The following is a 57,671-nucleotide window of genomic DNA, read 5'->3' as shown; positions in this document are numbered from 1 at the left end:
GGCGGTTATCCGGCAGCATTTTGATAGCGGTGAGCGATTTGTACTGGTTTCGTCACCTGAAGCGCGGCCCTATATCCGTATGATTATCGAGCGGTTGTTTGCGACCCTACCTGTGCTGTCGCATGTCGAAATTGCGCGCGGTGTGGAAGTGAAATCGCTTGGCGCGATTTCCTGACCTAAGAGAGCCAGTCGCCGATGTTAGCGCAGTTGCCGCTCAATGAGATCGTCCTGGCAGCCATGCTGGCGTTCTGCCGTGTGGGTGCCTGCATCATGTTGATGCCTGGGATTTCTAGCGCGCGTATACCTTTGCAAGTGCGTCTGTTCATAGCGCTCGCATGCTCGTTTGCGGTGCTGCCAATCGTGATCGGTAGTATCACGACCAGCATTGACGGCGGTCAGCCGTGGACAGTGCTTCGCTTGATGCTGAGCGAAATGTTTATCGGCGGTATCATCGGTATCTTGGCGCATATCTATTTCTGGGCATTGCAGTTTATGGCCAATACGATGGCAATGGCCGTCGGCTATTCCGGCTCGCCCGGAGATGCGATCACAGAACCTGAACCGCAAGCAGCACTTGCAACACTTGTCACCTTCAGCGCGCTATTTTTGTTTTTCGTCACCGACATGCATCTTGAGATTTTGCGTGCACTGCTCAATTCCTACACGGCAATTCCGGTTGATGGCCGGTTTCGCCCCGATGCAGCAATGACAGACTTTACCGATACATTGTCTGATGCATTTCTGGTGACGTTGCGCATTGCGGCCCCGTTCATTGTTTTTGCGGTTCTGGTGAATTTTGCGATTGGTCTCATCAATAAGCTTACCCCGACTATTCCGATTTACTTCGTTTCAATGCCTTTCGTTTTGGGCGGCGGATTGTTGTTAGTCTATTTCATTCTTCCCGAATTGCTGCGCTTCTTCACCGGAGAGCTTGCGGCCAATTTGCGCAATTTGTTCTGAGGCACCGATGGCACAAACAAAGGCAAAAAGTTTAAGCAAGCTTGTGGCACTGCAAAAGCTAGGCGCTTCGCGGCTGGAAGCCTCACTCGTGGCTACCAATATGCGTCGTGCTGCGCTGGATGAAGAGCGCGAAGGGTTGATTGCCATGCAGGATCGTCATTACGACAGCAACGCTTTTACCATCGATCCTTCACTGCTGATCCGGCGCATGAGTGCGAATGCATCTGCGCAGGCTCGTGTTGAGCAGGAGCTTGTAAATGCACGCAATGCCTTGTTGAAAGAGCAGCGCCGTGTCGAGCATCTGGAAAAGCGACTTCTCACTGTTCGATCTGAAGACGAACGCAAAGAGTTCTCAATGCAAATCGAAGAATTTATTAGCCGCGCAACTACGCTCAAGACAAAATAGCGGTTTTTTCATTTCAATTCGTGTCGCAAGCTTCAGTCAAGATTGAAAAGCTAGTGTGCAATCAAGAGATGAAGAGGGATTAGTGCATGGCGATCAACCCGCCGTCAGATTTGGTGCTGGATGTAGCGCGTGCCGCTGATCCGCAAGCCTATCGCGTGGCATCAGAGCGCCTGAAATCCATGACGGCCGGTTCGGAAGTTGCGTTTAACAATGTAACTAATGGCTCATCCGAGGGAAGCTTCTCAAGCATCTCTGAGAGCCTTTCCTCTGGTCTGACTATGGGGTCACAGCAACAGAACCCGGCAAGCTCGGCCTATCGGAAGTTTGAAGCTTTCATGCTGCAATCCTTTGTCCAGTCGATGTTTACAAGCGATACATCTGCCACTTTTGGCAAGGGTATTGCTGGTGAGTACTGGAAGTCGATGATGTCGGAGGCCATGGCAAATAAGATGGCGGATACGGGCGGGGTTGGCATTGCACGTATTCTCGAAGATCAGGCACAACGCAAATTACAGGCTGATAATTCAGGGACGCTGGCATTGAATGGCGTCATGAACGATCTGGGAAGTGGAATAAGCGAAAATTCCGTATCGAAGGACATCGTTCATGGATTTGAACGCCAACTCATTCAGCAACAACTTGAAAATAACGACGGCAAAAATAGTGCGGCCATCTGAAACTGCGCATGATCACTATTTGCCGATAAAAGACTGAGGAACCCGACAATGACCGATAGCTCCGAAATTAGCCAGCCAGAACAGGGTATGACCGTTCTGCCTCCAGTGCATGACGCTGAGCAGGAGGCTGCACTGAAGCCGGTTGTACGGGCAATCCGCCATCTTGAAGATGTGATTGATAGCGAGACCCGGCTTCTGCTTGAAGGCGGAAATCCTGATCTTGCAGAAATTAACGCCCGTAAAAGCCGCGGCCTTTACGATTTCAACAAGGCCATGACCAAAGCTTCAGATATTGCCGGCCCGACGATGATGAAGGGGCTGCAACCATTGCTTGATAGCCTCAAGCAGAAGCTGGAAAAGAACTGCGAAGCGCTGCAACTTCATTTGCGTGCGGTTGGTGAGCTTGCGGATCTTATTCGTGGAGCGCTTGAAACACAGGATGCAGATGGTACTTACAGCAGGCAGAGTGCAAGGCTTGGTCACGCTCGATGATCCGTATTATCGCCATTGGCCTCTGGATATGTGCGGTTGCTTTCGGATCGCTGTATTTTTCTTTTCAGAAGGGCATGCTGCCTTCTGATGAAGTGGCAACATCTCCGGCTGGCTTTGGTGGTCTTGATTATGTGAAGACTGACGTGATGAGTGTGCCGATCATCGCCAATGGTTCGGTCGCGGGCTATATTGTTACACAGCTTGTTTATACGCTGGATTCAAATATCCGTAAGAAACTGACGGTGCCGCTTGAGCTTTTTATAAGCGATGAAATATTCCGCAAGTTCTATGGTAGCTATTCGGATACGAAAGAGGTCGAGAAAGTCAGTTTTGAAGATGTTCGCGCATCAATTATTACCGACATTAACTCGCGGTTTCCCGAGCCGGTAATCCAGGATCTTCTGGTTGAACAATTTAATTATATTTCTGCTGCTGAGATTCGCGCGATGAATATGCGCGGCGGTGCAGCCACTTCAGGACAGCAGGCATCGGCAAAACCGGAAGCGTCCGCTCATAGCGAGTAGTATTTACCCGCAAGCTGGCTGAGGCGCTCATCATCGAGTGGTATTACCGTGGCATCAGAGATTAATTGCACGCCAATTTCCCGGCTTGCACGCCAGACGACTTGCGCCAACAAAGCTCGCCCATAGAAATCATCAAACAGCCAAAAGCGCTCTGGCAGGTTTGGCACGTCAGCCGTGCTTAAACGCGCACCATGCGGTGCGATATCTCTGAACTGGCATTCAATAATGAAGCGCCCTTCAAGGCTGACAATCTTGCCTGACCTTAAGCGCGTTTGCTGGCGTTCTTCTTTACGTCGTTCACTTGGCGGCTTTTTACGTACCATAAGAAATCACCTCCCTTTTCCAGAAAGAGCTTTATAGCAGCTTTCGCTTATTCAAGCGTTACCGAGCTGGCTGCACACCGCTTTCTTTGTAATTATGACTAATTTCACGAAAGTGATCAGAACAACTTACCAAAAAGTGGAAACTGTATCCGGAACAAGATGTTCGTCAGAGCAAAGAGATAACGCATTTGTTTTGGTTCAATCAAAACTGGAAATGCTCTAGATGGTGACGCGAGCTGAGTTACCTTGATATGTATAAAGTTCAAAGGCGTTTAATGCGAAGTTTTTGTTGTGGGAGGATGTTATGGTTGAGACGGCAAATTTAGGGAGAGGCGCCACTGCCCTTGTGACCGGAGGTGGGACTGGGGTTGGTCGCGCCATTGCGAAAGCTCTGGGCTCACAAGGCTATCAGGTCGTGATTTCAGGTCGACGCCTAGATGTTTTGGAGCGTGCGGCGGCAGAAATGTCTGCGAATGGCGGTGGAAGCTTTCATGCATATGCCGCAGACGTAAGCGATCCGATCGCCGTGCGGAAACTGTTCGATTTTATTGAAGACAAATTTGGCCGTCTGGATTTGCTTGTTAACAATGCGGGCGTGTTCGTGCGTGGTGTACCACTTGAAGAGTTAAGTGTTGACGAGTGGAATATGATCGTTGGTGCAAATCTGACTGGCGCATTTTTATGCACGCAACAGGCGTTTCGTATCATGAAAGCGCAAAGCCCGCGTGGTGGTCGTATTATTAACAATGGTTCTGTTTCTGCGACGACCCCGCGTCCCAACTCCGCTCCTTACACAGCAACCAAACATGCGATCACCGGCCTTACCAAATCGACTGCGCTTGATGGGCGCGATTTCGATATAGCGTGCGGACAGATTGATATTGGCAATGCGGCCAGTGACATGACGCAGACAATTGCAACGGGTGTTATACAGGCCAATGGTAGCCTGGCTGCCGAGCCCACAATTGATCCTGTGCATGTGGCAGATGCTGTCGTTTATATGGCAGGCCTGCCATTAAACGCGAATGTGCTGACGATGACTGTCATGGCAACGAAGATGCCGTTTGTTGGGCGAGGGTGATCCCTATCTGGGGCCTTGCAGCAATGCGCGTGCAACGCCTTCATTTGTAACCAGACGATTGACATAACCACCGCGCAGAATGGCCCGGATGATAGGAATTTTATTGAGCCCGCCGGACACAAGAATTGAGGCGGGCTTTAGCTTTAGCTTATCCGGTGGCAGCGCAATGATGGATTCATTGAGAAAATGGTCGATAGGCTTGCCTTGAGCGTCGAGGAAATATCCGAGAAACTCACCAACAGCTCCCAGTTTCAGAACGGCGTCGAGATTATCTTTCACCACCCGGATATGTGTGAGCGACGTCTCAGAGTTGAGCGGCCCACACGATACAAGTCCGATATCGGCGATTTCAGTTCTCGCCAGCACATCTGTTAATTCGTCACTCAACAGGATTGCTTCGCGGCTTTCTTTATTGGCGCAATAGATGGGAGCGGTCAGATAGTGGCATTCGACGCCCAAAGCACGTGCAAATGCTGTCGCAACCTCAAATGTATTGGTCGATGAACCGCTGGTGACACCGCCGGTCAAACCCACGACCCAGCTTTCAGGCTTAGGGCGCGCACGCAGACTGCGAACTGCAAAGCTCAATGTCCGTCCCGATGCGATGCCCACACCCATGTCGCGGCCAGCGATCAGCTCGCTCGTCATGGTTCCGGCAGCTTCGCCTATGACGCGTTTTTGGTCAAGATAATCGTCCAGATCAGGGACAACGACTGCATCAGCAAGGCCATATCGAGAGGTAACTTTTTGTGCGAGCTCAATGCAATCAATCAGAGGCAGACTCACATTGACATGCACTTGCCCCGACTCTCGGACCTGTCCGATAATCTTGTTGACCTTCAGGCGCGTTATATCGAGCTGTTGGGCAATTTCCTGTTGGGTCTGACCGCCGATGAAATAGAGCCAGGCAACGCGTGCGCGTTCCAGACTTTCATCGACAGATGCCCAATTCTCGTTCATTTACGGGTCCTTAGCTGTAGATTTTTTCATAGGAGTTTTGGCAGGAAGATTACTATCACTCAACTCTTTTCACGAAATGGCATCATGCTGCAATGGCCTTTGGGGTAAATTCAAAGCCAAATGCTAATCGCGCCTTTGCATTAAGCGTATTTATGTCTGGGGCTGCTTCCTCTGGTAATGTAGAAAGATAATTGCACGTATTACGATTAAACTTGATTTTTATATTCATATTAAATATTGGGAGCGCCGGGGGCTGCTTTTAGTAACGAGCAAAGTTATGCGCTTTAAGAACAGTCAGAGAATTTCATTGACGCGCTTTGTTGAAAGCGACCTGTTTTGGGTCGCCTATGCGCTGGTATTTGCTCTCATAATCACGATTGGCAATCTCTGCGTTTTTTGAAGTCATTCGCTGGCTGGTTGTTGCGCCGAGACAAGCAATTTGTCGATACGGCGTCCATCCAGATCCACGACTTCGAAAACCCAGCCGTTTTTTATGAACATTTCGCCAACTTCGGGAAGGTGCTTAAACTCTTCAAGAGCGAGGCCCGCGACCGTGCTATATTCGGTGTCTTCCTCTACTTCGAAGTTCATAAATGCAGAAAACTCGTCGATAGGCATCCAGCCCGAGACCAGATATGATCCGTCAGCGCGGCGAACTATTGCTTTTTCTTCAAAGTGGTCTTCCTGCATAGCGCCGATGATCGCTTCCATTACGTCGCCTGCGGTGATTACACCTTCGAAATGGCCATATTCATCATAGACCAACACCATGTGGGTTGGAGTGCCACGGATCGCTTCAACCACATCCAGCGCATCGGAAAAGTCTGAAACGACCGGTACGTCTTTCACGATCTCGCGAATATTGACGGTACCGTTTAATGACAGCTGGTTGAAGAAATCCCGCGCCTGCAACACACCAATGATCTCATCGGAATTTTCGCCGCGCACCGGCAGGCGTGAGCGGCTGCTCTGTTGCAATTGATCCCGAATTTCCTCCAAACTGTCATTAATGTCGATCATTTCGACATCAAGGCGCGGGGTCATTAACCCGCGCGCTGTGCGATCTGCGAGGCGCATGACACCGGCAATCATCCGGGATTCTTCGGTTTCAATAACGCCTGTACTATGTGCTTCTGCCAGCAGAGATTTGATTTCTTCATCGGTAACGCCGTCGCTGGTTTTTCCGGACTGTCCGAGCAGCTTGAGGACAAGACGACCAGATGTATCCAATAGCCATACCAGTGGTGCTGCTATTTTAGACAGCATCTTCATTGTTGGTGCGACGCGGCTCGCGATTACTTCTGGTTCGCGCAGGGCAATTTGTTTTGGAACCAGCTCACCGATAATCAGCGACAAATAGGTAATCACGACAACCACTGAACCCACGCCAAGCGCATCGGCGAATGTCGGAGAAACGCCTTGACTGAGTAGCCAGCCGGTCAGACGTGCACCAAGTGTTGCGCCGGAAAATGCGCCCGAAAGAACGCCAACCAGTGTAATTCCGATCTGAACGGTTGATAGAAACCGGCCGGGGTTTTCGGAGAGTTCAATTGCAATGCTCGCGCCCGCACTGCCTTTATCGGCCAAAACACGCAATCGCGCGGGACGAGATGAAACAACTGCGAGTTCTGACATCGCCAGGACACCGTTGAGGACAGTCAGCAGTATCACTGTAATGATTTCAAATAACAAAGTCGTCCCCAGAGCGTTACGTGTTAAGCACTATGATAGAAACTAACGCGGTTTCTTTCCAGAGGCGACTGAATAGAATTTAGAGTTGGTCTCGCAGTGTACCGCTCTTTGGCATGCGCGGCAGGCTTGCCAGCAATTTCTGCGTATAGGCATGTTGAGGATTGGCAAGAATATCGCGCGTATTGCCCTGTTCGACAATCCGGCCTTTTTCGAGCACAATCAACTGTTCGCACAGCAAAGCCACCAGCGCAATGTCGTGCGAAACGACCACGAAGGTGGTGCGTTCGGACAATGTCCGCATGAGATCGATGATACGTGCCCGCGTGGTAAGATCGAGTGCGCTCACCACTTCATCGGCGATAATCAGATCGGGATTGGCGACAATCGCACGCGCAATCGCAATACGCTGACGCTGACCGCCGGAAAACTCGTGCGGGTAGCGGGTGGCCGCATCTTCTGGCAGATCGACAGCAGCCAGTGCCTGAGCGACAGCCTGCGCAATATCCGTTTCGATTTTGAGCGAGCGCAACGGTTCGGCAATGATGTTGAACACCCTTTGACGCGGATCAAGCGATGAATATGGGTCCTGAAAAACCGCCTGAACAGAACGACGAAAGCCACGCATAAAACTGCGGTCTTTGATGTTGAGTTTTTGGCCGCGAAAATTGACGTTGCCGGATGTTGCAACCTGCAACCCCAGCAGCAGTTTGAGCATGGTTGTCTTGCCGGAGCCAGATTCACCCACAATGCCGAGATTGCTACCGCTCTCAAGCCTCAGATCAATGTCGTGCAGTACAGTTTTGCCGCCGCTATAGGCAAACGATACGTTTGAAAGTTCGATAAGGCTCATCGCGCCACCTCCAATGCAGCGTCGAAGGCACGCGCGGCAGCAACCAGCCCTTTTGTATAATCTTCAGCTGGGTGAGCAAAGATTTCACCAACCGGGCCTTGCTCGATCAACTCACCATGTCTAAGCACGAGTGCCCGCTCGGCAATGCTCGAGACGACCGGCAGATCATGGCTGATGAACAAAAGCCCCATGCCTTCATCGCGAACAAGTTGCTCAAGAAGTTTGAGTATTTCCGCCTGCGTTGTCACATCAAGCGCAGTTGTCGGTTCATCAGCGATCAGCAGTTTGGGCCGACAGGCGAGCGCCATAGCAATAGCAGCGCGCTGGCGCTGACCGCCCGAAATTTCATGCGGCCATGCCCGGGCGATGCGCTCCGGTTCCGGCAGGGAAACGCGTTCAAGAAGCTTGATTACTTCGCTATCAAGTTCCACTTTATTAAGCTTGCGACCATCGCGTGATGCACGGCGCTGTACGACTTCGGCTACCTGTTTACCAATACGCATCAAAGGGTCGAGCGCGGTCATCGGTTCCTGAAAGACGGCGGCAACACTTTGCCCGCGCAGGGGAACAAGTTCCCGGTCTCTTGCGCCGATAATCTGATGACCATCCAATGTGATTGAGCCACTAGCTCTCATTCCATCCGCAAGCAGTCCCATGATTGCCAGCGCGGTCAGTGATTTACCAGAGCCTGATTCACCGATAAGCCCGACGCGTTCGCCTTGTGCGACCGAAAAAGACACGCCAGAAACAAGCACACGTCCTGCTGTTTCGATACCAAGATTTTCAACGTTCAGCAGTGAGCTCATCGTTGCCTCCTCCGCGTTGGGTCGGCCACATCGCGCAAGCCATCGGCAAAGAGGTTAAGCCCGATGACGAGCGAAACCAACGCCAGCCCCGGCGCTATCGCGCCAAAAGGTGCTGTATAAACGGAAGCCTGCGCCTCCTGCAAAAGTCGTCCCCATGAAGCATTGGGCGGCGGTGCACCAAGGCCAAGATAGGACAGTGAGGCTTCGGCTATAACAGCCAGCCCGAATAGCAGCGCAAAATTGACAATCAGCGTCGGCCAGATATTCGGCAACACATGAATGCGGACGACACCGAGCCATGACGTGCCAGAAATGCGCGAAGCCGTGACATAATCCATCGCCAGAACGCGTTTGGCGAGAATGCGGGTCAGTCGCGCGACAATCGCAGCACCTGCGATACCGATTGCGAGAATGGCCGTTGATAGGCTGGCGCCATCGCTTGAAGCGACGATCAGCATAGCGAGCAGCAATGTGGGAAAAGCGATCAGAATATCGAGTGTCGCTGCCAGCATATCGTCGAGTGTTTGCGTAGCAAAAGCCGCCAAAATACCGAGTGTTACGCCAATAACAGCGCTGATCGCAACAGCGCCGAGTCCGACCATCAGCGCAATGCGCGAGCCGATCATGATCTGTGTCATCAGATCACGACCGAGGCGGTCTGTGCCTGCCCAATGCGCCCATGAAGGGGCTGCCAGTCGCCCGCCGACCATGTCACCGACACCATAAGGCGTCCAGAACAGCGTAATCAGAGCAACGATCACATGAATGCTGACGAGAATGCCACCAACGACAAATGGCCACGGCAAACGGACGTGTTGTTTAATTTGCGTGCTCATGCTCGGCCTCCGCTCGCACGACTGCGCAATCTTGGGTCGATCAGGCGTTGAGCGAGGTCAGCGGCAAAACCGACGAGCAAAACCAGAAGGGTCGAGACAAACAAAACGCCCTGCACATTGGGGTAATCGCGCTGTTCAATACCCAAAAGCAGCATCGAACCAAGGCCCGGAAGCGAGAAAACACGTTCCACCACCACTGCACCCAAAAGTGTCGAGGCGAGTTCAATACCAAGGATTGAAATTACCGGGACCGCGCCATTGCGGATGCCGTGACGGATCAACGCTTGCGAGAACGTGGAACCCAGCGCGCGTGCTGTTCGTAGATAATCGCTGCCCAAAACATCCTGCGTTGCCGAGCGCACATAGCGGATGAGCGATGCCGACATGACAATCGCGATGGTGATGACGGGCAATGTCAGCGATTGAAATGCAGCAGGTGCGGACTGCCAGCCGCGCGATGGAAAGCCGCCCGATGGAAACATGCGCAATTTTACTGCAAAGACCCAGACCAGCAGAATGCCAATCCAGAAAACCGGCACGGCAATGCCAAGCTGCGAAACAACGGAAATGATCGAGCCATACCAGCTTTTCTGACGCACAACCGACAGGATACCGAGCGGGACCGCGATGATAATTGCCAGCACAAATGCCATTAATGTGAGCGGCAACGTCACGATCAGGCGTTTGCCAATTTCGGTCAAAACAGGCGCACCGCTGACAAAGGAATTACCAAGATCAAAGCGCACAAGTGAGCCGATAAATTGCGTGAACTGCTGATAAAGCGGCAGATCGGAACCGACCTGTTTGCGAGCCGCTTCGATCTGTGCCGCATCGGCACCAACCGACACAAGCGCATTGGCCGGGTCGCCCGGCAACAAGCGCAACAGCAAAAACAGAACGATAGCTGCGATGAATACCGAAACGATCAGAATGGCCGAACGGCGCAGGATATAGGCAAGAATGGCGAATACCTCTCAGGCACGAGGGAGCAGTTTTTGGCCACTCAGAATGCGATAACGCCGCCGGAAAATAATTCAGGCGGCGCTCTGTGTCGAGTATCAGTTCTCGATTATGGACAGCTGATTATTCAGCGGCCTTTGTAATATCATAGGCAAAGAACTGGGAATTCAGACCATTGAGCGGATAGCCGCTGACTGACTTTTTAGAAACCACGATCTGCGGGTAGAGGTAAAACCAGTTGCTGGCTGCGTCTTCGGCAATGATCTTGTTGGCTTCGGTCAGCTTGGCGGTCTGTTCATCGGTTGTGGTGCTGGCTTCCGCTTCCTTGATGAGATCAACGACCTTCGGATTGTTATAACCCCAGTAGAAATCCGGATTGCCATAGAACACGATATCGCGGTGGTTCACATGCTCCTGCAAGGTTGCCTGAAAATCATGGGCCTTATAGACCTTTGTGTACCATTCATTAGCCGTGATCACATTGATGTTCACCTTCACGCCAATTTTGGCCAGTTCGCTCTGGATAAACTGCGCGGCAATCGGGTGCGGGTCATAGTTCGGCGTATCAATGGTGAAGGTAAAGCCATCGGGATAGCCTGCTTCTTTCAAAAGCTCTTTAGCGCTTTCAGGATTATAGGCATCCACCCCGGTCAGATCGACATACCAAGGATCTGTTGGTGGAACGAACGAGCCGATCAGTGTGCCATAATCGCCCCAGACAGCATTCAGCAGCTTCTTGTCGTCGATAGCACGCGCCAGTGCCTTGCGTACCTTCACATTGTCGAAGGGCGCAATTCGGTCGTTATAGGCAAGCAGCAGCTTGGTCGTGGACTTGCCTTCGCTGACGGTAAAATCAGGATTGTCCTTGAACTGAGCCAGCGAATCCGGGCTTTGAACCGAAGTGATAATGTCTACCGAACCCGTCAGAAGCGCATTGTTAAGCGCGCTTGCGTCGGTGAAATACTGGAAGACAACTTCTTCATTCTTTGGCTTTGAGCCCCAGTAGTCATCAAAACGCTTGATCGCCAGCGATGAACCGCGACGCCAGTCTTCCAGCGCATAAGGCCCGGTGCCGTCTTCCTTTGATTGCAGATCGCTTGCTTCGTCATTCACAACCCAGACATAGCTGAGATTGTAAGGCAGCGAGATCGAGCGCGATGAAAGCTTGACGATGACAGTTTCATCATCTGGTGTTTCAATCGCGGTGATCGTCTTGAGGCTGTTCTTGCGCGGGCTTTTGGATTCAGGCGCTGCAACACGCTCGATGGAGAACTTGACATCCTTCGAAGTCAGTGGAGCGCCAGAGTGGAATTTCACACCCGGCTGAAGCTTGAACGTATAGGTCAGACCGTCATCGCTGACCGTATAATCCTTTGAGAGAACAGGTTCGACCGTACCATTATCGTCTAGGCGGAACAGTGCTTCATAGACGTTGCCGTTGAAAGCCTCATTGATGCCCTGACCGGCGCCAGCCGTATTGTCGAGGTTTTGCGGCTCGTAGAGCGATCCGATATTGATCGTCGCGTCTGGGTTGCTGTCCTGCGCATGTGCTTGCGAGAACGCGCCAAATGCGAGCGCAACGCCCAGCGCTGTCGTCAGACCCCAGTTGCGCAACTTCATTTTGCGATTGCGAATATTCAAACCGCTCATTTTATTCTCCTGCTTCGAGGTCGCTATAAAGCCCTCAGTTGATACAGGTTATACAGCGACCGCTGGAACAACGATAAGCGGCGCAGTCAGACCATACGGGGATTCTTTAGAAGTTTATTCTATAATATACAAAATTGGTAGACGATTTGTGCTTCACGATAGCTTGATAGCCATGGAACTGCAAAAATTGCGTTATCAAGCGGCTGCGTTCTATATAAGCGACAACAAACCAAGAGCCTGTGCAGCTGGATTGCTACAAGCTCGCTTCTTGCATCGAGAGAATATGATGAGCCAGATTGATCGCGCCAGAACACAGTCACTTCTCAAAGCAGACGGGCTCGATGCACTCGCGCTGTTTCAGCCGGAAAATTTCCGCTATGCGACTGGCGCCGTTGCTGGTGTCGCGACGATGTGGGGACGCGCGGGTTCGGCAATTGCGCTGGTGCCCGCTGATGAAAATGCAAAGCTTGCAGCGGTTATCAGTGATCATGCTTATGCGGGTGCAGCGCATCTGAGCGACATGATTGATTTTCGCACCCATCGCATCTGGATCGATATGGTGAGTGTCGAAAACGCAAAGAGCATTGAAGACATTAATGTTGCCTATCAGCGGGAAAACAATGTCGGCCCACGCGCTGAGACATTTGATCAGGATGCAGCTTTCAGGCTTTTAGGCGACCTGCTAGCAGAGCGCGGGCTCTCCAAAGCGCGTATCGGTGTTGATCTTGATTTCATGCCAGCGGCTGATTTTACTGCTCTCAAAAAAGCGCTCCCGTTGGTTGATTGGCAGGACGCTTCCATTCTTGTGAAGCGCCTGCGTCTCATCAAGAATGCCCGCGAAATTGAATATCTGCGTGATGCAGCGCGTTATGCAGAAAGCGGGCTGGAAAACATGCTGAGCGAGGCCCGACGCGGCTCCGGCATCGGTGTGCTTTCAGCCTCTTGGCTCGAAGGTGCCACACAGGCTGCTAGCGCGAATGGTCAGGGGCTTTCCGGGCACTGGGCTTATATTTCTGCCGGCCCTGATCTTCAGGACATAAAAGCCGAGTTAAAAGATGGCGATCTCGTCAAAGCCGATGTTGGCACCCTGATAAACGGCTATTCGTCGGACGGTGCACGCACTTATGTCTGTGGAACGCCCGATCCTCTCGCGGTTGAGATTTACAAAGCATTGCAAGAAAGTTTTGCGGTGGGTGAAGCGCTGCTGAGGCCCGGTACACGCTTTTGCGATATTCACGCCGCCATGCTTGGAACGATGCGAAAGCGCGGTTTTAGCGAATATTATCGCGGTCATTTCGGCCATTCGGTGGGGGCTGCCGTTGGTATTGAAGAATGGCCGTTTATCTCTGCCAACAATGAAATGCTGATTGAGCCAAACATGGTGCTGGCGCTTGAAACCCCGTTTTATGCCAATGGGCTTGGCGCGCTAATGATTGAAGAACAGTTTCTGATCACTGAAAACGGTGCTGAAAGCATGAACAAGCTCTCAAGAGAGCTTGTTCAAATTGGTTAAATTCCTGCGCCGCGCAGAAGGTGAAGCGGAGACTTCCGCTGCTTTGGCTTTTCCGGTTCCTGAAAGCGCAGCGAGCGGGCTAGCGCGCTGAGAAGATCCGTCTGTGAAATCAGACCCTGCACGACATTGTCACTATCCGTTACAATAATCGCATGTGCGCGGCCATCGGTCAGTTGCGGCACGAGGCCAACCACCTGATCGTCGGGTGAAGCGGTGATGGCATCAATCATAATTGTGCGAATGTCGGAGCCAGTTTCCTGCAATTCACGCAATCCCACTGTGCCTTTCAGTTTTCCAGCTTCATCAATCACCGGCAGTGTGCGGATGTTGTGATCAAGCAAAAGCACACGCGCTTTTTCCAACGTATCTTTCTCAGTGATCGAGATTACGTCACGCGACATAATATCTTTGGCCTGCGATTTTCCTTGCGTGCGCACCAGCGCTTGCAACTCGACTTGCCGGAGCAACCGATCAAGATCGGATGGGTCAATATCGAATGTCTCATCAATTGATGCGAGCGCTTTGCTCACATCGTCCGAATTAAAGCCGACACGCAAAGAGGCGGGCAGATCGCTGGTCTTATGCGTGTTCACAGGTGCAGCCGCTGGAACATGCGGATATTTGCGGCGAGTGAGCCTGTGAAACGCGATGCCGAGTATAACCAGCATAGCCGAGTTTAAGCCGACAGGTATCAACGCGAATTGATAGCCGAGGTCGGTAACAGCCGGGCCGCCAATAATTGCGGTGAGTGCTGCCGCACCACCAGGCGGATGCAGACAACGGCCAAACGACATGGCCGCTATGGCGAGTCCCACGCCCAGACCAATCGCCAACACTTGATTATCGATGAAGTGTACGACGGTGATGCCGACCAGCGCCGAAATGACATTGCCGCCAATGATTGACCATGGTTGCGCCAGTGGACTCGCAGGCACTGCAAAAAGCAACACAGCAGACGCACCAATCGGGGCCACGATTATCGGCAACGCAATTGATTTGCCCAAAATGGCTGCGGTGATGAAACCTGTAAGGCAAATGCCGAGCAAGGCACCGAAGCAGGCGATCATACGATCACGTAAATTCGCGCCAGCCAAAATGGGTATGAACAGACGAAACCGGCTAAACACCGTCAGTTCCTTTTCAATGCTGCAAAATTTAAGGATTTTACATTGTGCCGATTAAAATAAACGGAATCGGCTGTGATGTCGCGCATACTTATATCGCCGTTTATGCAAATGCGAGAATTCTATTCCGCCTGTCGTATAAGCTATATCAAAAATGAAAACACCGGCCTCGTGTTCGCGAAGCCGGTGTTTTAATGTGTTTCAAAGTATCAGACCTTTCCGGCCTTTTTCTTCAGTGACTTGCCGTGATTTGCAATCCAGTCCATCGCGGCCAGAAGTACGCCCGAGACGACGAAAACCAGATGGATCACAACCATCCATTTGATGTGGTCTGCCGAATATTTTGCCACATCCATGAACACTTTAAGAAGATGGATACCGGAAATCGCAACGATAGAGGCAACCAGCTTGAGCTTGAGCGCCGAGAAATCCACTTCGCCTTGCCAGTCAGGACGATCCTTGTGATCTGCAAGATCCATACGGCTGACGAAGTTCTCATAGCCTGCAAAAATCACGATCATCAGAAGATTGGCGGCAAGGCTGAGATCGATGAGTGCCAGTACTCCAAGAACGGCGTCGTTGACCGTCATGGTTGGGATCATCCAGGCAAGATGCCAGAGCTCAACCATGAAAACCCAGACCAGAATGACCAGCGCTAAAGCCAGCCCTATATACATAGGCGCCATCAGCCAGCGGCTGGCAAAGAGACTGCGCTCAATCAAACGTTCCATAAATGCTCCTGAATTGGCAATAGAATGAGAACTCGATAATGAGTTTCAGCCAGCAAATGGGAATAGCCCGGACAAATTGCGAGTGCAATTTAACGTAAATATCCGATACTCTGCCAATTAGCCATTTACGAGTGACAGCACGAGCTGTTCGACATTGCCGCCTGAACCCATTTCCACGCGGTCAAAATCACGGCCCTGCTGACGCTGAACAGCAACGAGTGCATTGATACGATTTATCAACTCGCGACGCATTTTCTGGCATTTCGGATCGTTTGGGATGGAAAGCCCAACGGTCGTGCGAACGATCTCGCGCGTCATGTCCTTGGCGGTTTCGCCATGCACGAGCTCATGCTTATAGATCCCATCATAGAACCGCTCCCAATTTTCTTTCACGGGAGAAGACAGCTTCTGCGATGGCTTTGGCAGCGTATAAGTGATTTTGAGTTTTGGCTTTGCCGATACAATCGTGCAGCCATTGTTGGAATTATCGAACTTACGGTCCCATGTCAGCACGAAGGTCGTATGCGCTATCACGCGGGATTTTCCAGCTTTGGGACCGCGCTCACCAATGGATTCATAAAGCTGCATGCCGGTATGTCCACTAATCGCGTAGGGCTTTATGATTTCAACGGCTTTCCAGTCGTCCTCTGCCTGCGCCTGACCCGACATCAAAACACCGAAAACAATTCCAACCACAGCTATGCGCACGAGAACTCCAAGCCAATCCAGCAAAATCACTGTGCGCACGCTACATTATCACGGCACGAGGCAGAAGCCCTTTCGCACCCTCAAAGAACCAAAATAAATTTTCTGATATGACAGCACATCGGGAATGATTGACTATATCTTCATATTTTCGTAGATACGTAGCTATGAACAATAGCAACCCAATCGACCCGGGTGTAAAAACCCACCTCGCGGCCGACAAGGCAAGTGAATTTCTCAAAACAATCGCCAACAATCACCGGCTTATGATCCTTTGCCGGCTGCACGGAGGTGAGAAGTCAGTGGGACAGCTTGCCGAGTTGATCGGCCTGCGTGACTCCACTGTTTCGCAACATCTGGCATTGTTGCGGCGCGAAGGCATTATTGCCGGACGACGTGACGGACAAACGATTTGGTATCGCGTTGAAAGCGATATTGCGCAGCAGGTGATGGCGGTGATTTGCAAACATTTTCAGATGCCAGCAAACGGCTAGTTGGTGACTGAAGGCAACTGCTTAAGTGACTATAAAGAAGTAAAGACCATGACTGACCAGACCATCGCCAGACGCAATATTTTCGTGTTGACCGCAGCTCAGGCACTGGGAGCTGCAAGCCCACCGATCATCATTTCCCTGGGCGGGCTGGTCGGCCAGCAGCTTTCTTCCGATCCGGCGCTGGTCACACTTCCCGTCAGCCTGTTTAGCCTTGGCTTAGCGCTTGGCACCTTGCCTGCCGCCTTCATCATGCGATCATTCGGGCGCCGCAACGGCTATCTGCTGGGCGCATGTTTTGGCATCACGTCAGGTCTTGTGGCAGCGCTTGGCATCTTCACAAGCTCGTTCCTCATTTTCTGCCTTGGCACTTTTATCGCAGGCTTTTATGCGTCTTACGTGCAAAGCTATCGCTTTGCGGCAACCGATGCTGCAACGGGCGCACTGAAAGCGCGTGCCATTTCTTGGGTCATGGTGGGTGGGCTGATAGCAGCGATTATCGGGCCGCAACTTGTTATCTGGACGCGGGATGCGCTGCCGGAAACGCCCTATGTCGGCAGCTTTATCAGCCAAGCAGCACTCGCACTGCTCGCTATTCCTGTACTAATGCTGTTTCGCTCGCCAAAGGCCGCAAAAACAGCGGCATCCGGAAACAAGGGACGTCCATTGACGCAAATATTGCGTAGCCCGCGCTATATGCTAGCCGTTGCTGCGGGTGTCGTTTCCTATGGTCTGATGACCTTCGTGATGACCGCAGCACCCATTGCCATGGTCGGCCACGGTCATTCGATCGATCATGCGGCACTCGGCATTCAGTGGCATGTGCTGGCGATGTTTGCGCCGAGCTTCTTCACCGGCCTGCTGATCACCCGTTTTGGCAAAGAGCGCGTCACCGCCATTGGCCTCTTCATCATCGCGCTTTCAGCAATCGTTGCCTTATCAGGGCTTGATCTCACGCATTTCTGGATCTCGCTGATCCTGCTTGGCATTGGCTGGAACTTTGGTTTCATCGGTGCAACGGCTATGGTTGCTGATTGTCATAGGCCAGAAGAGCGCGGCAAAGCACAGGGCGCAAACGACTTCCTCGTTTTCGGAACAGTTGCTTGTGCATCTTTCTTTGCCGGCTCACTGCTGCATTCATCTGGCTGGGAAACGATCAACTGGCTAATCTTCCCGGCAGTCGCACTCATTCTTGTGCCGCTGGTGTGGCAATCTGCACGAAAGCAAAAAGCCAAAGTTATAGCGTAACAAAAAGCCCGCCCTGAGTAATCAGGGCGGGCTTTTCTTTCAATCACCAACAAATCTTATTGTTCGATTGTGCGGTTCCAGCGGCTGTTAAGCTGCTGACGACCTTCGTTCACGGCATCCCAATCCAGCGTGTTGGCTGTTTTCATGTAACCGTTAAACGCATCAAGCTTGGCCTGTGCTTCTGGCGTACCAGCCTTGGCCTTCTGGTTCGACGGGATCACGTTGCCATGATCAAGCGCCTTGCTCTGTGCATCAGCCGAAAGCAGATAATGTGCAAGCTTCTGACTGAGTTCTGGTTCGTTGTTTCCAGCGAGAACACATTCGGTCACTGCGAGAACAACCGAGCCTTCCTTTGGCTGTGCGTATTCAACCGGAATGCCCTTGTCCTTCAGGTTGTTGACGCCGGTTGGTGTCAGCGGGAAGATTGCAGCTTCACCAGTCTGAACCATTTCCGAAATCTTGGCCGATGATGGAATGAATTCCAGAACGTTTTTGCCAATGGTGTCCGGGAACTTTTCAAAACCTGGCTCGAGGTTCTTATCGTCGCCGCCCTGAATGCGGTTGAACATCAGGAATGCATGCAGACCAAAGGTCGAAGCAGAAGCCGACTGGAACACAACAGCCTTGTTGAACTTCTCGTCTGCAAAATCCATCCACGAGGTTGGTGCAGCCCAGCCCTTTTCGTCAAAAAGCTTCTTGTTATACGCAATACCGGTCATGCCCATATCGACGCCGATTGCCATGTCGCCCTTCAGACGCGCTGCTGGCTGAATGTCAGCGAGAACTGCATCATCGGTAATTTTATGGCAAAGACCGCCATTGATCGCACGGACCATCACGCCGTCATCAAGCAGCATGACGTGCATCTGAGGGTTGTCCTTCTGTGCAGTTGCTTTTGCGAGAATATCAGCCGAAGTGCCCGGAACGACAACAACCTTTACGTCGTTTGCCTTCTCGAATTCTGGCAGAACGTTCTCGGTGTAAGCCTTTTCCATGTTGCCGCCATTCATACCGATATAGAGCGTCTTGGTCTGAGCCGACGCGCCCGATACAAAAGCGACCGACAGGCCGAGTGCCATTGCCGTCATTGCGGTAATATGTTGATTTTTCATGCTTAGTTCCCTTCCATGTTAAGCTTGATATTCGTTTGAGTGAAGCGATTGATCGAAAAGGCTTCGATCGGTGTTTCTGTTTCGCCTTTGGTCGCGAGATCGCACAGAACTGCGCCCACAGCGGGTCCGGTCTGAAAGCCCGCACCATTAAAACCAAAGGCGTGATAAAGATTTTTGACACGGCCACTTGGGCCGATCACCGGATTATCATCCGGCATTTCCGCTTCGGTGCCCGACCAGAAGCGAATGACCTGCGCATGTTTGAGATGCGGAAACAGCTCTATCGCCCGCAGCATCACCGATGACGCCGCATTGACCGAAGGCCGCGAGAAATCCGGGTTTTCGAGCGGTGTTCCGCGCCCGCCGCCCATCACATAGTTGCCGCGCGTAACCTGACGGCCATAAAAGCCGCCGCCCTCTTCGCCAAGGCTCATCGGCAGACGCTGTGGCATCGGCTCTGTCACAACCATTGTGGGATAAATGCGCTTGAGAGGAACTTGCTCACCGAACGATGCGGCAAACTTATCCGACCACGCACCCGCACAGTTGAATACCATGCCTGCATTAATCTCAATGCCGTCACCGGCCAGTACTGTGAACCCGTCGCCTGTCGAACGCACCTCATGCACAGGCGTATTTTCCAGCACCGTTGCGCCAAGCGCTTTTGCAGCGCGTGCAAAAGCAGGCGACACCAGACGCGGATTGGCATTGCCATCTTCTGCACAAAGCGAAGCACCGGCCACATCACCCGGCAGCCATGGAAAGCGTTCGCGCACGGCATTGCCGCCGATCAGCTCAAGCTCCAGTCCAAGCGGCTTCACTTTGGCTGCATAGGCTTCAAGCTTTGCAAATTGTTCAGGTGTGCGCGCCAGTTTCAGATGGCCGCTACGCATATATTCGCCGTCAATACCGATCAGCTCCGGCAGGCGTCCCCAAAGATCGAACGAACGTTGCGCAAGCGGAATCTGCTCCGGCTCACGGCCCTGTCTGCGCACACCGCCATAATTGACGCCGCTTGCCTGCGCACCGCAAAAGCCTTTATCCAGCAGGATAACCGAGAGCCCCGCTTTGCGCATGAAAAGCGCTGCTGAGCCGCCGACAATACCACCCCCGATAATCAGTGCATCAGCCTGAAGGCGTTTTGTCATGGCAGCACCTCGTGCTGAGACTTCGCACCAAAGCCAAGCGGGATCGGCTTGACTGGTGCCTGCGCACGAATGCGCCCCGCCTGCGAAGGCGACTTATCCTGCATGGATGCAAGCAACTCGGCAGCCGCCGCACTGCACATGCGGCCCTGACAACGGCCCATGCCGACACGACTCAAAGCTTTGAGCCGATTGATTTCCTGCGTCTTCGCATTGCTGATGACATCGCGCGCTTCACCAAGGCTGATTTCTTCGCAACGACAGAGCGTCACATCCTGACCGACGGTTTCAAACCAATCACGCGGGAACGGAAATGCCTTTTCAAGGATAAGACGCTGACGATAGATCGCATCAAGCTCGCGATGAAGACGCTGTTCAAGCGCTGCATCTGCCGTGCCACCGAGATCGCGGATCATGGCGATTGCCGCCAGTTTCCCGCGAATTTCGGCTGCATCCGCACCGGCAATTCCAGCACCATCGCCCGCAACATAAACGCCGCTCTCGCTTGTGCGCCCTAGAGTATCCGCCACCGGCAGCCAAGCACGGTCACGCTCGTTAAAGCCAAAATCACAACCTGCGAGATCGGCAAGCTGGGTTTCAGGCCGCAGCGCAAAACCATAGGCCAGTGCATCGCATGCGATCTCGCGTTGGCGATTGCCGGAGCGATAGCGAATGCCTTCGACATGACCCGCGCCAAGCACTTCATCAGGCCGCACATTATAATGGATTGGAACGCCGCCAAGCTTCAGCCGCAAACCGTAATAAGCGCCGAGCGCCACGATGCGCGGTGCGTGAAGAGCCAAATGCGCCAGATGAAATTTTGAACTGAATGAGGCAGTATCAAGAACCGCTGCAACTTTTGCACCAGCATGGTGATATTGCCATGCCACCAGATAAAGCAGAGGGCCAGAACCCATGAAAACCACGCGCTCGCCAATCGTGCAGCCTTGTGCTTTCAATGCCGTTTGCGATGCGCCAAGCGTATAAACACCGGGCTTTGTCCAGCCGGAAAATGGCAGCACGCGGTCAGTCGCACCCGTTGCAAGCAGCAAGTGGCTATAGGGCAATTGCACATGAGCACCGGCTGACATCAGATCAAGACGATTGGTCTGATCGCGTGAAATGTTCCAGACCAGCGTTTCCGGGCGATAATCAATCGCATCGCGCAAATGATCAAAGGTCTGATGCAGCGCTTGCGCCTTATGTGCTTCCGAACCGTAACGCGCTTTATAGCTGCGGCCATCATCAAATGGCGGACGGCGATAAATCTGTCCGCCAGCGCGCATGCCTTCATCCAGTACAATCGGACGATAACCGGCTTTGACCAGCATTTCCGCTGCACGAATACCAGCAGGACCAGCGCCCACGATTACCGGATTGAGAACCGTACTCATGCGAGTGGCTCCGTCACAAAGGACATGCCCTCTTCAAGCAGCGTCGTGCAGGCGCGCACGCGCCCGCCGCAGCTCATCATGACATGGCAATCCTGACATGCGCCGATCAGACAAAACCCTGCCCGTGGCTCGCCGGTAAATTCAGTATGACGCACTTTGCTCTGTACCGAGAGAATTGCCGTCAGCACCGTATCGCCGCGACGTCCCTGATAAGGGACGCCGTCGAGCAGAAAACCGACCGGCTGTTCATCCAGACGATAACGTCTCCGGAACTGGGGCGTGAGAGGCGAGGTTGAAACCGCCATGTGTATGCCCCTATCAACCCTTGCCCACAAGGACACGGTCGAGACCAAATAGACGGTCGATAATTACCATGGTCACAGTCGCGACAAGGATCATCAGCGCCGAAACGGCCGCCATCATCGGATCGATGGATTCGCTTGCATACATATACATGCGCACAGGCAGCGTAACGGTGGATGGCGAAGTGACGAATATCGACATGGTCAGTTCATCAAACGAATTGATGAAAGCAAGCAGCCAGCCACCCGACAATCCCGGCAGAAGCAACGGCAATGTCACGCGGCGGAACACGGTCCATTCGCCAGCACCCAGCGTACGCGCTGCGTTCTCGGCATTACGATCCATGCTGCTCAATGACGCCAGAATGAGGCGCAGTGCATAAGGTGTAACAACAATAACGTGGGTTGCGACCAGCCAGCCGAACGAACCGGTCAAGCCCATCAGCGAGAAGAGACGCAGGAAGGCGACACCCAGCACCAGATGCGGGATAATCAGCGGGGACAAAAATAACGCGTTCAGCGCATCGCGGCCACGGAAATTATACTGCGCAATCGCAAGGCCTGACGGCACGGCAAGCAATGTCGAAATCGTGGCCGAAAAAATTGCGAGCTTCAGCGAATTCGAGAACGACGTCATGAAGTCGTTATGCGCGAATACGGCATAGAACCAGCGCAACGAAAAGCCGTTCCATGGCATGGTCAGCGTGTTTTCAGGTGTGAAAGCCACAAGACAAACCACGACCATTGGTGCCAGCATGAAAATGACGACCAGCGTGTGAAAGAAGAGTGCGAAAGGACCGTTCTTTGTCATTCGGTTATCCCAGCTTCTTTCTCGCTTGCCCTTCGAGCATGCGATTATAGGCAATCATGATGAAGAGGTTGGCGACGAGAACGATGATCGCAATCGCGGCACCGAGCGGCCAGTTGAGCTCAATGAGAAACTCGTCATATACAACCGTGGCTGCCATCTTGAGACGACGGCCACCCAGCAGACCCGGGATCGCAAATGAGCTTGCCGAGAGTGCAAACACAATCAGGCTACCCGACAGAATGCCGAGAACCGCCTGCGGGAACACTACGCGGCGCAGCGCCGTAAAGCGCGACGCACCAAGGGTAAGCGCTGCCGCTTCAACCGTCGGATCGAGTTTTTGCAGCACGGTCCAGACCGGGATCACCATGAACGGCAGCATGATATGCACAAGGCCGATCACGATTGCCGTTTCTGTATAAAGGATTTGCTGGGCGGGCAGGCCGACAAATTCCAGTGCACTGTTCACAAGCCCGTTGCGGCCTAAAAGCATGCTCCAGCCAAAGGTACGCACAACAACCGAAACCAGCAGAGGACCGATAATCACCAGCAGGAAAATCGAGCGCCATGGCGCGCGCATATTTGACAGAATATAGGCTTCCGGCACGCCGATAATAACCGCAATGACGGTGGTAATCAGCGCAAGGCGCAACGTACGCCAGAAGATGTTCAGGTAATAAGGGTCCTGAAGTACCTGCGTATAATTGGTGATTGTATAGACGGCTTCGATGCCCTTGTCATAGCTGTAGCTGTTGAACGACAGCATGACGGTGAGTGCCAGCGGCAAAAGCACCAGCGCGAAAAACATCAGAGTGGATGGGCCTGTCAGAAAGACCGGCATCCAATTGCGCCGTTCTTTCGTCTCCCCAGAGACTGATTGAGCACCTGTTTGGTGAGCGACACTCATGATCAGTGCGCTCCCTTATTCAGGATGCGGCAATCGTCATGGTTCCACTTGAGGCCAACATTGCTGCCTTCAATCGGCGGCGGGTTGCCGAGGTTTGGCAAGGCTACATTCAGCATACCGGCAGGGGTTAAGACGCCGAGCAGCCACTGCGCGCCCATGAAATAGCGGGTTTTGACTTCACCGCTGACATGGCCTTCATCGGCATCCACCAGATGCACTTTTTCAGGACGGATAAACACCGACACTTCGCCAGAAGCAGATGCATCCTTGGCTGGGAAACGGATCTGCGTATCGGCCAGCGTAATATGCTCGCCATCGGCATGGGCTTTGAGGAAGTTCGATTTCCCAACGAAGTTGGAAATGAAGTGGTTATGCGGATGCTCATAGAGCTTATACGGCGCATCAACCTGCGTAATCAGGCCCTTTTCCATAACTACGACACGGTCGCTAATCGACAGCGCTTCCGCCTGATCATGCGTAACCATAATAGTTGTGATGCCAACCGTGCGCTGAATGCGACGCAGTTCAAACTGCATTTCTTCGCGCAACTGCGCGTCGAGATTGGAAAGCGGCTCATCGAGTAACAGCACCGGCGGGTTGATGACCAGCGCCCGGGCAATCGCCACACGCTGACGCTGACCGCCCGACATTTCACGCGGATAACGATCCGCAAGCGCACTCAGACGCACCAGTTCCAGCACATCGCGAACGCGCTTTTCGCGCTCAGCCTTTGGCACTTTGCGCATCTCAAGCCCGAAGCTCACATTCTGCGCCACTGTCATATGCGGGAAGAGTGCATAGCTCTGGAACACTACGCCCAGTTCGCGCTTGGCTGGTGCAAGACGGGTGATGTCTCGATTATCAAGCGTAATCGTGCCCGATGATGGCGGCACAAGACCGGCGATCATTTGCAATGTCGTGGTTTTGCCACAGCCCGAAGGTCCGAGAAGCGAGATGAACTCTCCCTTTTCAATCTCCAGATTGAAGTCATTTACGGCAGCGAACTTGCCGTAATAACGGGAAATATTGGAAAGGGTCAAAAAGTTCATTGCGTCTCCCTCTCGGCAAGACCTCCGCCATAGGCTGGGGGAACGGAAGCGCCGTGATGTTGTCTCACGTCGCCTCTTCGATAGGGCTTGGCTGGCGGGAGCGGCTCGACCGCGCCTTATTTGGCGCCGATCAGACTTGGTTCGTTTGAACGCATGACAATCCGGTCAGGTTTGCGACCTTAGCGTTCCCCGTACTTCAAGATAAAACCGCCGATCCGCTTATAGCATCTATCCTGATGCCTTTGCCGGACCTTCCCATTGGCGACGGATTTTAAATGGCAGAAAATTTTGAACGATTACAAATTATAATTTTCAATTCCGGAAGAAATTATATATTTATTTTAAAATACAAAATTTGGAAGCAATTTAATGGATGATATATCAGAAAATATGAAATCTGGCACCTCGCTTAACTCAAGTCTGGTGAAGGCAATTCATATTTTGAAAGGTCTAGCCACCAGCCACGAGGACGGCGTCCGCCTGATTGATCTCGCCCGCGATCTGGAATTAAGCCAGCCTTCGACCCATCGTTTGTTGAAAACACTGATTGCCGAAAACCTTGTCGAGCAGCTTCCCGACAAGAAAGCTTATCGCCTGTCGCTTGAGTTTTTCGCCATGGCCGCACAGGCGCGCCAGCGCGATGGAATTTTAAGCATTGCCCGCCCGTCGCTGCTCAGGCTATCGACAACGTTTAACGACACCGTGTTTCTGCTGGTGCGCAGCAATTTCGATGCCGTCTGTCTCGATCGCGTGGAAGGGCCGTTCCCGATCCGCTCTTATACCGGCGACATTGGCGGCAAGGTGCCGCTCGGTATTGGTCAGGGCAGCCTCGCAATCCTGTCTTTCCTACCGGAAGAAGAGCGCGAAGCCATCATCCGCTTCAACATGCCTCGCATTCTGGACAAGGCAACGCTTGACGAAGTGGACCTGCGCATCATGATCGCAGAAGTGCGCGAAACCGGTGCCTCCACCTACAATTTCAACATGATTGACGGCATGTCGGGCTTGGGCGTTCCAGTATTAAACCGCAATGGCGAAGCGGTGGCAGCACTCAGCATTGGCACGCTGGCTTCGCGACTAACCGAAAAACGTCAGCATACGATCACAGAGCTTTTGCAGCGTGAAGCAGCGACAATTTCTGAAAAACTGAACCCTTTTGACCCGACTTTACGCCATCCTAGCCAAGCACTTGTGAAATAGCTAGGCATTGTAACAGGAAGCACCTATGGCCCGTAAAATCATTATCGATACTGATCCCGGTCAGGATGATGCAGTCGCTATTCTTTTGGCTCTCGCCAGTCCTGAACTCGATATTCTTGGTATTACAACTGTTGCAGGAAATGGCCCGTTAGCGCGCACTGCCGTCAATGCCCGCACCATTTGTGAAGTGGCAAAAAAGCCAGATACCAAAATCTTTGCGGGCTCCATCCGTCCTCTGCTGCGTCCGCTGGTTACGGCTGAGGAGGTTCATGGCAAGACAGGTCTGGATGGTTATGATCTGCCACAGCCCACAATGCCGCTGCAAGCGCAGCATGGTGTTGATTTCATTATTGAAACCTTGATGAGAGAGGAGCCGGGCACTGTTACTCTTTGCCCGCTTGGGCCACTTACAAACATTGCGTCTGCTCTCATTCGAGAGCCGAAGATTGCAGAGCGCGTGAAAGAAATCGTGCTGATGGGCGGCGGGTATTTTGAAGGCGGCAACATTACGCCATCTGCCGAATTTAACATCTATGTTGATCCCCATGCGGCATCGGTCGTCTTCAAGTCGGACATCCCGATAACCATGATGCCGCTCGATGTGACGCACAAAGTTCTGACCACCGAGAAGCGCATCGCAGCAATTCGTGGCATCGGCACCCATGTCGGAGAAGTTGTCGCCGCATGGCTGGGGTTTTTCGAACGCTACGATGAAGCAAAGTATGGCACCGACGGCGGCCCACTGCACGACCCAAACGTCATCGCCTATTTGCTCAAGCCAGAGCTTTACGCAGGCCGTCATTGCAATGTCGAAATCGAGATCAGTTCTGAACTCACAATGGGACAAACGGTCGTTGACTGGTGGGGCGTAACGGATCGTCCGAAGAATGCACTTTTCATCAAAGATGTCGATGCTGATGGCTTCTTCACGCTGCTGACCGAACGTCTCGCAACGCTTTGAACTCATCTATCAATGCTGAAATCAAAGAATTGCCACGAAAAGCCGCAAGATTCACAATCTCGCGGCTTTTTTGGCATCAACGTTTTATTGCATTTTTTGCGTTTAGTGCTGATTTCGTAAAAGTTCAGCGACTTCTTCAGCAGTCGGCGCAGCCGATCCAGCACCCACGCGCGTCACTGCAATGGCACCGGAAGCCGACGCAAAGCGCACGCAATCATGCAGCGACTGACCCTGCGAATAAGCAACCGCAAAACCACCATTGAAGCTGTCGCCCGCCGCAACCGTATCGACCACTTTCACCTTGAATGGTTCGAAGTGCTTAACCTCATCAGCGCTCACGAGCAGTGAGCCGCGGCCACCAAGCTTGACGATTACGATCTTCGGTCCGCGTTCGAGAAGCTTGCGCGCAGCGGCTTCCGCCGACGCAATATCTGTTGGTTCAATGCCGGTAATTTCAGCGGCTTCGGTTTCATTGGGGGAGATTATTTCGCTCAATGAAATCAGATCAGCCATGTGGCTCGCGTCACCCACCGGGGCAGGGTCGAGCAGGACAGTGCCGCCGGCGGCCTTCACGGCTTTAGCAACTGCGAGATTAACCTCATGCGGGACTTCACGCTGCAAAAGCGTGATCTTAGCCTTAGCAATATCTGGCTCGTAAGCCTTCACATCTGAAGCAGTCCAGTTTGCATTGGCGCCAGCGCAAACAACAATCGTGTTCTGCCCGGCCTCTTCAACCTGAATAATTGCAATGCCGGTATCGGCACCATCAACCATCCGAACACTATTGGTATTCAGGCCGAACTGCTGTATTTCTTTGATAGCCAGTTCGCCAAAAGCATCTTTGCCGACGGCACCGACAAAACGAACGTCGCCGCCAAGCTTTGCTGCGGCTACAGCCTGATTGGCGCCCTTGCCGCCAAGGCCGATGCCATAGCCGGACGCATTGATTGTCTGGCCCGGACGCGGCAGTGCGGCCATTCTGGCGCTGACATCCACATTCACGCTGCCAAAAATAAAAATTTTCAACGCAATACTCCCTAACTTCTTTGGAGCAAACCATAACGGTGCTTGGCAAAAACTTCTACGCTGCGGGGAGGACGATTCACAAATAACAATTTCTAGATCAAGCTTATCTAGTCGTGCGGGAAACCATGCGAAGCTCGCTATCATCACGGTCTTAAAAAAAGCGGTCTTCATAACAAAAATTGGTGTGGGGCAATTTTCTACTAATTTTGTCGAATATGAAAAACCGATCCTCGGATGTTAATGACTTGCATGCTACTCATGAGCAAATTTGAGAAGTTTTAGAAGGCTGACCCCATGGCTTCGACGGTGACCTATCTTCGCAATCCGCGCTCCGAAATATCTGAGGATCTGACAGCTCCCGTTGAAGCGGTTGAGCTGAAAACTGCCATGCGCCAATTAGCAGGTGGTGTGAGTGTCGTGACTGCAGGGCGTGGTGAACATAAATCCGGAGCGACGGTTACATCCGCGACCGCACTGTCGATGGATCCACCCACGATCATCGTCAACATCAATCGTGGCTCTTCCGTGTGGCCGGTTATCAGTCGCCACAACCATTTTTGCGTTAATATTCTGTCGTCAACTCAGCAAGAGATTGCGGATCGCTTTGCCGGCAAGGGTGGCATTAAAGGTGCTGCGCGTTATGAAGGCGCAGAGTGGTTTGAATTGGAAAGCGGGGCACTCGCACTTTCTGGCGCGCTGTCATCAATTGACTGCGCAGTCGATGACGTGATCGAACGCCATACACACGCAATTATTATCGGACGCGCATTGAAGATTGTATCAAGCGCTGGTGAACCGCTTGTTTATCACAATGGTGGCTATCGCTCGCTCGTATTCTAGTTCGCAATAGTTGCAACTTGCCTGTGATGCCATGCTGATGTCGGGTTTGTTAATCCTGTAGAATATGCTGCGCGAATGTATCGCCAGCATATTCAGAACGCAGTAGGCCCACTTCAGACAAACGCGGCATCAACTCATCAAGCGCAAGATGCATTGACGATGTCGAGCCGCCAGGCGCGGTGATAAATCCATCGATCGCTCCGGCGTCTGACCATTTCTGGATTTCCTCTACCGCATCATCGACCGTACCAATCACCTGCCAATGTGCAGCGCTGATGACTTCCGGGCGGCGCAAAAGATCATTGATATAGAGCGTTTCTTTTAAAAGAAGCCGCTGCAACAATCCGGCGTGAGTTTTGCTGCGGGTCTTTTCGGGCGGCGGCGGCAAATCGGATGGGCTGATAGGCCGATCTTCGGGCCAGTCAGTCAGATCAAGCCCTGTCATGTCCCGGATATAGGTAATCTTCCGCGTGCGGTCGCCGCGCTTATGCGTATCGTGGAACAACTCCCAAGCCTCGGCGCGTGAAGCGGCAAGATACAGGCTCAAACCGGGAAGCAGGCGAACATCGTCAGCTTGACGACCATGCGTTTCAGCCAATGAACGCAAATCATTGCGCAAGCTGATTGCCGCTTCGATATCAGGCGTTGCAGAGAAAATGCCATTTGCGACGGAAGCTGCAAAATTGCGTCCCGCTGGCGATGCTCCAGCCTGAAACAGCGGAATTGGAACTTCTTCAAGCGAAGGAATATTGAGCGGACCTTTGACTTTGAAGAAGTCGCCTTCGTGATCTATCGGCTTGATTTGCGATGGGTCGGCGTAATGCCCGGTGGCACGGTCGCGTTTCAAAGCAGAGCCTGGAAAGCTCTGCCACAACTCTTTTACGATTTGCGTAAACTCTGCGGCGCGCGCATAGCGCTCGTCTGAGGTTGGCATCTCATCAAGACCGAAATTTACATTGCCGTCGAGCGCGGTAACAATATTCCAACCCGCCCGGCCTTTGCTTAGATGATGCAGCGACAAAACTTGCCGCGCAACCACATAGGGCGGCATAAAGGTAGTTGAAACAGTGGTCAGAAGTCCGATTTTTGAAGTCTCGCGCGCAAGTGCTGCCATCAGCACAGTGGCATCAAGACTTGCAAAACCCGGCGTTGTTTCCATGATTTGGCTGTTGAGAAACAGATTGTCAGGCCGAAATACGAAATCGAGTTTGGCTGCTTCAGCGCGCTGCGCAATATCGACATAAAAATCAGAACCAAACACGCCTTCAATGTCGCTGTTGTCATGTCGCCAACCATCATTGCTCAGCCAGGTCGGAGCGAGAGACATACCAATATGAAGCTTTTTGCGCGTGGTCATGTTTAATTCCGGTTTCTTTTCAAGACAAAAACCGCGGACCCGAAAGCCCGCGGTTGATCAAGCATTATGCAGGTAATCAGAAACTGCCTTTGAGGCCAATCCCAAAAGTACGTGGCAGTGTCATGCTTGCCTGTGTTGTTGCTCCGCTCAGGCCGCGTGTCGCCTGTTTGGAGGTGGGGACGCGTTCGTTGAAGATGTTCTTCACAAAGCCGTAGAGCTGAATTTTCTCATTAAACTCGTAGCTGACGCGTGCGTCTGCGAGTGTGTAGGAGTCAATCCAGTATCCCGGTGTGTTCGCAACATCCGAATAGTAACCATCGATATGACGCACATCACCCGACAGGTTGAGCTTCTCAGTGACATCCCAGCTCGCACCAAAGTTCAGCATATAACCCGGTGACTTGGCAAATTCATTGTCGTCGTAGGCTGGATTCCAAGACATTTCCTCGACTTTTGTACGCATAATGCCCAAGCCGGCCTTAAGCGTAAGATTATCAAGGACCTGATAGTCTGCACCAAGCTCAAGCCCGTAAGCATGCGCTTTTTCAGCATTGACCGTATATGCTTGTGTTACGCCCGGGGAAACAACAACGGGAATGTTGAACTGAGCATTCTTGAAGTCCATGTAGAAAATGTTGCCGTTTATAACGAGCTTATTGTCCAGCAACTCAGCGCGTGTAAACAGCTCATAATTCCAGAGTGTTTCTTCGTCGAAATTCTTCCATGCACTCAAACTTGGATTGGCTGTGTTCAAATAGAGCGAGACACCACCGGGATTGTAACCACGGCTAACAAGACCGCCGACAGTCAGATCAGGAGTGATCGCATAAGCCAATGATACTTTCGGAAGGAAAGCGGAGAAAGACTCGTCGAATTTGACCGGTGTATTTGCATAGACAGATGTACCGTCGCGCTGAATGCTGTCATGCTGGAAGCGAGCACCGCTCGTTAGCGTCCATTGATCATCAATGCGCCAGCTCAATTCACCAAACAGGCCAACATTTGTCTTCTCATCGTCAAATGTTGAGATGTAGTTGTTCGGGGGGCTTTTTGCATTGTTTATCAAGTCGAGAAATTCATCGGTCTTCGTATGCGCATAGTAAAGACCCACCACACCGCTCAGGACATCTTCCTGATTGCCGAAGGTCAGGCGTGTTTCGTTTGAAATATTGGTCTGATCAATATTAGCGTCACCATTATGCGCCATGCCCACGCGGCGCTCGACTGACGAATCCGAATATTGCGTCTGATTATGAAGCTTGAAGCCATTTTCAAACTCATAGCTCAGATCGAGAATGCCAGTATTGGTGTTCTGCTTCCAGCTTGGCAGTGTCGCACCGCTATAGTCCAGCTCATAATAGAGTGGCGTTGCAGCTTCATAGGTCGGGCGATTGCTTTTGTTGAAGGAGTAAGTCAACTTCGCTTCAAAGCCGGGAAGCTCGGCAGGCTGCCAAAGAAGCTTGGAGCGAATATTGAGTGACTTGAAGTCCTGATCCGTGCCTGAAGAATAAAAACCGGGATTTACATAATCGATAAAGGTATCGCGACCTGAATAGTCGACAGCGATGCGCCCAGCGAGCTCGTCCTTGTAAAGCGGGCTGTTGAGCATGATCGAAGTGCGCTTGGAATTATAATTTCCAATTTCGACCTGATAAGCGCCTTCGCGTTCGAAGGTCGGGTCTTTGGTGTTGACGACAATTGCACCGGCAATCGCATTTGCACCCTGCGACGTAGTTTGCGGGCCGCGGAAAACTTCGATGTTGTCGAGATCCCACACCGATGTGGAGCCAAAAATGAACTCGTTATAGTTCAGATAATGACCATCGAGATTGATCGTGGCACGAGGAACTGTGCCCGAAAAGAAAGCCGTTGCACCATTGTTTGGGCCTTGCGCGTCTTGTCCACGAATAACAGGGGCGCTGACAGTATCGGTATAAACGACATTCGGCGTACCGCGCACAACTTCGGAAACCGAAGTGTCGCCTGTCTTTTGACGACTGATTTCTTTGCCGGTGATGACCGTCACCGAAGAAGCCGTATTTTTGATGTCGCGGGCGACTTTTTCGCCGGTGATGACCAGAGTATCGAGAACCAATCCTTTGGATTCGGTCGTCTTCTGGGCATCCTGCGCGAAAGCGGTTGTTGCAGAAATTGCGACCAGTGTCAGTGCACTGACACTATAGAGAAAGCCGCGGGTAAAATGGATATTCATAGGTCGCCCCAAAACATGAGTATGTAGTTCATGTTCTGTTATCTGCGTTATTGTAATTCCGCAATAAGGAATGCATACCGCAATACGGTATGAATGCAAGCTGATTTAGGTTGTTGCACTTTGGCAACGCTTCGGATTATCACTGCCAGTAGGCAGAGGGTTTTGCGTGTCGTGATCGCATGCGCATTGTGTCGCGTATGATTTTCAACGCGGTTCGCGCTACACATGGCCCCAGCGGAATAGAGGATTACGGATGGGCATACGCCTGTCTGGCGGGAGGCTAGGCATTTGAAAGAACAAGACGGCGTTTCAATCGATGAAACGGAAAGTGCGGGCGATAAGCGTTCCGGCACGATTCAGTCGGTATCCATTGCCGCGAAATTTCTGAAGATTCTGGCGAATGCCGAAAATGAGCTTCCGCTTGGCGAAGTGGCCAAGCGTGCAGGTACAGGCGGATCGACCGCGCATCGTTATATGCAGAGCCTCGTCAAGGAAGGGCTTGCAAAGCAGGATCCGGTCAGTGGCTTTTATGATCTTGGGCCAACAGCTCTGAGCATTGGCATTGGTGCATTGAAGCGAGTCGATGCTGTCGAAATCGCAGCCCAACATATGAAAGCGCTTGCGCAGCGACACGCCATGAGTGGCGGTGTTGCGATCTGGACAGATCGCGGCCCGACTTTGGTGCGCTGGTATCGAAGTGCTTATTTCTCGGTCAATCCTTTGGCGCTCGGTGATACGCTACCGGTGGATAACACGGCTTGCGGATTAGTCTTTCAGTCTTTTCTGCCAAAGAGCAGCATCGATGCGGTGCGCAAGGTTCAGCCCGCAAATTTTCGCGGCACGCCGCCGTCGAAAGCCATTCTGGAAAAGGTGCGTGGAGATCGATGGTATGAGATGACCAGTCACCTTCTTTCAAACGTCACCGGGCAGGCATCACCCGTGCTCGATGCACAGGGCGAAATTGTATGTGTGATGACAACGGTCGCTGATCTTGGCCAGTTGCGCACTGACGAAGAGCGCCGGGCGCTTTTTCATGAAGCCTGTGTGGTCAATGAATCAACCGGCGGATTGCTCGTCGATACAAAGCTGGAGATGCCTGAAAGTTAGGCCACTTCGTCAATGGAGGCGCTGCTTTTCGGCACAATAAGTGGTGTGCCGGAAACAGGGTCCGCAATGATAACCGAAGCCAGTCCGAAGACCTCTTCGACCAGCTTTTCCGTCACAATATCGGCGGGCTTCCCCTGTGCGATCAATGCGCCATCGCGCATAGCGATCAAATGCGACGCATAGCGGCATGCATGATTGAGCTCATGCAGGACAGCAACAACGGTACGCCCCTGCTTGTTAAGCTGAGCCAGAAGATCAAGCAATTCAATCTGATGTGCAATGTCGAGATAGGTCGTTGGCTCATCAAGCAGCAGGATTGGCGTGTCTTGCGCCAGCACCAGTGCGATCCAGACACGTTGCCGTTGGCCGCCAGACAACTCATCCACCGGACGGTTGGCAAGTTCGGTTATCTTGGTTGATGCCATGGCAAGCGCTACAGCGGCCTCATCGGCCTCCGACCATTGCCGCAAAAATGACTGATGCGGATAACGTCCGCGTGCAACGAGATCGGCAACCGTGATCCCTTCCGGCGCAATCGAGCTTTGTGGCAATAGCCCAAGACGACGTGCCGTTTCCTTTGCTGGCAGGCTTGCAATGTCGCCGCCATCCAGCACGATCTTGCCAGTTGATGGCTTTAACAGACGCGACAGCGCCCGCAACAACGTTGATTTTCCGCAAGCATTCGGACCAACAATCACCGTAAAAGATGCGTCTGGAATAGCCACAGACAGATCCCGCGCGACAGTGCGCTCATCATATTTCAACGTTACGGTATCGGCGCGAAGGCGATGCGTCATATATGGAGTCCTAAAGGCAGCAGGTAGAAAATCGGCGGCTCGTCATTATCGCCCCGTATTGCATTGTAGAATGCGTTCTGCAATATGGAGCGCAACATTCATATTTTAGCAAAGTGTCCTCACTTAGCCAGAACCGCAGAATAACGATCTCAGATAAGGATCGGTCGTGAAACCCTCGAAAATCATCGCCTCAGTTCTCGTTGTGCTTGCAGCTCTGATGCTGCCGTTGAAACTTGCCCTTGCTCAGGATGACAGTTGGCCCCGAACCATAAAGCACTATTCGGGCGAACTGACATTAAAGTCAAAGCCTTTACGCATTGTCTCGACCGCACCAAGCCTGACAGGCATTCTGCTGGCGATCAATGCGCCTTTGATTGCCAGCACTGCGACCACGCCAAGCATTCTCAGTGATGATAAAGGCTTTTTCTCGCAATGGGCTAAAGTTGCCGACGAGCGGGGTGTTGAGGTTCTGTATTCTAATCTCGATTTCGATATTGAAGCGATTATTGCCTTTGAGCCTGATCTGGTGATTGCATCGGCAACCGGTGCCGACAGCGTTTTGCAGCATTACCCAGAGCTGAAAGCACAGGGCATTCCGACGATGGTTGTCAATTATTCCAACCAAAGCTGGCAGGACATTGCAGCCGAAATCGGCAGAGCGACTGGTCTTGAACAGGAAGCCATCGCAGCGTCTGCGCGTTTTGACGATTATGCCGCCAAAGTGGCTTCGGAAATGGTAGCTCCCAGCGAGCCCATTACGATCGTGGGCTATAATATCGGCAACAGCTATTCGATCGGCAAGACCGACAGTGCGCAGGGGCAGCTTCTTCAGGCTCTTGGCTTTAAGGTGGAGGGGCTTTCGGCGTCACTCGCCGGGCAGGTGACACGCAGCTCGGACTTCGATTTTATATCGCATGAGAATCTTTCAGCCGCAATTACCGGCAAAAGTGTATTCCTGTTGCGTGGGCTTGATGCCGATGTGAGCGCGTTTTTGAAAGACCCAGTGCTTGCAAATCTTGATGCTGTGAAAAGCAAGCAGGTCTATCCGCTTGGCGCGACCTCATTTCGGATCGACTACTATTCTGGTATTCAGTTGATCGATATTGTGGCTGCCAATTTCCGTAAATGATCGCCGAAAACACCGCTCCCGCTCCCGCCTCTAGGGTGACAGCAACATATCTGCGCAAGCGTCGGGTATGGGGGCTGGGTGTCGGGTTGCTGGTGTTGTTTATCGCAATTATTTTGAGCTTTACGCTCGGCTCCCGCACGATCCCGCTTGGCGATAGTTTGCAAGCTCTATGGAAGCCCGATCTGCAGAATGATCAACATCTGATCGTTCGCGAACTACGTATTCCACGCACGGTAGTTGCGATTCTTGCAGGTCTTGCGCTGGGCGTCGCAGGCGCAATCATGCAGGCGGTAACGCGTAATCCACTCGCGGAGCCGGGGCTGCTCGGCATCAATTCGGGTGCAGCCGTGGCTGTGATCTTAGGGATCGTGGCATTTAATCTAACAAGCATGGCGCAATATGTCTGGTTCGCTTTTGCTGGAGCGGGTCTCGCAGGCGTGGCCGTGTTCATTCTGGGACAAGCCAATGGCACGGGTACCAATCCTGTGCGTCTGGTGTTGGCTGGCGCTGGACTTTCTGTTGTGCTGGCATCAATTACCGGCATTGTCATAATCAATGCACCAACGGACGTGCTGGACCAATTCCGAAACTGGTCGGCAGGCTCGGTTGAAGGCCGAGGCTATGATGTTATTCAGGTACTGGCTGTCTCCGTGGCAGCTGGCTTGCTGATTGCTTTTTCGCTTGCTGGCAAATTGAATGCGATTGCACTCGGAAAAGAACTGGGTGCTGCACTTGGCGTCAATGTTTATGCCACATGGTTCCTGTCATGCCTTTCGGTCATGCTTCTTGCAGGATCAGCAACGGCGGGTGCCGGACCAATTGGATTTGTCGGTCTGGTTGCACCCCATCTTGCAAGAACAATTGTCGGGCCAAATTATCGCTGGATATTGCCTTATTCGGCATTGTTTGCAGCTATTTTGTTGCTCGGCGCAGACATTGTGGGGCGCGTGGTTGCTGCGCCCGCAGAAGTCGCGGCAGGGATCATAGCGATGCTGATTGGCGGGCCATTCTTCATCATCATCGTGCGCCAGTTTCGATTGTCAAAACTATGAGCAATCAACGCAAATTCGTTTTCAGACTGGGAAATATCTCTATCCAATGGAGAGCACGCACGCTGGTCGTTTGCGTTAGTCTGATATGTTTTTTGGTTACGCTTGGCATATTGCATATAGGCACCGGAACGATGTCATTCTCGCCCGGCGAAATCTTCAATAGCCTGTTTGGAGATGCGACCAATCCGACCGCAGAGCGTATTATTATGCGTGTTCGGTTGCCCCGGCTTGTAACGGCGATTTTCGTGGGGGCATCGCTTGGTATGGCGGGATCGATTTTTCAGTCAATCTCGCGCAATGCGCTCGGTTCGCCCGACATTATCGGCTTTACGACGGGTGCTGCGACCGGAGCTATCGTTCAGATCATTCTCTTTAACGCTGGCCCCTTTGAAACAGCGCTTGCGGCAGTACTTTCAGGCTTGGGAACGGCCATGATTGTGTTCCTACTGGCTTTGAAAGGCAGGACGACCGGCGGTTATAGGCTCATTCTGATCGGGCTTGGTGTTGGCGCCGTTCTTTCGGGCGTAAATACCGTATTGCTGGTCGCCGGAGATATTGATCAGGCCGCTTCCGCTCAGCTCTGGCTCGCAGGATCGCTTAACACCAGAACATGGTCACACGCGATCCCGGCAGCAATTGGCTTTTTCATTGTTGTTCCCATTGTCATCTATTTTGCTCAACGCATCAGTCTGCTTGAAATGGGCGATGATGCAGCGCGTCAATTGGGTATTTCTGTTGAGACCACGCGTCTTGCGATGGTGCTTGTCGCTGTTGCGCTCACCTCAGTCGCCACTGCCGCCACAGGGCCGATCGCATTTATTGCACTGGCTGCTCCACAGCTTGTGCGTCGACTGACACACGCGCCGGGAGTGCCCTTGATTGCAAGTGCGCTTATGGGAGCAGTTTTGCTTGTTGGAGCTGATTTATTTGCGCAGCATTTTCCATTGAACATCAAGATGCCGATTGGACTAACTACAGGGTTACTCGGCGGACTTTATCTTTTATGGATTTTGACGAAAAAAGCTAAGTAATCCCATTATTATTCTGGAATTGGAAATATGCGCATTGCTGTATGCTTCAGTTTTTTGTTTGGCGCTTATTTATGTCTGACTGAGCGTGCAAAGCTCATGCTGGCCTATCCCAATTGCCAATAATCGCCGTGTGCTGGTCGAATGCTTTGCAAACGATTTTCTACACGTGTGATTTGTCCTCGTAGGGATACCGGCCAGCAAAAGTTATTTAAGATTCCAGATATTTCACGGTTACGCCGCGCTGGCGAAAATAAGCTTGCATGAGCTTTCTGCCTGAACGGTTATTTTGAACGAGTTTGGCCGGATCGAAGACGGCTTCTTTCGAACCCGTACGAGCCAATGCTGCTTTGAGGGTCGCAATATGCAAGTCGATGTCCAAATTATCTGCCTGGAGCGATTCATAAATAAGGTTTGTTGCTTCTTCTACGGTTATTTCACTCACACTGTCACTCCTGATGTTATTTCGTTGCTGCTTACTATAGTTTTAATTTTATCACTACCGCATTAGAGCGCGCTCCGAAATCTGTGAAATGGTTTTCGCACCAGGCTGCGCTTCTGGCGTTCGAGCTGCCAATTTTTGTGAAGAAGCCAGCTTGCTTAGTCCGGGTTCGAACCAATCAGACGCGAAAATGATGCGTTAAACGGAGCATATTTGCAAATATACTTGAAATTCATTTGGCCCCTGTTCGTCTGAATTATTTGTAAAACTTAAGCATGTCGATGATTTTATGTGATTATAGCCAATTTCAGGGATTACTTATTCTTGTTTAGTAATATTGTATTTTTTGGGGCCCTTTTCAGGGGGGTATTTCATTTGTCGAGTTTTATGGGGCGGGCATGTTTTCTTTTAAGAGTGGGTTGAAATTTCTGCTGCTATCAACGGCACTAATGACGCCGAATTTTGCTTTTGCGCAGAATATGCCTCAAGCCTCCGAAAATCTTGCTGATGCCGAATATTATGCCAATTGGGGGCTTGATATGATCAACGCCCTGCCAGCCTATCAGAAAGGCTTCACGGGCAAGGGTGTGGTCGTGGCGGTTGTCGATTCCGGGTTTGATGTCAATCATCCGGAGTTTGCCGGACGTATTTCGCCGTTTCTATATAATTTTGGCGACGATCAGGCTCCTGATAATGTCTTCCCAGAGCGCAAATCTGACACGTCGCTGAACGGACATGGTGTTCATGTTGCAGGTATCATTGGTGCAGGCCGTAATGGTTTTGGTATGCAAGGCGTGGCCTATGACGCCATGATCATGCCGTTTCGTGCGATTGAAGTCGCTGGCAGACGAGACGATCTCTATCCTTCAGACGAAGCTATTATTTATGCTGCTGATCATGGTGCCCAGGTTTTGAATGGCAGCTATGGTCCACCTTCCTTCCCACTTCCAAAAATTGATGGGAAGGCTAATCCATATTATCAGGTTCTGGATTATCAGCTTCAACTCTCTGATCCCGGCGAACTTGATCAAACATATGAAGCACTGAAATATGCGGCGGAAAAAGACGTGGTCTTGGTTTTTGCCGCTGGTAATGAACGACAAGATCAGCCCGGTTACTACACGTCCATGCCAAGTGGAATTGGTATGTTTCCGCTCATCACGCCGGATTTCATCCGTAGCGGAAACATCAGGTTTATCGATGCGGATCACCCTGATCTGAATTTAAACGATCCATCCACTTATACCTTTCTTGACCCCGCAGATCCCGATTTCGACGACATGGATTTCTCCGATCTGAAAGGATCCCTTATTGCTGTTGTTTCCGTTGGGCCAGATGGGAAAATGGCCCCCTACAGCAATGAATGTGGTGAGGCGGCAGAATGGTGTCTGGCGGCCCCCGGTGGGGCGATGACAAAACGAGGCGATCCAAAAGGCATCTACTCGACCTGGCCGGCTGGTGACCCGACGAATGACAATCAGGAATATCAATATTTGCATGGCACCTCGATGGCATCGCCGCATGTTGCAGGCGCTGCAGCCGTGGTGCGATCAGCATTTCCTTATCTAAACGCACGTCAGACGATTGAAACCATTCTCACAACAGCGACCAAAGAAGGTTTTGAAGACGAAGCGAAGTTCGGTCAGGGGCTTTTGAATCTCGGTGCTGCTGTCGATGGCCCTATGGCATTTCGCTATACCGGCGTTTTTGACGTCGATACGCAAGGCTATTCTTCGATCTGGTCAAACTCGATCTCGGGCATTGGCGATCTGACCAAGCGTGGCGACGGTATTCTCGTTCTTGATGGCAACAATAGCTATCAGGGTGGAACCAGTATTGTTGGTGGCGTTCTTGAGGTGAATGGCAGCATCACTTCACCCACAGATGTGTCAGAAGAAGGCACGATTGCCGGACTTGGCGCTGTTGGCGAATTGACCTTGTTTGACGGTGGTAACGTCGCGCCGGGCAGTGCATTCAACCCAGACAATGCCATTGGCACGCTGACCGTCAATGGAACATTCACGCAGCAAGCGGGATCAACCTATCTGGCGGATCTCATTGCAGGAAATGGGCCGAATGCTGGCGTTGATCAGATTGTTGTCGATGGAGCCGTTGATCTTCAGGATGGCAGTTCGCTCGAACTGGTGCACAATGGATCTTCTTCTGGTGCACAGGCCTCATCGCGTTCTATTTTGCTCAGTGCGACGGGCGGCGTAAACGGCACTTATGGCGAGATCGCTGGTTCATATGTTCAGGATGCGCGCTTTATCGATTTCGCGCTTGATTATGATGCCAACAACGTCTTCCTCGATACAAGCCGCTCAGATGTTGCATTTGCAGATATTGCAAACAGCCAAAACCAGTTCTCAACCGCTGTAGCATTGGAAAGTCAGGGAAGCGGCGGCACGCTCTATGATCACATCCTGTTTTTGAGACAGCAAGATGCTCGACAGGCTTATGACCAACTCTCTGGCGAAGCTTATGCGTCGATCCAGTCAACATTCATCAACAACAGTGCCTATACGCGTTCAGCAGTTTACAACAATCTGTCTCAAGCTTTCGCTGCCAGCAACCAGCCTTCTGAAAATGGGCGCTTGCCAACCATTTGGGGGCACGGATTTGGCGGTTGGACGAACCTGTCTGGTGATGGCAATGCAGCACGCTCGAAATCCAGTATTGGTGGTTTCGTCTCCGGCATAGATGCGCAGGTTTTTGATAACTGGCGTCTCGGGGTGCTGGCCAGCTACAGCCAGACAAACTTCCGTCTCAATGAGCGTATGTCGTCCGGTACCAGTGATGATTACACAATCGGCACTTATGCTGGTACCGAAATGCCTGTGGCACAGGGCGTTGCCGCATTCCGCTCGGGCCTGTCCTATACATGGCACAACATTGAGATGAAACGCGCAATTGCATTTGCTGGCTTCGATGACCGTCTGTCATCAAGCTATGATGCTGGCAGTTTCCAGGTGTTTGGGGAATTGGGCTATAAGCTTCCAGTCACCGAAAAGGCGAGCTTCGAGCCATACGCAAATCTTGCTTATGTTCGACTGAAAACAGATGCTTTCTCAGAAACGGGCACTCAGGGAGCAGGGCTGAACGTCGACGAAAACTCGATGAACACCACGCTTTCGACGCTTGGTTTCCGCGCGACAGCGACTTTGAACGAAAAGGTTATTCCCGTCAAAGCACGGGCAGATCTTGGATGGCGCCATGCATTTGGTGATGACAGATCAAACTCATTTGCAAGCTTTGCCGGATCTGATGGCTTTGTCATTGGAGGAACCAGCATTGGGAAAGACACCGCGTTGGTTTCGGGTGGTTTTGATTTTGAACTGAGCAAATCTGCTTTGTTGAATGTCTCCTATCAGGGACAGTTCGGATCGGGCCTCACGCAAAATGGCGTGAATGCTAATCTAAGAATGAAGTTCTAAGCCTAGCCCTTTCTTTTAACATTTGCGCTGTGTTGTATCGCACACCTATTTTAAGGAGCCGATCATTTGATCATGTCGGCTCCTTTTATGTGTTTCACGCTCAAGAAGGATGATGTTACAGAGTTGTGACTAGCCGATGGGTAGTTTAGCGTTTGATCCGGGAATGTATGCTCTGTTAAATCTGTCATCAGGCATATGGGGAAGGTTATGGTCGAGGCTGAACAGCATTTTGAGAGAATAAGCAACGCCGTTCAGGCTGGAGATGCTGTACGCTCATTTTCGGTTGCATCCTGGCAACGCTGTCTCAATGTTCATAAACTTGACCCATCCAATTCCCGGCGCATGCATGTGTTAAGTCAGATGGAGCTTAACGATGCTCTTGAGCAAAGCGAGATATTGCTGCACGTGTCATCTGTCGCACTGGACGATTTTTTCAACGCTGTAGAGGAGATAGGCTGCTGCGTCCTGCTTTCCGATGCAAATGGCATTCCGCTTTCGCGGCGCGGTTCGCAGGCTGATTTGAAAGACCTCACGCAATGGGGATTGGCTCCCGGAGTAAACTGGAGCGAGCCATTTCAGGGAACGAATGGCATTGGAACTGCTTTGGTCGAAGGGCGCTGCCTCACCGTGCGTCGAGACCAGCATTTCTATGTCGACAAGGTCAATATCAGTTGCATAGCCGCACCGATTTTTGATGCGGAGGCCGGAATAAACGGCGTTTTGAACGTCACATTATACAAAGATGAGCAATATAGTTGGCAGACGCAAATCGTTCAAACTCTGTTGCTGAACACGGTACGTCAAATCGAGGAGCGATTGTTCCGCCATGCATATGCATCGGCGCGCTTTGTGTCTCTTCCTGATGTGCCGGGAACTGGTCTTCGTCTTCTTGCTCTGGACCCCTATGACATGGTTATCGGTGCCACGCGCGCTGCGCGTCATTATCTGGGCATTGTGCCGAAGATGCTCAAAGAGGGATTGGTTGCAGGAGATCTGTTAAATGATCGTGCGTCAGACGATTTCGCGCAGGCGGAATTGGGGGTCATTCAGCGTGGCCTGCGCCGTAACAAAGGCAATGTTTCAGCAACGGCTGACTCGTTGGGTGTAAGCCGTGCGACAATGAAACGGAAAATCACGCAATATGCGGTCAAAAAAAACACGTAATGGCTCAAGCTTGAGCCACTTAAAGACGTAATAGTCTGTTGGCCAGATGACATGCCTGTTTGAGTTCGACATCTTTTCTCTATTGCTGCCTTTGTTGAAGCGCAGCGCAAACTGGAGGAAAGAAATTGACATCACAGACCTCGAAGCGTCCCGTTACAGGCTCTTTTTCAGACAAGGCAGCATCCTATTTAAATTATATTGATGGAAAGTTCGTCGACGACGGATCAAGTTATATAGACGTGCTTAATCCCGCGACAAATGATGTGCTTGGACGGGTGCCAGAAGGCAGTGCTGCAATCGTTGATCAGGCAGTAGAAGCTGCGCGTAAGGCACAACCAGCTTGGGAAGCTTTGCCAGCTATCCAGCGTGCAAATTATCTACGCAAGATTTCCGCCAAGGTGCGGGAGCACCGTGTCGAACTTGCTGATGTGATTGTGAAGGAACAAGGCAAAGTACGCGGGCTCGCGCAAGTCGAAGTCGATTTCACCGCTGACTATATTGATTATATGGCGGAGTGGGCGCGACGTCTTGAGGGTGAGATTCTTACCAGCGATCGTCCAAACGAAACGATGCTTTTGTTCCGTAAACCGCTGGGCGTTGTTGCGGGCATTTTGCCGTGGAATTTCCCGTTCTTTCTTATTGCGAGAAAACTTGCTCCGGCTTTGGTCACAGGCAATACAATTGTCATTAAGCCGAGTGAAGAGACGCCACTCAACGCATTTATCTTCGCACAACTTGTTGCAGAGACGGATCTTCCAGCGGGTGTTTTTAACCTTGTTGGCGGGCGCGGTGCAGTTACAGGTAATGCGCTGATCAACAATCCAGCGGTTGATCTGATCACTTTCACCGGAAGTGTTCAGACAGGTAGCCATATCATGCAGGCAGCCGGCAAGAACCTGACCAGAGTCAATCTTGAATTAGGGGGCAAGGCTCCGGCAATTGTTTTGAAAGACGCTGATCTCGATCTTGCCGCTAAAGCAATTTTTGACTCACGCGTGATCAATACTGGCCAGGTCTGTAACTGTGCTGAGCGCGTTTATGTTGAGCGCGCTGTGCATGACGTCTTTGTTGGAAAACTCAAAGCCTTGTTCGAGAATACGAGATATGGCGATCCCTCAAAGAGCGATGACCTTGATATGGGGCCGCTTATCAACAAGCAGGCTCTGGAGAAGGTTTCAGCCGCAGTAGAAAAAGCCAAGAAACAGGGGGCAGAAGTTCTCACTGGCGGTAAGGTTGCGGACGACCGGCCGGGCTTCCACTACCAGCCAACACTGATTGTCGGAGCCAATTCTGATATGGACATTATGCGGACAGAAACATTTGGCCCAGTTCTGCCAATACAGATTGTCGATAGTCTCGATGAAGCCATCCAATGCGCCAATGATTCAGAATATGGCCTCACCTCGTCTATCTATACCAACAATATCAACGCTGCCTTGAAAGCCAGCCGTGAACTGAAGTTTGGCGAGACATATATTAATCGCGAAAACTTTGAGGCAATGCAGGGTTTCCATGCGGGACGTCGCAAGTCTGGTATTGGTGGCGCTGACGGAAAGCACGGTCTTTACGAGTTTACGGAAACGCATGTCGTTTATATTCAGGGACACTAAAGCCCATCCCGAAAGTGTGAACGTTTTTCGGAAAAGATGCGCGTTAAAACTAATATTTAAAGCGCCGATCTGGTTAGATCAGATCTGTGCTTTCGTTCTTTGTTTAAGACCGTGCTTTACCGGAGACCGCATTGTTTCTTTGAGGATAGGTCTTCGGTATACGATCTATACGTGGCGACGCGGGTCGCCACGTCTTCTCTTGTCATCGGCAAGATGCGCATGGACTAAGTGGGCTAGAATTTGATTTTGACGAGGCCTTTGATAGAGTTCTCAACGAAGCCTTTGCCAAACTGACCATTGTAACCCACACTCAGGCTTACAGCCTCGTTGAGGGAAAGCATCAATGCATTGTCGATGGCAAATACATCGCGCGTGATTGGTAGTCCGCTTATCTCAAAGCTGCTGTTGTTGAATGAAAACAAGGAACGCGCATTTTGATTGCCAAAGCTGTGGCGCCATTCAGGCGTTACATAGAGTTCAAGCTGCATTGCATTTTCGAGCTGCCATTCGCTCTGCAAACGAATGCCAAGCGATGAGATAGTGTTGCGTATCGATGATTGCTCGCCGTTGAGATTGACCGCGAAGGTGCTGTTAAATGCATGCTCGTTGAAACTATCGCGGTTCGTCTGAATATAAGCCAGCCCACCAAATGGCTCGACGGTAATCGCATCCCATTTGAACTTGTAACCGACTTCACTGAAGACCTGAAAGCTATCTGCGCGATATTCACTCTCAAGCGTTTGTGGTGTATCAAAAATTGGAAATGAGCGCTGCATGGAAATGTTATGCCAGCTATAAGCGCTGCCCAAACTCAGCCTCCAATCTTCGTAGTTCCAACTGCCATAAGCACCAATGTGATAGCTTTTTGAATGCGCAGTCGACCCCAAAGCGTCGATGTTAAAGTCAGTGTTGCTGATACCAGCCATAATGCCAGCGCGGATGTCTTCAACAATGGTTGTATCAGCACCTACGAAAAGGGCGGTGCTGTTTTGTTGCAGGTCACTATATTCGGGATAGGATTTGGTCGTGCTTTCCGTATTGATCGCACGTGACCAGACAACGGGACCGTCTTCTGCAAAGGCATCGCGCAGACGGTCATTGATAGTATCTCGTGTGTGTGATGAACTTTGTTGCAGAGCACTGAGAAGAGATTGATGCGCTTCGCCTGTAAGCTGTGACAGTAGCGACCTTACAGCCTTTTGATTGGTTTGTAGCAGTAATGCTCTCCCAAAATTGTCGGATAATCCGCCATAATCAAGGGCCCGACCAACTGCTCGCTCGTTGGGTGTTTCACCGGCGCTGGAGATAAGCACATTGTTGCGCGCAAGCGTGAGGTAAACATTCTGCAGGTCATAGAATAGTGTCGGAGCTACATATATGAAAGGTGATGCACCATTCCAATTCACAAGACCATCATAGGTTGTTCCATTCAAGCCGCCTTGGGCCGATAGTATTGTATAGCGGTGGTTGACGGTGAAACCACTCTCTTGACCTTGCGTTATCAAAGACACATGTCCGCCAAGTGTTGCCGTTCCCGCAATAGTGATGATGTCGTTGTTGCCGTAAGCATCAATTTCAACTTCATAGGCCGAGCTGTCAGAAGCAACGAAGTTACCGCCGACCGTTATGGTTCCTACAGTTGTTCCCGGCGCTATTGTTCCGTCATTTGTGAGGTTTCCGGCAACTGCCCAACTGCCACGCAAGGAGGATGTAGCATCGACAATCATAGTGCCCGCAACGGCAATTGCGCTGGTTGGTGAGCCGCCCGCTACATTTGAGTTGTGACTTAATAGTATATTGCCTTCGACACTCGCTCCGGTCTGATGGAAATTGATATCGGAGCTTATCGCGTGGAAATCGCCATGCAGTCTGGATCCTTCACCAAAACTGATACGACTGCTGCCGCCTGTCGATTTGAAATGACGCACACCTTGTACGCTGCCATTCCATGTCACATTGGCACCGAGAGTTACATCCGTATAACCGCTTGTCTTTGCGTCATTGTCTATAATGTCGCCTATGACGGTGGATTGGTCGGCGATAACTAAATTAACCGCACCCGTCTGGGCTGGTAACACATCGCGCTCGACGTGAAGCAAAACACCGTTGTCGCTCTTTAGATTTGATGTGCCGTCAATGTTCAGATTGATTTGTGCATTATCTTCGGTGAACCGCGCCACTATTGTGCTTAGTTTGCTTTTAACATCTGTGTTCACCAGTGTTACATTGGAACTGTCCGCGACGGCGATGCCATGCGCATTTGTCGAAATAACGCCGTTGGCGAGTGTGAATGCGCCTTTGTTTACCGATGCCCCATCGGCAAATGCGCCATATGTTTTAATCGTCGTATTATCCAGATTAACAGCGCTATCGGTCTCAACAACGACGCCATGGGCATGTGCACCTTGTGTGGTGATGTCTCCCTGTCCGGTAATGGTGGCGCCAGCCTTTGCATAAAGCCCCAGTGCATCATTGCCTTCAGTTTTCACGCTCAGATTGTCAATTCGTAATTTTGCGCCGTCAATGACAGCAGCGTGCGAAGCGTCGCCAAAGGTCTGAATGGAGCCTGAAATATCGAGTTCGGCCGCGTTTTGGGCAAAGGCACCGTAAGCGTCGTCTCCTTTTGTAATGATGCTACCATTCTGCTTAACGCTGTCCGTTTTTCCCGGTACTGCAATCAGTCCAGCTGCAACGCCGTAGGCGTTGTTGCCATTTGTGCTCACGCGGCCTTTGCTATCGATCGTGCCGCCACGGTTTGCAAACAGGCCAATTGCATTGTCGCCAAGTGTTTCAATTGTGGTGTCAATAAGGGTGATCGACGCCTGAACATCAGCAAAAGCACCGAAAGCATTGTCCCCTGTCGTTTTGACAACAGTGGCCGTTGCGGTCAGGTGCCCCGGCGTGTAATCAACGCCGGGCATTATGGAATCTGTGTTTGCTAGAAGGCCGATAGCATTCAGACCATGGGTTTCAATGCTAGAGTTGTCGATCGTAATTGTGCTGTCTTTTTCTGCATGCGCACCGAAACTACTGACACCTTCTGTTACGATATTCGCTGTCCCGCTTATCGTGCCAGTCGCATAGGCATGCAGGCCGTAAGAACCATTGCCAATAGTGTGAACAGAGGTGCCGGATAAGAGAGTTACCTTTGCCGGTCCTGCCGTTGGGTTGGTGTCGCCCGCCTGAATCGCATGGGCTCGCTCTCCGGTGGTGATGATTGTTCCATAGCCAATAACTTGCCCCCCACGAACGGTGTCGATGCCGCGCCCGCGAAAGCCGGATGTGGAAATGTTCGTGCCTTGCCAGTAAATGACACTGCCGGGCTCGGCTGCAAACAGGCCTGTTGCGCTGCTGCCGGATGTTGACACGTTTCCGAGACTCGAATGGATAATGCCGCCGTCGGTAGCATAAAGACCGTAACCATTCGTATTGGATTGCGTCGTGACGACATCTGGCTGGATGTCCACTGTTTCCCCATACCCGGCTTTAATTTGCCCGGTCTGGGCGTAAGTATTTTCAAACGCAGTCGCAAAGTATATTATGAATGTATAAGATGTGTATATTATAATATTATTAATATTCATCTTCAATATCCAAATAAATAAAATTATAATTGCAATTAATATTTCACGTTATTTCAAAATTATCAATTTTATTTTATATTTGTTCTTATTCTGTAGGCAGGAATTTTGCAGATGGTTGCAGGAAGCGTTTGACTTGAAAAGCTGTTAGAATATTCCGGATCTTGGCAAAATATTCAGCCCATGCTCGTCGGGGCGCCTTTTTTAGGCGACCAGATGAAAAGAAAACGAGATGACATTCAGGAAAAATACGTAAAACATATGATAAGAGCGCTGATCTGCTCACGTCAGATCAGCGCTCTAAAATTTTGAACTGGCCTGGCTTACGCTTCAAAGGTCAGTTTAATGGCCGGGGTATCAGCTTGCCCTGAGTTTTACGGGCACGGACTTATAAGCGGGTATCCAGCTTTGTTTATCGACATCTTCCAGCCCGATCAGGCAGTTTGCTTCTGGATAATAAGCTGCGACAGAGCCACGCGAGATCGCATGAGCAACCAGTGTTTGTGAGGACAAAACCCTTTGGCCCGCAATGACGTCGACAACGTCACCATTTGCGAAGCCAAGATCGAGCATGTCGTCTTCGTTTACAAAAATGACATCGCGGCGACCGGTTATACCGCGATAACGATCATTCATGCCGTAGACGGTTGTATTATATTGGTCATGGCTGCGAATTGTCATGAGTGTCAGTTCGGAATCGTCGCGGCCATCATCTTCATCCGTAGTTGCCTCGACAAGGAAGTGGGCTTTTCCGTCTGGAGTGCCCCACTGACGCTCAGATGCACCGACAGGCAAACGGAAGCCTCCTGGAATGCGAATACGGGCATTAAAGTTATGAAAGTCGGGGAATACTTCTTCGATTTTATCCCGAATACGATCGTAATCGGCAATTAGATCGTCCCACTGAATCTTAGTGTTCGGAATAGCAGCTTTTGCAAGTCCGGCAATAATAGCTGGCTCAGATTTAAGCAGATCGGACGCAGGCTTTAACTTACCCGACGATGCATGAACCATCGCCATTGAATCTTCAACAGTGATCGACTGGCGCCCGGTCGCCTGAATGTCGCGCTCTGTACGTCCAAGACAAGGCAGAACAATGCTTTCGCGTGCCGTGAGAAGGCAAGTCCGGTTTAACTTTGTGCAAATCTGAACACTCAGGTCTAATTGTTTGAATGCAGGAAAACTTGCCTGCGGATCACTCATTGCAACTGCCAGATTGCCACCCAATCCTATGAAGGCTTTGGACTGGTGATCGCGCATAGCAGCGACAGCTTTCACTGCATTGTGCCCGTGCGCGCGTGGCGCATTGATACCAAATGCTTTATCCAGGCGATCCAGAAACGCCTCTGTTGGTATTTCAGTGATGCCAACAGTACGATCGCCCTGAACATTCGAGTGTCCGCGCAGCGGGCAAATGCCCGCTCCCTCGCGCCCGATATTCCCGCGCAGCATGAGCAGGTTCGTTAGCTGTTGCACCGCTTCGGTGCCGTGGCGATGTTGTGTTATGCCCATTCCATAGCAAATGATAACGTTCTTTGATGAACAGTAGACCATCGCCATTTGTTCAATGGCTTCACGTTTCAAACCGGAGCGCGCGGTAATTTTTTGCCAGCTGGTAGTTTCAATATCAGCTTTGAGTTCTTCAAAGCCGACCGTGTGCTCCGCTATAAATTCAAGATCAAGCAGGCCCTGTTCACCGCGCTGAACCTGTGCATGATCTTCCTCAAACAGAGCTTTCATCACGCCTTTGATTGCCGCGACATCGCCGCCAACTTTGACCTGATAATAGGAGGATGCGAGTGGTGTCGAGCCAACCGTCAGCATCTGAGTGGGCGATTGTGGATTTTCAAATCGCTCAAGACCGCGCTCGCGCATTGGATTGAGCACTATAATAGGTTTGCCGCGCAAAGACACAGATCGCAATGTCCCGAGCATGCGCGGATGATTGGTTCCCGGATTATGGCCTATGCAGAACACAGCATCAGCATGATCAAAGTCTTCGAGTGTGACCGTGCCCTTGCCGACCCCTATCGATTTTGGCAGCCCAACACTGGTGGCCTCATGGCACATATTGGAGCAATCGGGAAAATTGTTGGTTCCAAACTCACGTGCAAAAAGCTGAAACAGGAATGCGGCTTCGTTGGAAGCGCGGCCAGACGTGTAAAACTCGGCCTTATTGGCATCTCCGAGGGCCTGCAAAGCAGTTCCAGCCCTCTCAAAAGCTTCTTCCCACGATATGGGAACAAAGTGATCGGTCTTTGCATCATAGCGCAATGGCGTGGTGAGGCGTCCCTGCGCTTCCAGCTTGTGATCGCTCCATTCCCATAATTCAGAGACGGTGTGTTGTGCAAAAAACTCTGGATCAACTCTCTTCGGTGTTGCTTCCCATGTAACAGCTTTCGCGCCGTTTTCGCAAAATTCAAAAGACGAAGTGTGTTTTGGATCGGGCCATGCGCAGCCGGGGCAATCAAATCCATCTGGCTGGTTCATTTGCAGCAAAGCACGCGTGTTTGTGCTTGTACCCATCTGATCACGAACTGCCTCTGCGACAGCTTTAAGTGCGCCCCAACCGCCCGCCGGTCCGTGATAATCCTTCACACCCTTTGTTTCGTCAGTCATAATTTTGCCCCTAATAGCTCAAATGGTAATGTTGATATTTTTATTCACCTTATGTATTTGGATATTGAACAAATCTGCTTTTTAATGAGATTTATCTGTTTTGATCTGCTCGTATTCGCTGTCTTGAGTAAATTATATATTATAATTTCATGAATGATATTAGAATAATGTATAAATAGCCTAGTATGGAGGCACGGAAGTTCGGGTCACTGTAAAGCCGCTTCCCGAGCGAATTTCGGGTTCGGAGCCACACGAGAGCGCGTTTCGATCTGATTGAATCAGATCGGCGCTCTAACTATTTGTTTTGACGCGCATCTTATCCGAAAACCGTTTCACACTTTTCGGGATGCGCTCTAGAAAGAGGCTTTCAAGGTGACGTCAGTTTAGAGGCTGTATTAGCAAGCAGATTCGTTCCCGGAATTTAAATTCCGGGAATAGACAATGTGGTTGTGAATAAGAAACAGCTTTAAATTATTTCATTTCCCGATCAATGTCGCGTCGCAATATGATAGCGGTTGTCAGATCTTCGACAATGTCATGGCCTGCGAGAAGGTCTCTCACGCGATTAAGACCATCAATTGATGCGGCTTCAAGTTCAACGATGAGATCAAGCTGACCACTGACTGATGACACGCGCCGCACTTCAGGGTGCCGGGCAAGTATGTCCAGCAATTCATGCGCAGGCGTTCGACGGAGATTAATCAACAGGGCGGCACGGATTACATTGGCATCAATCTCGCCGATGTCTGCACGATAGCCTCTGATAACGCCGTTTTTTTCGAGATTGGTGACGCGTTCGCTTGTAGCACTGCGCGACAGGCCAATACGTCCGGCCAGCGTTTTAAGCGCAATTCGTGCTTCTTTCGACAAGATTGCCAGTATTTCGCGATCTTTGGCGTCTAGTTCACGCATTCCAATTCCATTCACAGTGCCGGACATATGCCGGTCTATTCCGACAATGTGCCGGTTATCCCGACAGGATACTTGATGCCTGAAAATGGTTGACGTGCCAAGCTGCCGACAACAAATCTAACCCGGAAAACTGTTTATGACCGATCTATCTCATCCAGCGCCCCAGTTCTCTCCAATCGATGCTGAAAAGCTTGCCAAAGAAATATTTGGCGTTACCGGAAGCGCATCTGCACTTGATAGTGAACGGGACTGCAATTATCGGCTGAAAACCGAAAGTGATGCTGGCTGGATTTTGAAAATCGTCAATGCCAGTGAGCCAAAGGTTGAAAGCGAGTTCCAGACAGCGCTTTTCCGTCATCTCGCAAATGGCGCCTCCAAACTGGCTGTGCCTTATCTTAAGCCAAGTCTTTCCGGTGATATGCTTGCATCCACCACTGCTGCCGATGGCGAAAGCTACGCCGTGCGGCTTGTTGGCTGGCTTCCGGGTATCCCAATGGCACAAGTCACGCGCACCTTTGAACTAATGCGCAATCTTGGCCGCTCGCTGGGTGAATTGGATCAGGCGCTTCAGGGCTTCATTCATCCGGGTGCTTTGCGTGAACTTGACTGGGATCTGCGTCATGCTGGACGCGCACGCACGCGTCTGCACTTTGTCGGCGATGCAGACAAGAGGGCATTGCTTGAGCGTTTTATCGTTCGCTTTGAAACACTGGTTGCGCCTAAGCTTGCAGGTCTGCGCGCGCAGGTCATTCATAATGACGCGAATGACTGGAATATTCTGGTCGATAAGCAAGACAATGAGAAGATTGCAGGGCTGATCGATTTTGGCGATGCTGTTCATACGGTGCTGATTGCAGAAGTGGCGATTGCATGTGCTTATGCAGCGCTTGATACGGAAGACCCGATTGGCGCAGCCGCAGCATTAGCTGCAGGTTTCAATGAAAAATATCCGCTGAAAGAAGAAGAAGTCGATCTGCTATTTGATCTCATCGCAATGCGGCTTGTCACCAGCGTGACATTCTCGGCATCGCGCCGCGATCAGACAGAAGACAATCCATATCTCGCTATCAGCGAAGCACCGGCATGGAATTTGCTGGCCAAGATGGATGCAATGAATCCACGCTTTGCTACCGCTATTCTGCGCAAAGCCTGTGGTTTTGATGCGATTTCAGGCGCTGGCGCAATCCGCAAATGGATTTCCGATAACCACAAAACCTTTGCGCCAATCGTGCAGCCTGCACCGGCTACCATGACCAAGGCAATTGTGCCTTATGGCGATGAAACGCACTTTATGACGGTCGCATCTGCTGAGCAGCGTGCAAAAGAGGCAACCGAGTGGTGGGATAATTTCTGCGCCGAAAACAATATCGAGCTTGGTATTGGTTCATGGGGCGAAAAGCGCACTGTTTATACGGATACGGCGTTTGAATCGCGCTTCATCGATGGTCAGCGCCGCATTCATCACCTTGGCGTTGACTTGTTTATGCCTGCTGGAACGCCGCTTTATACGCCGCTTGATGCGACGGTCAAAAGCGTTGAAGTGGAACGCGAACCGCTCGGTTATGGCGGTCTGGTAACGCTGTTGCATAGCCCGGAAGGTTGTCCGCCATTCGTGACCCTTTGGGGGCATATGGCGCAGGAGGCTTTGGATCGTCTGAAGGCAGGGCAAAAGCTCAAAGCCGGTGATCTGGTTGGCTATATGGGTGATATTCATGAGAATGGTGGATGGACTCCGCATCTACATTTCGGCATGACCACCGATCTCAATTTGACTGCAACGGAAGTTCTCGGTGTGGGCGAAACGGCGTATCTGGACGTTTGGGCTGATCTCTTCCCGGATGTCGCTGAACTGGCCGGTATTCCGCCTGAGACTTTCCATCAGGATGGTTACACACGTGCAGAGATTATCGAAAAGCGTAAGCAGATTTTGCTGCCAAACCTTTCAATCTCTTACTCCGAGCCGATCAAGTTCGTGCGCGGCGAGGGTGCATGGCTGATCGACAACACGGGCCGTGCCTATCTCGATTGCTTCAACAATGTCTGTCATATCGGCCATGCGCATCCTGAAGTGGTGGAAGCCATTGCGCGTCAGGCAGCGTTGCTCAACACCAACACCCGTTATCTGCATGATAATATCGTCAATTATGCGGAGCGTTTGACAGCCACATTGCCGGAAGGTCTGACGGTTGCCTCTTTTGCTTGTTCGGGCAGCGAGGCAAACAGTCTGGCGCTGCGTATGGCGCGAAACCATACCAACCGCAATGAAGCAATTGTTCTCGACTGGGCCTATCACGGCACCACACAGGAGTTGATTGATCTCAGCCCCTATAAATATAAGCGCAAGGCCGGTAAGGGCCGTCCGGCGCATGTTTATGAAGGCACAATTCCTGACAGCTATCACGCTCCGGAAGACTGGCCAGTCGAGGAACACGCAAAGCGCTTTGCAGCCAATATCGCAGAGCATATTGAATCCATGCGCAAAGAAGGACGTAGTCCGGCATTTTTCATCGCGGAATCCATTCCAAGTGTCGCTGGTCAGGTGTTCCTGCCAGAAGGCTACCTCAAAGAAGTCTATGCGATGGTTCGCGCCGCTGGTGGCGTTTGCATTGCGGATGAAGTGCAGGTTGGCTTTGGCCGTGTCGGCAGCCATTGGTGGGCATTTGAATTGCAGGATGTGGTGCCGGATATCGTCACCATGGGCAAGCCTATCGGTAACGGACATCCAATGTCGGCAGTTGTCACCACGCGGGAAATCGCTGATAGCTTCAACAACGGCATGGAGTACTTCAACACGTTTGGCGGAAATCCGGTCTCCTGTGCTGCTGGTCTCGCGGTTCTTGACGTGATCGAACGTGATAAGCTGCGCGAAAATGCGCTTGATGTCGGTAATTATCTGCTGGACGGTTTCCGTGCGATGCAGAAGCGTTTTGACATTATCGGTGACGTTCGCGGTAGCGGTTTGTTCCTCGGTATTGAGCTGGTAACAGATCGTAAAACCAAAGCCCCTGCAACGGCTTTGGCGCGCGCAATCAATGATGGTGCAAGAGCGCGCGGTATCTTGATGGGTACTGAAGGCCCGCATGATAACGTGCTGAAAATGCGCCCATCGATGGTGTTCAGCCGTGCCAATGCAGACCATCTATTGAGCGTATTAAGCGATAGTTTTGAAGCTGCTTTGAAATAATAAATAGCTCACTCGCTATTCTGAAGGTCGCATCTTTATATCCGCAAGGAATAAAGGTGCGACCTTTTTGTTTTGGAGTTTGGTTGCAAAAATTGAGTGGTAACAGCGCCGACAATATGCCGGTCAATTCCGGCAATGTGTCGGGCTTGCAGACATATTGCTGGATGCTTGAAAACAAAGCCTGTGCCAAGCTCCGTCATGAAGGTTGATGGTGAACCATAGCCCTAAAACAAAAAGACAAATCCAGAGGAAACCGAAAATCATGAATTCCAGGATTAAGAGCCTGATTGCTGTCGCAGCTGTAGCAATCGCTGCAACGTTCTCGATTGCTCCGGTACAGGCGGATGAACTTGCCAAGCTCAAAGACGCTGGCAAAATGCGCATTGCGATGAGCGGTCAGTATCCTCCGTTCAGCTTCACTAATGAGCAGAACGAAGTTGTCGGCTTTGACGTCGCGATTGGTTCTGCGATTGCTGACCGTCTGGGCGTAAAGCCAGAGATCGTCACGACACCATTTGACGGCATTATTGCTGGTCTTCTGGCGAAGAAATATGATGCCGTTGTGGCTTCGATGACCATTACGCCAGAGCGCGAAAAGGCTGTTGATTTCGTCGGCCCATACTACCACGCTGGACGTACAGTCGTTGTCAAGGAAAGCTCGCCTGTTCAGAAGCTCGAAGAGCTGAATGGCAAGACAGTTGGCGTTACGATGGGCGATGCCCATGAAAAATGGGCGAAAGCTCAGGGCGACCTGACCGTGCGCACTTATAAGGGCCTGCCAGAAATGCTGATCGACCTTGAAGCAGGTCGTCTTGATGCGCTGGTTATGGACAGCATTCCGGTGATGATCGCTGTTAAGGAAACTGGCCAGAAGGTTCGCATTCTCGAAACTCCGAATATTGACGGCGCACGTGAAGCGCTCGGCATTGCTATTCGCAAGAACAATCCAGAACTCAAAGCCGCTATGCAGAAAGCATTGGACGATATGCTTGCTGATGGCACTTACGAAAAAATCTCAATGGAATGGATCGGTAGCGACATTCGCTAGCAGGTTTTCCAGCCCGGCCCATTTTGTCATAACCGATAGAATGGGCCGGTTTATATGAGTTTTCGGAGTGGTTTTATGGATCTAGCGTTAATGCAGCGCGTCCTCCCGTTTTTTCTGGAGGCTGCGTGGGTCACGGTGCAGATTTCTGTACTCGCTCTTCTGCTGGGCTTTGTGATTGCCGGTCTTTTGGTGGCTGGTCGCCTGTCAAATAGTATCGTCTTTCGTTCTTTGGCCGGTGCCTATGTCAGCATCTTTCGTGGCACCCCCTGCCTGGTTCAGTTGTTCGTCCTTTATTTTGGTGGGCCGCAGATCGGTCTGGAACTTGAGCCATACGCAGCTGGCGTCATTGGTCTTGGTTTGAACATTGCAGCCTACATGGCTGAGTCCATTCGCGGTGCAATTTCAAGCGTTGATAAAGGGCAGACAGAAGCCGCCCGCTCGATCGGCTTTGATCGCGAACTCACGCTTCGGCTGATTGTTCTGCCGCAGGCAGCGCGCCTGATGATCCGCCCACTGGGCGTCAATGCTGTAGCGCTTGTTAAAGGTTCGGCTCTGGTTTCGACAATCTCTGTTGTGGAACTCACCTATACCGCGCAGCGCTTCATCAGCTCCACATATAAACCCTTTGAGATATTTGCGGTTACGGCCGTTCTCTACATGCTCATCGTCTATGTCGTTGTTATGATTGTCGATCTTCTCGACAAACGTTTTGCGCCACGTTGAGGGAGGATTAAATGCCAGCTCTCGACTTCACTATTGTTCCTCCCTATGCAGAACTGCTTCTCGCCGGATTGTGGTGGACGCTTGTTCTCGCGGTGTCATCCAGCGTTCTAAGCTTTGCCTTTGGCATCTTTTTCGCGCTCGTCGTGCTATATGCGCCGAAAATTCTGGCCTATCCGATCCGCTTCTTCATGTGGCTTTTTATGGGGACGCCGCTGCTGTTGCAGCTTTATCTTATATATTACGGGCTTGTTCAGGTTGGCGTTGATATTCCAGCTCTCTTTGCCGGGATTATTGCTCTTAGCCTGCATTTTGCGGTTTATAATGCCGATGTTTTCCGAGCCGGTATTGTTACGGTTGATCCGGGGCAAACGGAGGGTGCACGTTCAATCGGCCTTAGTCGTGGCCAGACCCTGCGCTACATCATAATCCCGCAGGCAATCCGGAATACGATTCCGCCGATCGGCAACAATATGATCGTTCTCCTTAAGGATACGTCGCTTGTTTCGATTATTGGGATTGCTGAGCTTGTTCATAGTGCACAGATCGCGATCAGCGAAACTTACAGCCCGTTTGAATTTTATCTGACCGCCGCCGTACTTTATTACGCTGCCAATCTCGTTATGGAAGCTGGCCTGCGGCGCATCGAAAGAAAAGTGGAGGTTACGCGATGAGCGCCCTGAACCCAATGGTGGAAGTTAAAGGTGCCCGCAAAGCCTATGGTGCGCTTGAGGTGCTCAAGGGTATTGATCTCTCCGTGTCACGTGGTCAGATTATTGCGATCATCGGCCCGAGCGGCTCGGGCAAAAGCACGCTTTTGCGCTCCATCAACCATCTTGAAACGCTGAATGGCGGCGAAGTCTGGCTTGATGGCGTGCAGGTTAACCAGCCGCTAACCGGCAAGGCTTTCGAAAAGCATATCAACTCTGTTCGTCAGCAGATGGGCATGGTGTTTCAACACTTTAATCTCTTTCCGCACATGACGGTGATGGAGAATATTACGCTGGGGCCAATAAAGCTTAAAGGCATGTCAAAAAATCAGGCGCGGGAACTGGCGTCGGATTTGCTGTCTAAAGTCGGACTATCTAGCAAAGCCGATGTTTATCCATCGCGTCTTTCGGGTGGGCAGAAACAGCGCGTCGCAATCGCGCGCGCATTGGCAATGCAGCCGAAAGTTATGCTTTTTGATGAAGCGACCTCTGCTCTTGACCCGGAACTGGTCGAAGAGGTCAATCTCGTCATGAAACAGCTTGCGGCTGAACATATGACGATGCTGATCGTCACCCATGAAATGCGCTTTGCGGGAGAAGTGGCAGATAAGATCCTGTTTATGGATGGCGGCGTTGTCGTGGAAGAAGGCAAGCCGAAAGACTTGCTTACCAATCCTCAGAATGATCGCACGCGTAGCTTCCTGCGGACGTATCTTGCACCGAATGGAATTTAATGCGTATCCTGAAAAGTGTGAAATCGTATAAAAGCGGCGGGCCAAAGGTCCGCCGCTA

51 protein-coding genes (1 of these 51 running past the window's edge) are annotated in these 57,671 nt (G+C 51.4%); 25 read left to right on the top strand and 26 right to left on the bottom strand.

The window, feature by feature from the left end:
- The 6 genes from flhA to WH356_RS17150 all read left to right on the top strand — a co-directional run.
- Window positions 1-175, top strand: the 3' end of a protein-coding gene (flhA, locus tag WH356_RS17175) for a flagellar biosynthesis protein FlhA (RefSeq protein WP_421565667.1). 1,916 nt of this gene lie to the left of the window's left edge; the window shows 175 of its 2,091 coding nt (coding positions 1,917-2,091); its start codon lies off the left edge, out of view; it ends in the stop codon at window positions 173-175.
- Between the two features lie 20 nt (window positions 176-195).
- Window positions 196-960: a flagellar biosynthetic protein FliR gene (gene fliR / locus WH356_RS17170; RefSeq protein WP_339512966.1), complete on the top strand. Its 765-nt coding sequence runs from the start codon at window positions 196-198 to the stop codon at window positions 958-960.
- Window positions 961-967: 7 nt separating this feature from the next.
- Complete coding sequence (locus WH356_RS17165) at window positions 968-1,366, top strand: hypothetical protein (RefSeq protein ID WP_339512964.1); 399 nt, start codon at window positions 968-970, stop codon at window positions 1,364-1,366.
- A gap of 86 nt (window positions 1,367-1,452) precedes the next feature.
- Window positions 1,453-2,043 (top strand): rod-binding protein, encoded by a 591-nt coding sequence (locus WH356_RS17160; protein WP_339512963.1) that lies wholly within the window; start codon window positions 1,453-1,455, stop codon window positions 2,041-2,043.
- Between the two features lie 87 nt (window positions 2,044-2,130).
- On the top strand, window positions 2,131-2,535 hold the full coding sequence (locus tag WH356_RS17155) for a flagellar protein FlgN (RefSeq protein ID WP_421565702.1): 405 nt from the start codon (window positions 2,131-2,133) through the stop codon (window positions 2,533-2,535).
- The gene (locus tag WH356_RS17150) at window positions 2,532-3,059 is read left to right on the top strand and encodes a hypothetical protein (RefSeq protein ID WP_310013588.1); all 528 of its coding nucleotides are present in this window, start codon (window positions 2,532-2,534) and stop codon (window positions 3,057-3,059) included. The genes WH356_RS17155 and WH356_RS17150 overlap by 4 nt, the downstream gene beginning before the upstream one ends.
- On the opposite strand, the gene WH356_RS17145 is transcribed toward WH356_RS17150, so the two are convergent.
- Window positions 3,047-3,382: a PilZ domain-containing protein gene (locus WH356_RS17145; RefSeq protein WP_339512958.1), complete on the bottom strand. Its 336-nt coding sequence runs from the start codon at window positions 3,380-3,382 to the stop codon at window positions 3,047-3,049. The genes WH356_RS17150 and WH356_RS17145 overlap by 13 nt on opposite strands.
- 304 nt (window positions 3,383-3,686) lie before the next feature.
- On the opposite strand from WH356_RS17145, the gene WH356_RS17140 reads away from it, so the two are divergent.
- Window positions 3,687-4,463 (top strand): SDR family oxidoreductase, encoded by a 777-nt coding sequence (locus WH356_RS17140; protein WP_339512957.1) that lies wholly within the window; start codon window positions 3,687-3,689, stop codon window positions 4,461-4,463.
- Between the two features lie 3 nt (window positions 4,464-4,466).
- Here the strand turns inward: WH356_RS17140 and WH356_RS17135 are convergent, their stop codons facing one another.
- The 7 genes from WH356_RS17135 to WH356_RS17105 all read right to left on the bottom strand — a co-directional run bounded on the left by WH356_RS17135 (window position 4,467) and on the right by WH356_RS17105 (window position 12,217).
- Window positions 4,467-5,423, bottom strand: coding sequence for a sugar-binding transcriptional regulator (locus WH356_RS17135; RefSeq protein WP_339512955.1), 957 nt, complete (start codon window positions 5,421-5,423; stop codon window positions 4,467-4,469).
- Window positions 5,424-5,825: 402 nt separating this feature from the next.
- Complete coding sequence (locus tag WH356_RS17130; RefSeq protein ID WP_339512953.1) at window positions 5,826-7,115, bottom strand: hemolysin family protein; 1,290 nt, start codon at window positions 7,113-7,115, stop codon at window positions 5,826-5,828.
- A 79-nt stretch (window positions 7,116-7,194) separates the two neighbouring features.
- Window positions 7,195-7,965, bottom strand: coding sequence for an ABC transporter ATP-binding protein (locus WH356_RS17125; RefSeq protein ID WP_339512951.1), 771 nt, complete (start codon window positions 7,963-7,965; stop codon window positions 7,195-7,197).
- Window positions 7,962-8,771 carry an ABC transporter ATP-binding protein gene (locus WH356_RS17120; RefSeq protein ID WP_339512949.1) on the bottom strand — a complete coding sequence of 270 codons (810 nt, stop codon included), beginning with the start codon at window positions 8,769-8,771 and terminating at the stop codon, window positions 7,962-7,964. Before WH356_RS17120 ends, WH356_RS17125 begins: the two co-directional genes overlap by 4 nt.
- Entirely contained in the window at window positions 8,768-9,607 is an 840-nt protein-coding gene (locus tag WH356_RS17115; RefSeq protein WP_339512947.1) for an ABC transporter permease, read from the bottom strand. Before WH356_RS17115 ends, WH356_RS17120 begins: the two co-directional genes overlap by 4 nt.
- Complete coding sequence (locus tag WH356_RS17110) at window positions 9,604-10,554, bottom strand: ABC transporter permease (protein ID WP_339513084.1); 951 nt, start codon at window positions 10,552-10,554, stop codon at window positions 9,604-9,606. The genes WH356_RS17115 and WH356_RS17110 overlap by 4 nt, the downstream gene beginning before the upstream one ends.
- A gap of 136 nt (window positions 10,555-10,690) precedes the next feature.
- Window positions 10,691-12,217, bottom strand: a complete 1,527-nt coding sequence (locus WH356_RS17105) for an ABC transporter substrate-binding protein (RefSeq protein ID WP_339512946.1) — start codon at window positions 12,215-12,217, stop codon at window positions 10,691-10,693.
- Window positions 12,218-12,503: 286 nt separating this feature from the next.
- On the opposite strand from WH356_RS17105, the gene WH356_RS17100 reads away from it, so the two are divergent.
- A complete protein-coding gene (locus WH356_RS17100) occupies window positions 12,504-13,730 on the top strand; it encodes a Xaa-Pro peptidase family protein (protein WP_339512944.1) in 1,227 nt (408 codons plus the stop codon).
- Here WH356_RS17100 and WH356_RS17095 read toward each other — a convergent pair.
- From WH356_RS17095 to WH356_RS17085, 3 genes are all read right to left on the bottom strand, one after another.
- Entirely contained in the window at window positions 13,727-14,857 is a 1,131-nt protein-coding gene (locus WH356_RS17095) for an HPP family protein (protein WP_445253686.1), read from the bottom strand. The genes WH356_RS17100 and WH356_RS17095 overlap by 4 nt on opposite strands.
- A 206-nt stretch (window positions 14,858-15,063) precedes the next feature.
- Window positions 15,064-15,585 (bottom strand): TIGR00645 family protein, encoded by a 522-nt coding sequence (locus WH356_RS17090; protein WP_310013570.1) that lies wholly within the window; start codon window positions 15,583-15,585, stop codon window positions 15,064-15,066.
- 117 nt (window positions 15,586-15,702) lie between these two features.
- Entirely contained in the window at window positions 15,703-16,254 is a 552-nt protein-coding gene (locus WH356_RS17085) for a DUF922 domain-containing Zn-dependent protease (RefSeq protein WP_339513080.1), read from the bottom strand.
- Window positions 16,255-16,457: 203 nt separating this feature from the next.
- Between WH356_RS17085 and WH356_RS17080 the strand changes: the two genes are divergently transcribed.
- Both WH356_RS17080 and WH356_RS17075 read left to right on the top strand, forming a co-directional pair.
- On the top strand, window positions 16,458-16,784 hold the full coding sequence (locus WH356_RS17080) for an ArsR/SmtB family transcription factor (protein ID WP_339512941.1): 327 nt from the start codon (window positions 16,458-16,460) through the stop codon (window positions 16,782-16,784).
- A gap of 48 nt (window positions 16,785-16,832) precedes the next feature.
- Window positions 16,833-18,029, top strand: coding sequence for an MFS transporter (locus tag WH356_RS17075; protein WP_339512939.1), 1,197 nt, complete (start codon window positions 16,833-16,835; stop codon window positions 18,027-18,029).
- 56 nt (window positions 18,030-18,085) lie between these two features.
- Here the strand turns inward: WH356_RS17075 and WH356_RS17070 are convergent, their stop codons facing one another.
- From WH356_RS17070 to WH356_RS17040, 7 genes are all read right to left on the bottom strand, one after another.
- Window positions 18,086-19,141, bottom strand: a complete 1,056-nt coding sequence (locus WH356_RS17070; RefSeq protein ID WP_339512937.1) for an ABC transporter substrate-binding protein — start codon at window positions 19,139-19,141, stop codon at window positions 18,086-18,088.
- 2 nt (window positions 19,142-19,143) lie between these two features.
- Complete coding sequence (locus WH356_RS17065; protein ID WP_339512935.1) at window positions 19,144-20,289, bottom strand: NAD(P)/FAD-dependent oxidoreductase; 1,146 nt, start codon at window positions 20,287-20,289, stop codon at window positions 19,144-19,146.
- Window positions 20,286-21,680 carry an FAD/NAD(P)-dependent oxidoreductase gene (locus tag WH356_RS17060; protein WP_339512933.1) on the bottom strand — a complete coding sequence of 465 codons (1,395 nt, stop codon included), beginning with the start codon at window positions 21,678-21,680 and terminating at the stop codon, window positions 20,286-20,288. The genes WH356_RS17065 and WH356_RS17060 overlap by 4 nt, the downstream gene beginning before the upstream one ends.
- The gene (locus WH356_RS17055) at window positions 21,677-21,985 is read right to left on the bottom strand and encodes a (2Fe-2S)-binding protein (RefSeq protein WP_339512931.1); all 309 of its coding nucleotides are present in this window, start codon (window positions 21,983-21,985) and stop codon (window positions 21,677-21,679) included. Before WH356_RS17055 ends, WH356_RS17060 begins: the two co-directional genes overlap by 4 nt.
- Before the next feature lie 13 nt (window positions 21,986-21,998).
- Window positions 21,999-22,793 (bottom strand): ABC transporter permease, encoded by a 795-nt coding sequence (locus WH356_RS17050; RefSeq protein ID WP_339512929.1) that lies wholly within the window; start codon window positions 22,791-22,793, stop codon window positions 21,999-22,001.
- 4 nt (window positions 22,794-22,797) lie between these two features.
- A complete protein-coding gene (locus WH356_RS17045) occupies window positions 22,798-23,631 on the bottom strand; it encodes an ABC transporter permease (RefSeq protein ID WP_339513078.1) in 834 nt (277 codons plus the stop codon).
- 68 nt (window positions 23,632-23,699) lie between these two features.
- Window positions 23,700-24,746: an ABC transporter ATP-binding protein gene (locus WH356_RS17040; RefSeq protein ID WP_339512927.1), complete on the bottom strand. Its 1,047-nt coding sequence runs from the start codon at window positions 24,744-24,746 to the stop codon at window positions 23,700-23,702.
- A gap of 369 nt (window positions 24,747-25,115) precedes the next feature.
- Between WH356_RS17040 and WH356_RS17035 the strand changes: the two genes are divergently transcribed.
- Together WH356_RS17035 and WH356_RS17030 are read left to right on the top strand one after the other, a co-directional pair.
- The gene (locus WH356_RS17035; protein WP_339512925.1) at window positions 25,116-25,946 is read left to right on the top strand and encodes an IclR family transcriptional regulator; all 831 of its coding nucleotides are present in this window, start codon (window positions 25,116-25,118) and stop codon (window positions 25,944-25,946) included.
- Between the two features lie 25 nt (window positions 25,947-25,971).
- Window positions 25,972-26,907: a nucleoside hydrolase gene (locus WH356_RS17030; RefSeq protein ID WP_339512923.1), complete on the top strand. Its 936-nt coding sequence runs from the start codon at window positions 25,972-25,974 to the stop codon at window positions 26,905-26,907.
- A gap of 102 nt (window positions 26,908-27,009) precedes the next feature.
- On the opposite strand, the gene rbsK is transcribed toward WH356_RS17030, so the two are convergent.
- Window positions 27,010-27,885, bottom strand: coding sequence for a ribokinase (rbsK, locus tag WH356_RS17025; protein ID WP_339513076.1), 876 nt, complete (start codon window positions 27,883-27,885; stop codon window positions 27,010-27,012).
- Window positions 27,886-28,227: 342 nt separating this feature from the next.
- On the opposite strand from rbsK, the gene WH356_RS17020 reads away from it, so the two are divergent.
- The gene (locus tag WH356_RS17020; protein WP_339512921.1) at window positions 28,228-28,773 is read left to right on the top strand and encodes a flavin reductase family protein; all 546 of its coding nucleotides are present in this window, start codon (window positions 28,228-28,230) and stop codon (window positions 28,771-28,773) included.
- A 49-nt stretch (window positions 28,774-28,822) separates the two neighbouring features.
- Here the strand turns inward: WH356_RS17020 and WH356_RS17015 are convergent, their stop codons facing one another.
- Together WH356_RS17015 and WH356_RS17010 are read right to left on the bottom strand one after the other, a co-directional pair.
- A complete protein-coding gene (locus tag WH356_RS17015) occupies window positions 28,823-30,130 on the bottom strand; it encodes an NtaA/DmoA family FMN-dependent monooxygenase (RefSeq protein WP_339512918.1) in 1,308 nt (435 codons plus the stop codon).
- Between the two features lie 76 nt (window positions 30,131-30,206).
- Window positions 30,207-32,342, bottom strand: a complete 2,136-nt coding sequence (locus WH356_RS17010; protein ID WP_339512916.1) for a TonB-dependent receptor — start codon at window positions 32,340-32,342, stop codon at window positions 30,207-30,209.
- Window positions 32,343-32,630: 288 nt separating this feature from the next.
- Between WH356_RS17010 and WH356_RS17005 the strand changes: the two genes are divergently transcribed.
- Complete coding sequence (locus WH356_RS17005; RefSeq protein ID WP_339512914.1) at window positions 32,631-33,449, top strand: IclR family transcriptional regulator; 819 nt, start codon at window positions 32,631-32,633, stop codon at window positions 33,447-33,449.
- On the opposite strand, the gene WH356_RS17000 is transcribed toward WH356_RS17005, so the two are convergent.
- Window positions 33,446-34,246, bottom strand: a complete 801-nt coding sequence (locus WH356_RS17000) for an ABC transporter ATP-binding protein (protein WP_339512912.1) — start codon at window positions 34,244-34,246, stop codon at window positions 33,446-33,448. The genes WH356_RS17005 and WH356_RS17000 overlap by 4 nt on opposite strands.
- A gap of 166 nt (window positions 34,247-34,412) precedes the next feature.
- Between WH356_RS17000 and fepB the strand changes: the two genes are divergently transcribed.
- Genes fepB through WH356_RS16985 form a run of 3 tightly spaced genes read left to right on the top strand, consistent with a single transcriptional unit; the run spans window position 34,413 to window position 37,458 of the window.
- Complete coding sequence (gene fepB / locus WH356_RS16995; RefSeq protein WP_339512910.1) at window positions 34,413-35,375, top strand: Fe2+-enterobactin ABC transporter substrate-binding protein; 963 nt, start codon at window positions 34,413-34,415, stop codon at window positions 35,373-35,375.
- Window positions 35,372-36,427 (top strand): FecCD family ABC transporter permease, encoded by a 1,056-nt coding sequence (locus WH356_RS16990; protein ID WP_339512908.1) that lies wholly within the window; start codon window positions 35,372-35,374, stop codon window positions 36,425-36,427. Before fepB ends, WH356_RS16990 begins: the two co-directional genes overlap by 4 nt.
- Entirely contained in the window at window positions 36,424-37,458 is a 1,035-nt protein-coding gene (locus WH356_RS16985; protein ID WP_339512906.1) for a FecCD family ABC transporter permease, read from the top strand. The genes WH356_RS16990 and WH356_RS16985 overlap by 4 nt, the downstream gene beginning before the upstream one ends.
- A gap of 208 nt (window positions 37,459-37,666) precedes the next feature.
- On the opposite strand, the gene WH356_RS16980 is transcribed toward WH356_RS16985, so the two are convergent.
- A complete protein-coding gene (locus tag WH356_RS16980; protein WP_339512904.1) occupies window positions 37,667-37,900 on the bottom strand; it encodes a hypothetical protein in 234 nt (77 codons plus the stop codon).
- 395 nt (window positions 37,901-38,295) lie between these two features.
- On the opposite strand from WH356_RS16980, the gene WH356_RS16975 reads away from it, so the two are divergent.
- The 3 genes from WH356_RS16975 (at window position 38,296) to aldA (ending at window position 44,105) form a co-directional block, all read left to right on the top strand.
- Window positions 38,296-41,331: an autotransporter domain-containing protein gene (locus WH356_RS16975; RefSeq protein WP_339512902.1), complete on the top strand. Its 3,036-nt coding sequence runs from the start codon at window positions 38,296-38,298 to the stop codon at window positions 41,329-41,331.
- A gap of 207 nt (window positions 41,332-41,538) precedes the next feature.
- Window positions 41,539-42,495 (top strand): GAF domain-containing protein, encoded by a 957-nt coding sequence (locus tag WH356_RS16970; protein ID WP_339512900.1) that lies wholly within the window; start codon window positions 41,539-41,541, stop codon window positions 42,493-42,495.
- A 125-nt stretch (window positions 42,496-42,620) separates the two neighbouring features.
- Window positions 42,621-44,105, top strand: a complete 1,485-nt coding sequence (gene aldA, locus WH356_RS16965; RefSeq protein WP_339512898.1) for an aldehyde dehydrogenase — start codon at window positions 42,621-42,623, stop codon at window positions 44,103-44,105.
- Window positions 44,106-44,338: 233 nt separating this feature from the next.
- On the opposite strand, the gene WH356_RS16960 is transcribed toward aldA, so the two are convergent.
- The 3 genes from WH356_RS16960 to WH356_RS16950 form a co-directional block, all read right to left on the bottom strand.
- On the bottom strand, window positions 44,339-47,572 hold the full coding sequence (locus tag WH356_RS16960) for an autotransporter outer membrane beta-barrel domain-containing protein (protein ID WP_339512896.1): 3,234 nt from the start codon (window positions 47,570-47,572) through the stop codon (window positions 44,339-44,341).
- Window positions 47,573-48,043: 471 nt separating this feature from the next.
- Window positions 48,044-50,305 carry an FdhF/YdeP family oxidoreductase gene (locus WH356_RS16955; RefSeq protein ID WP_339512894.1) on the bottom strand — a complete coding sequence of 754 codons (2,262 nt, stop codon included), beginning with the start codon at window positions 50,303-50,305 and terminating at the stop codon, window positions 48,044-48,046.
- 471 nt (window positions 50,306-50,776) lie between these two features.
- Entirely contained in the window at window positions 50,777-51,217 is a 441-nt protein-coding gene (locus WH356_RS16950; RefSeq protein WP_339512892.1) for an Lrp/AsnC family transcriptional regulator, read from the bottom strand.
- A 136-nt stretch (window positions 51,218-51,353) separates the two neighbouring features.
- Here WH356_RS16950 and WH356_RS16945 point away from each other — a divergent pair, with 136 nt between their 5' ends.
- From WH356_RS16945 to WH356_RS16925, 5 genes are all read left to right on the top strand, one after another.
- On the top strand, window positions 51,354-54,401 hold the full coding sequence (locus WH356_RS16945) for an aminotransferase class III-fold pyridoxal phosphate-dependent enzyme (RefSeq protein ID WP_339512890.1): 3,048 nt from the start codon (window positions 51,354-51,356) through the stop codon (window positions 54,399-54,401).
- 262 nt (window positions 54,402-54,663) lie between these two features.
- A complete protein-coding gene (locus tag WH356_RS16940) occupies window positions 54,664-55,449 on the top strand; it encodes an ABC transporter substrate-binding protein (RefSeq protein ID WP_339512888.1) in 786 nt (261 codons plus the stop codon).
- A 75-nt stretch (window positions 55,450-55,524) separates the two neighbouring features.
- A complete protein-coding gene (locus WH356_RS16935; RefSeq protein ID WP_339512886.1) occupies window positions 55,525-56,172 on the top strand; it encodes an amino acid ABC transporter permease in 648 nt (215 codons plus the stop codon).
- A gap of 11 nt (window positions 56,173-56,183) precedes the next feature.
- The gene (locus tag WH356_RS16930; protein WP_339512884.1) at window positions 56,184-56,843 is read left to right on the top strand and encodes an amino acid ABC transporter permease; all 660 of its coding nucleotides are present in this window, start codon (window positions 56,184-56,186) and stop codon (window positions 56,841-56,843) included.
- Window positions 56,840-57,613, top strand: coding sequence for an amino acid ABC transporter ATP-binding protein (locus WH356_RS16925; protein ID WP_339512882.1), 774 nt, complete (start codon window positions 56,840-56,842; stop codon window positions 57,611-57,613). The genes WH356_RS16930 and WH356_RS16925 overlap by 4 nt, the downstream gene beginning before the upstream one ends.
- Window positions 57,614-57,671 lie beyond the last annotated feature (58 nt).

It is taken from the genome of Ochrobactrum sp. MYb379, from assembly GCF_037479515.1.
In the GTDB taxonomy this organism is placed as follows: domain Bacteria; phylum Pseudomonadota; class Alphaproteobacteria; order Rhizobiales; family Rhizobiaceae; genus Brucella.
This window is presented reverse-complemented; position numbering and strand designations above follow the sequence as displayed.

Bases quoted from the DNA above. Each gene is read 5' to 3' on its own strand.
- fliR (WP_339512966.1), top strand. From the start codon at position 196: ATGTTAGCGCAGTTGCCGCTCAATGAGATCGTCCTGGCAGCCATGCTG.
- WH356_RS17165 (WP_339512964.1), top strand. From the start codon at position 968: ATGGCACAAACAAAGGCAAAAAGTTTAAGCAAGCTTGTGGCACTGCAA.
- WH356_RS17160 (WP_339512963.1), top strand. From the start codon at position 1,453: ATGGCGATCAACCCGCCGTCAGATTTGGTGCTGGATGTAGCGCGTGCC.
- WH356_RS17155 (WP_421565702.1), top strand. From the start codon at position 2,131: ATGACCGTTCTGCCTCCAGTGCATGACGCTGAGCAGGAGGCTGCACTG.
- WH356_RS17150 (WP_310013588.1), top strand. From the start codon at position 2,532: ATGATCCGTATTATCGCCATTGGCCTCTGGATATGTGCGGTTGCTTTC.
- WH356_RS17145 (WP_339512958.1), bottom strand. From the start codon at position 3,382: ATGGTACGTAAAAAGCCGCCAAGTGAACGACGTAAAGAAGAACGCCAG.
- WH356_RS17140 (WP_339512957.1), top strand. From the start codon at position 3,687: ATGGTTGAGACGGCAAATTTAGGGAGAGGCGCCACTGCCCTTGTGACC.
- WH356_RS17135 (WP_339512955.1), bottom strand. From the start codon at position 5,423: ATGAACGAGAATTGGGCATCTGTCGATGAAAGTCTGGAACGCGCACGC.
- WH356_RS17125 (WP_339512951.1), bottom strand. From the start codon at position 7,965: ATGAGCCTTATCGAACTTTCAAACGTATCGTTTGCCTATAGCGGCGGC.
- WH356_RS17120 (WP_339512949.1), bottom strand. From the start codon at position 8,771: ATGAGCTCACTGCTGAACGTTGAAAATCTTGGTATCGAAACAGCAGGA.
- WH356_RS17115 (WP_339512947.1), bottom strand. From the start codon at position 9,607: ATGAGCACGCAAATTAAACAACACGTCCGTTTGCCGTGGCCATTTGTC.
- WH356_RS17105 (WP_339512946.1), bottom strand. From the start codon at position 12,217: ATGAGCGGTTTGAATATTCGCAATCGCAAAATGAAGTTGCGCAACTGG.
- WH356_RS17100 (WP_339512944.1), top strand. From the start codon at position 12,504: ATGAGCCAGATTGATCGCGCCAGAACACAGTCACTTCTCAAAGCAGAC.
- WH356_RS17090 (WP_310013570.1), bottom strand. From the start codon at position 15,585: ATGGAACGTTTGATTGAGCGCAGTCTCTTTGCCAGCCGCTGGCTGATG.
- WH356_RS17085 (WP_339513080.1), bottom strand. From the start codon at position 16,254: ATGTCGGGTCAGGCGCAGGCAGAGGACGACTGGAAAGCCGTTGAAATC.
- WH356_RS17080 (WP_339512941.1), top strand. From the start codon at position 16,458: ATGAACAATAGCAACCCAATCGACCCGGGTGTAAAAACCCACCTCGCG.
- WH356_RS17075 (WP_339512939.1), top strand. From the start codon at position 16,833: ATGACTGACCAGACCATCGCCAGACGCAATATTTTCGTGTTGACCGCA.
- WH356_RS17070 (WP_339512937.1), bottom strand. From the start codon at position 19,141: ATGAAAAATCAACATATTACCGCAATGACGGCAATGGCACTCGGCCTG.
- WH356_RS17065 (WP_339512935.1), bottom strand. From the start codon at position 20,289: ATGACAAAACGCCTTCAGGCTGATGCACTGATTATCGGGGGTGGTATT.
- WH356_RS17060 (WP_339512933.1), bottom strand. From the start codon at position 21,680: ATGAGTACGGTTCTCAATCCGGTAATCGTGGGCGCTGGTCCTGCTGGT.
- WH356_RS17055 (WP_339512931.1), bottom strand. From the start codon at position 21,985: ATGGCGGTTTCAACCTCGCCTCTCACGCCCCAGTTCCGGAGACGTTAT.
- WH356_RS17050 (WP_339512929.1), bottom strand. From the start codon at position 22,793: ATGACAAAGAACGGTCCTTTCGCACTCTTCTTTCACACGCTGGTCGTC.
- WH356_RS17045 (WP_339513078.1), bottom strand. From the start codon at position 23,631: ATGCCGGTCTTTCTGACAGGCCCATCCACTCTGATGTTTTTCGCGCTG.
- WH356_RS17040 (WP_339512927.1), bottom strand. From the start codon at position 24,746: ATGAACTTTTTGACCCTTTCCAATATTTCCCGTTATTACGGCAAGTTC.
- WH356_RS17035 (WP_339512925.1), top strand. From the start codon at position 25,116: ATGGATGATATATCAGAAAATATGAAATCTGGCACCTCGCTTAACTCA.
- WH356_RS17030 (WP_339512923.1), top strand. From the start codon at position 25,972: ATGGCCCGTAAAATCATTATCGATACTGATCCCGGTCAGGATGATGCA.
- rbsK (WP_339513076.1), bottom strand. From the start codon at position 27,885: ATGGCCGCACTGCCGCGTCCGGGCCAGACAATCAATGCGTCCGGCTAT.
- WH356_RS17020 (WP_339512921.1), top strand. From the start codon at position 28,228: ATGGCTTCGACGGTGACCTATCTTCGCAATCCGCGCTCCGAAATATCT.
- WH356_RS17015 (WP_339512918.1), bottom strand. From the start codon at position 30,130: ATGACCACGCGCAAAAAGCTTCATATTGGTATGTCTCTCGCTCCGACC.
- WH356_RS17010 (WP_339512916.1), bottom strand. From the start codon at position 32,342: ATGAATATCCATTTTACCCGCGGCTTTCTCTATAGTGTCAGTGCACTG.
- WH356_RS17000 (WP_339512912.1), bottom strand. From the start codon at position 34,246: ATGACGCATCGCCTTCGCGCCGATACCGTAACGTTGAAATATGATGAG.
- WH356_RS16990 (WP_339512908.1), top strand. From the start codon at position 35,372: ATGATCGCCGAAAACACCGCTCCCGCTCCCGCCTCTAGGGTGACAGCA.
- WH356_RS16985 (WP_339512906.1), top strand. From the start codon at position 36,424: ATGAGCAATCAACGCAAATTCGTTTTCAGACTGGGAAATATCTCTATC.
- WH356_RS16975 (WP_339512902.1), top strand. From the start codon at position 38,296: ATGTTTTCTTTTAAGAGTGGGTTGAAATTTCTGCTGCTATCAACGGCA.
- WH356_RS16970 (WP_339512900.1), top strand. From the start codon at position 41,539: ATGGTCGAGGCTGAACAGCATTTTGAGAGAATAAGCAACGCCGTTCAG.
- WH356_RS16955 (WP_339512894.1), bottom strand. From the start codon at position 50,305: ATGACTGACGAAACAAAGGGTGTGAAGGATTATCACGGACCGGCGGGC.
- WH356_RS16950 (WP_339512892.1), bottom strand. From the start codon at position 51,217: ATGCGTGAACTAGACGCCAAAGATCGCGAAATACTGGCAATCTTGTCG.
- WH356_RS16945 (WP_339512890.1), top strand. From the start codon at position 51,354: ATGACCGATCTATCTCATCCAGCGCCCCAGTTCTCTCCAATCGATGCT.
- WH356_RS16940 (WP_339512888.1), top strand. From the start codon at position 54,664: ATGAATTCCAGGATTAAGAGCCTGATTGCTGTCGCAGCTGTAGCAATC.
- WH356_RS16935 (WP_339512886.1), top strand. From the start codon at position 55,525: ATGGATCTAGCGTTAATGCAGCGCGTCCTCCCGTTTTTTCTGGAGGCT.
- WH356_RS16930 (WP_339512884.1), top strand. From the start codon at position 56,184: ATGCCAGCTCTCGACTTCACTATTGTTCCTCCCTATGCAGAACTGCTT.
- WH356_RS16925 (WP_339512882.1), top strand. From the start codon at position 56,840: ATGAGCGCCCTGAACCCAATGGTGGAAGTTAAAGGTGCCCGCAAAGCC.